Consider the following 57671-nt stretch of genomic DNA (forward strand, 5'->3'; position numbering starts at 1 on the left):
GAGTGCCCCCATACACTTAAGGGCATTGGATTGGCTTTCTTTCGCCCGAAACCCAAACAGCACATCGTCAAATGTGGCGGGTCTCCGGCTGACACCTCGCGGGGTGACCACGAGGCGTCCTTCGCATTCTATCGAAATGGCCGGTTGAATTTAAGTACGTCGAATCGAAGCGGCAGTGGCACGATTCGACATATCCCACGGGACAAGCTCACATTACCGAGCGGTATTCCTCGATACCGAATTGTATGTTGTTGTTTCGTGCGCGCGTGGGGAGATGGTGTGACAACTGTCTGTTAATACATTGTATGAAAACTCGACAAATCAGTCCAGTTCGGGTTCTGCTGTTCGTGTCTTCGAACTGGCAGTCGGTGTGATCGCGTAGTCGATAGTGAGGAACTGGCGACCGAACAGCCACATCTCGTGTTGTGCGATGAGCGTGGTCTCCGAAGTCGCCATGGCTCCAGTTGTAGCGGGGGTATCGCTTGCGGACCAAACTCGGAACACCTCGTGCATGGGAAGCCGAATCGGAACGAACGGTGTTACGAGATAGAGTCCGGAATGACCGCCGGGCTTCGGGCGTTTCGAAGTGAGTCGAATAGCGCCTTCGTGTTCGGTCGAATCGAGCGAGTCGATACGGAGAATTCCACTCAAGTTCAAACCGGGGAGTGGAAGGGAGACGTTCATGTACGTTTCACCAGCGTACTCGTGGGTCGAATACGCCGCGACGAAAACGGCAGATCCGGTTTCCGAATCGGTTCGAACCCATGCACGGACGTTTTCACGCCCGTCCGCTCTGTCGTCGATATCGATGATGCGGCTGTTCGCCGTCTTCGATGCGGTTTCGGGCGTTGGGAGGTTCAACTGTTCGAAGGAACCCGTGAACAGCGCAGCGATACGGGCACCGAGGCGGAAGCCACGATGCCAATGGGTGCGATATGAGAGCGTGTACTCGCTCGTTCGTTCGTAGAAGTTTCGAACGGCAGTGTGGACGGATTCGGTGTCGAAGTCGTGACGAGCGTACGTCGAGAAGTCGTCTACCTGACCGACCGGCTTCGAACCGCCATCGGCCTCGATTCCGGTTCGTTCGACGTAATCATTTCCGACTCGCCACGTCGAAGTCAGCGAACTGAAAGGGATCGACGGGGTCGGGTCCTCGAATCGGGGAGGCGGTGTCGAAAGCCGCCAACCGACGATGCCGAGAAGAGCGAATCCGAGGGCATTGAGGTGACCGTGAATTTGCACCATTCGCCCGATGGAGAGATTTGTGATCGGAGTCCCGAGATATTGGAAGAGACCGTATCCGAGGGCGAACAGCATCGAGATACCGACGGCAACCGCAGCACCGATCAAGGATACCTGTTGGCGGCGGTTCGAGCGAGTTGGAACGACGCCGAGGATGAGAAGCAGCGCGAACGACATCACCGAAAGTGTGAGAACGGTAACGGACGCGACTTCGACGATGGGGGACAACGAGATTCCGATGGCGATCAGTCCGGGACCGAAAACGACCACAGTCGCGATCGGTCGGTAGAATCGACGAATGCGATCGTCATCGATGGCGCGACCGGTGACCCCCACCACGACTGGAAGGGCGAATCCCGCATAATGGAAGTGAACGGCGGTGAAAAAGACGATAGCGTCACCGAACCCGAGTGGGTTCGCTCCGAGGCGGCTTATCAGTAGCCAGCACCCACCGACGGCGATGTAGAGAAGTCCCGCATTGAGACAGAGTTCTTCGAGCGGACGGAATCCACGTGGAAGGAGACGAGCGAAGCCCAAAAGAGCGATCGTTACCGTGGTCGCTAACCATGGAAGTACGAGAACGCCTGCGAAGAGACCGGGGGAAAAGACGAACGAGAGAGCGACCAACACCGCACCGAACGGTTGCCCGAGGATGGCGATTCGGTGGAGGGGAGTACGTGAATCGGGTGTGAGCATTGGCAGGACGAGCGGAACGAGGACGAGTGGGGCGAGCAAGAATAAGTGTGCGATACGCCCGAGTGAGATCAGTACGGGGACGACGAGCCAGATGACGGCACCGAGAAGCGCACTTCTATCGGGTGCGGTGTCCACAGGTAGAGAGATCATTGTTCAATGTGGTCTACGTGTTAATCGTATCACAAGTGATGGTATGGGGTTTGTGGCCATCAGGAGGGAATATGAAGCGCGGCCGTCAACTATTCCACCGTCAGACAGCGGACTGACACAGTTTGAATAGCGAAGCAAACGAACGGGATGATAATGGTGCGGGGTGCTCGTCGGAGCAAGGAATCGTTAGCGCAGTGTTATCAGTCGTCAACAGTGACATCTGTAGTGGTCCCGAACGTCAGTTTCGGAAGCATAAAGGAAACGTTCGTCTCCCGCTCGCCGGCCCACTTCAAGCGTGGTGACATGCGGCAGGCGTACGGGTGGACGAGCGCTATACTCACAGCAATAGCCACCGTTGGTGTACTGGCGCTCGCCCTCAGGGTGTTGTTGACGGGCTTGTTGGTCACGTTCGTCACGTCCGATATTCTCGTCGTCGTCGCGTTCAACGTCTGTGTGACCCTACTGGTTGGACGGTGGCTCACTGGACAAGTCCGGATTCATCCGTTAGAACGGCGTCAACTGGGAGTCCAAGCAGTGAGTTTTCGGCCGGAAGTGTCTGAACAACGGTACCGTCGGCCGAGGGAATCGTCTACGACTACCGACCGCCTGTAAAATCGATCGTCTCTACCCTTTTAGCAGTTCGCGCCGGTTATCGAATCGAACGCCGCCGGATCCTCCCAGAGTTCCCCGAGCGTCGCGGCCGCCAGGTATCGGGTTGGAGCGGCGACCCACTCGGTCGTAACGCTGTCGTCGGGAGCGGGAGCGGCCGCCTCGAACCACCACGCGACGTAGCGGCCGTCCATGAGCTTTGCGGTCGGGTACATCTGTCCGTTCACGGCGACGTCCACACGGGAGTGTGCTTCGACTTCCGGGGCATCCTCCGGCGAATCCGCGACCAAGATCTCGATTTGGACGGTTCGTTCGGTCATATCGACGTCCCCCTGTCGCGGGATGTGTCTCGCTCGTGGACACGTGCGACAGTCGTGAGTCCCATACGAAGAGCAACGACGGTCACGTACAAGAAGGTCAGTCAGGCGTGTGTCTGACGGAGACGATATCGAGAACCCCCAGTCGTCGACGAGTTCTCAATCCAACTGGATTGCCGTCGATTTCGACCGTTCGGCGATTTCCGCCGCCGTCAGTTCCCGTCCTGCCTCCTGTGCGAGATAGGTACCTTCCATGACGAGCATCGAGTTGAGCGCGATATCGCCCGTCGGAATCGGTACGTCGGCCGCACCGGTCAGCGTTCGAATCCAGTGGGAGAACTGGCCGATATCCCGTTCGAACTCGTACCCGCCCTCGCTTTCCAACAGTGCCTGTCGTGTCTCGTAATCGTTGATGTCCAGCGAAACCGTCGCCTCGTAGTCCGCAGTCGTCGTGTAGAACTCGAACGGGTCCAACTGGACACCGCCCTTCGTTCCCGCGACCTGACTCGGTTCGTCGGGGAGGAACATGTGCCACGCGGCGCGGACGGAGAGTACCGACCCGTCTTCGAGATGGGCGAAACCGAGACCGGCGTCCTCCACGTTGTACCCGGACGTCTCCAGTCGGTCGGTGTACGTCGGACGATTGTCGCCAATGAGGTCCGCCGAATACGCATCGCCGGTGTGCTCGAAGGTTGCGCCGCTCACCCGTTCCACGGGTGCGTTCCCGAGCAGATACAGCAGTTGGCCGATTTGATAGGTACCGATATCGATCATCGGACCGCCACCGGCGGACTCCTTCGAGACGAATCCGGGCGTACCGTACCCGTCCACGTACGGTCGTCCACGTCGACGTGAGCGAACGGCCTTTCCGTAGTACACGTCGCCAAGCTTTCCATCGTCGATGAGTCGCTTTGCCGCGCGGGTTCGGTCGAGAAACAGGTTCTCGTTCTGCACGCCGAGGTGTTTTCCCGCCGCTTCGGCCGCATCAGCGATCGCCTTGGCGTCGGTGTAAGTTGCCGCGAGCGGTTTCTCACAGAAGACGTGACACCCGGCCTCGAAGGCGGCGATCGCAACCGGTGGGTGGAGGTTGTTGTGCACGCAAACGCTCACGGCGTCGAGGTCCGCGTCGTCGAGCATGTCGCGAAAATCCGAATAGACGGAGGGGATATCGTACTCGGCGGCGAGCGAATGCGCCGATTCCTCGTCGATATCTGCAACAGCCACCAGAGATGCGTTCTCTATAGTAGTATACTCTCGCGCGTGTAGCTGTCCGCGGTTACCTGCGCCGACGATACCGATGTTAATTGAATTCACGAACGATGATGCACGATACACCATCATCAATCCTTTCGTCACGGTAATCGGAGGAACGAGATATCGAAAATCGGTGGAAACAGCGCTGTCTTTCCAGACGGAACCGCCTCGTTGTCGATGAGAGGTTTCGTGCTTCCCCGAGGGGAGCGACCCGACCATATTCACTTCCGATTATCAAACTAAGCGGCAGTGACATCGGAAATGGCGTGGTCGGAGAATTTGGAGGATAGAGACCATGAAACGAGAAGATCCGAATTTATAAAGTTCATACCGCTATATGAAATCGTGAGAATCGAAGGGAGGGAGTAGATGGAGCAAACACGCGGCATCAACGGTGCTACCGGCTATAACTGCTAAAATCACATCGGCGTATGCTAGTTATTCGTGGGGTTCAGTTGCGCCGATCCGTGTACCGATCGGGTAGCTCCGCGGGTGCACAGTCAATGATATCCTCACGCTCGGTTCCGACGTCCTCGATAAACGTGATCTCAGCGAACTCATCGACCACCAGTTTTGGATACGTCGGTCCTTCGTCCCGATACTGGCGCATCTCATCGAGATGTTCGTTTTGGTAGCAGACGGTTAGCTCCGGGTTCTGTTCGATCCACTGTGGGAAGAAAATGACACCATGGATCTGTCGTTCGGTGAGATTGAAGGAGACACTGACGCTGGTTCCAGTCGGCTCGTCCCAAGAGACCTTGAACACGTCATCGGAGAGTCGAACGATGTGAGCATCCTGGTCACGAACCCATCGGCCTCCGACCATCCCACTATGAATCCGATAATCGATCGTGTACCCGTCCTTGATATACATCTCGTACTGCCAGCCATTATCATACGTGTAGATGAAATGCTTACCAAGAACGCGGGAAAGCGTCTCTGGACGGGTTGATTCAAAGGATTCTGTCACGGGAATAAGTCGAGGGCATGGCGTGAAGTAACCACCCATAGCGGTCACTTTCACTGTGATTGTATCGATAGGTTCGGACCGAGTCCGGTATCCACGAGGATCAGTCGTTCCGGCGTCCGGACGAGTGTACAGCTTATCTGTGTGACCCACGTGTCGATTCCATCGAACGCGCTCGGATAGGCGTCGTAGAACTCCTCCCATTCATCCTCGGAAACCGTCGGGAACAGCTGACTCGGCGGTCCCGGGAACGGCGGGGCAGCGTCGGTCAGCGGAATATCGAATCGGATTTCGGATTGAAATCGAGTACAGTCGGACGGTCAGTCGGTCACCGGACGAACGATGATTCCGGAGGGATCGACGAATGCTCAGTACGACCAGCGCCCGCCGAGTTTGAGTTCCTGCTCGTATCCGGCGTCGATCAGATCACGCGTGTCCTCGCGGGAACGGCTCGGAACCTCACGGTCGGGTTCGGTGAGGGCACAAACGGCGTCCGCGATGGTGACGGCGTGCTCGCGGAGGTCGCGGAGGTCGACCTTATCCAGGGTATCGGCGTGCGTGTGACCCCATCCGCGACCGCTCTTGTCGGGACTCGTCGAGGAGACCATCACGCCCGGAACTCCCTCCTGGACGAACGCCCACTGGTCTCCGTGTGGCGAAACGGTGTTGCTGGAGACGAGTGGAATCGACCGTTCGTCGGTCACCACTTCGAAGGCGTCGAGGAGGTCGTCGAACTCGTTCGCGTTCACGGAAAGGGTTCTGTCCCGTCCCGCGCCGTCGATATTGACGATACACTTCACGGTGTCGAGGTCGTACGTGTTCATCGCGTGGTAGGCACCCTTGAGTCCGATCTCCTCCGAACCGAACACGACGACGCGAACGCGCGTTTCGAGTTCGTCCTCCATTCGGGCGAGCAGGCGGGCGGCCTCGGTCGCCAACACGCTTCCCGCACCGTTGTCGTTCGCGCCCTCGGCGATATCGTGTGTATCGACGTGGGCTGTCAGAAGGACCATTTCGTCCGTGTCAGGTCCGATATCGCCGACGACGTTGACCGACGTCGACGGTTCGTTTCGACAGTCCACATCGACCGTCACCGAGAGGTCGCCGTCCTCGGCGTGACGGGTGAGACGCGCCCCGAGTTCCTTCGAGACGCCGACCGCCGGGATCGAACCGGGACGGTTATCGTAGCCTACCTCACCGGTCGGCGGGAGACATCCCTCGATGTGGTTGGTGAAGACGAAGCCGACAGCCCCGGCGTTGGCCGCGCTGACGTACTTCTCCATCCGGTGAATCCAGCGGCCGTAGTCATCCGGCGTTTCGCTGGAAGCCAGTACGATTTTGCCCTCGCAGTCGGCCGTCTCGAAGTCCTCCGGTCGCCCGTACCCGACGTCCACCAGTTCTCCCTCGACAGTTCCGGCGGGCGTTCCCGGGAGCGCGATGACTTGATAATCCTTCCCGTAGCGCTGGCTGTGGCTCCCGCCGGTTTCGATGGAGGAGGTACCCCGCCACCAGCCGTCGATGTCGAATTCGTCGAGGTGGACGTCTCGCAGTCCGACCGCTTCGAAGTAGCCTTCGAGGATTTCCGCGCCGTCCTTCTCCCCTTGCTGACCGGCCATTCTGGTTTCGAGGTCGACGAGGTCTTCGAGGACCTGCCACTGGAAATCGTTCCGGTACGCGTCGCCGACGATGGCGTCGGTGAGTCGTGTCATGAATGCAACCGTGCGGCGATAGCGCAAAAACGTATGCCTCTCGGAAAAGAGCGACAGCTGCAAAACAGCTGACCAGAAATCGGCAGAAAATCGTCCGAATCGTCATCCGTTGGTGGTACGACAACCGAGTGGTGTCAGGCGTCCAACGTTCGTCCGATAACGTACCCGGCCAAGCCGAGCGGAATACCGGCGACGAAACCGGCGAGCAGAACGACGCCGCCAAATAGGACGATTCTGACGAGCGCGAGCGGTGGAATCGCTCGCGTCCCCGCTTCGACGGCGGCGAATCCGTGCGTGAACAGCCACAACCCGGAACTGACACCGATACCGCCAGCGATGACCGACGCGAGCGCATCAGGGCTTTGATAGCCGAGGACGGCGGCCACGACGAGTCCAGCGACGGCGAAGACCGGAGCGATGGCGACTAGCGAGAGCATCACAGCCAGTGGGAAGACAGTCAACGCGGCAGCAACCACTACTGCAAAACAGCCCCAGACGAACAATACGGCCCGCTGTTCGTCGGCAATGTCGAAATTACAGCGGGAACGGAGCGGAGGAAGCGATTCGTCGTCCGACCGCAGGGCCGCGCCGACGGCGTAGCCGAGCGGCCCGGCGACGAGTACCGACACGCCGATGGAAAACCACGCGGCCCGGCGGGCGGCGCGAACGGCGAGTTCGAGCGTCGCCGGTTCGAAGAGCGCCGTCGATGCGGCGTCGAACGCGAACACCGGAAGGGTGGCGACGAGTATTCCGACGAGGACGCTTCCACGATACCAACCGACCCCCGCCGCGAGGAGGAAACCGGCGACCGCTGCGAGCGACAGGAGGGTAGGACCGAGGAGAAGCGTCGGTGCGACGAATCGCAGGGATACCGCGAATACGGCCATCACGAGTCCAGCGACCAGTGCTCGGACACTGGTCCGAGGATGGTCACCGACGAGGAGGTTTCGAGGAACCGTAGAGGGCATCGTAGCGATTCATACACGATGACGGAGCATAATCTTTCTCCACAACTGACTCGTCGAGGAGTTTCGAGCGAGGGCAAACGTATTGTGGAAACGATGATTTGTCGTTCGTAGTAATTGAGATGACTGCACCGACTGTCTCGGTCGTCACGGCGGCGTACAACTCCGCTGAGTACATCGAGCGTGCGCTCGAAAGCGTTCGACGGCAGACGATGGACGAAGCGTGGATCGAACACATCGTCGTCGACGACGGTTCGACCGACGAAACCGTCGAACTCGTCGAATCGTTCGAATCGCCGTCCGTACGACTCATCGAGAACGAGGAAAACAGCGGAAACGGCACTGTTGCGTGCAATCAGGGAATCGAGCGAGCGCGCGGCGAGTACGTGACGGTCCTCGATTCGGACGACGAGTTCCTCCCGTCACTCCTCCAGCAGTCGTGTGAAGTTCTCGAAAATAACGAGGAGATCGATTTCGTCTATCCGGACTACTACGAGCGGTTTCCGGACGGGACGTGGGAAACCGTCGAGACGGGCGAGAACGCCATGAACACCGTCAAGGTCGGCATGGTGCACCGAACCGACCGTCTCCGCGGGTTCGGGTCCTACGACCCGGAGATGATATTCGCGGAGTACGACCTCCTCCTGCGGTATCTCGACGCCGGTCTCGACGGCTATCACGTTCCTGAGCCGCTGTTCGTGTATTATCGGCGACCGGACAGTCAGACGGGCGACGAGGAGCGGGTCGAAGCCGGAAGGGAAGAGTTACGGGAGAAATACGGTGAGGACGTGCGAATACGCGAGTATCGGTTCTGATGCGAAAGTTCCGGGGACGAACGGAGGCGATTATCCGAGGAGGTCGTTGAGGCTCATCCCGACGAAGAGCAAAATGACGGCCTCGCTGACGATCCACGAGTTGTCGTTCATCCACTCGCGTGCCTTCGGAAGCCACGCCTGCGCACGCTTGCCGAAAGCGAGCAACACGAGGGCAGGAAACGCCAGAAATAACAGGGTGATGGCGATGAACCCGAGCGAGTCAGTCCACGCCAATCCGTTCGCCGAGAGGTATGACCCGACGGCGACCGAGGTGAGGATGTCGGTCGGGAAGAATCCGAGCAGGAGGAAACCGAGTCGGAACGAGAACCGCGGGTTGGCCGTCGTCAGTTTCCCCATCCACTTCGGCGGTTCCGATTCCTCTCGCGTCAGGTAGGTGTGCACCATGGCGGCGAGGAGGAGAACGAGAACGATGACGGAGAGCGTGGTGTTCGACCCGCGCTGGCGGTTCGCGCCGATACCGAGGAAGTACGCGAGCGAGACCAGAAACGTGATCGAGAGCGCCGAACCGAAGACGAACGCGGCGGAGTTGCGCCGCCAGTTCTCGCTCGTCGCGAGGAAGATGGCACTCAGAATCTGCGGCCCGGCGATCATCACGAACGCCAACGGAAGAACCCTCAAGAAACTCACGGCTCGGCGACCCCTTCGTAATCACGGAATTGGCCCGTCGCTCGTCGTCCGATACCCCAGTTCGGTCCCGATTTCGGGTCACTCATGTCACTTCCCCCACAGCACGACCGGCCGTGGGAGCCGAGTCGTGCCTTCACACACAAGTAGGCCAGCTAACAGGATAGGTGTTGTGGTCGAAGGGTAAACACCAGTACCAGCTCTTCAATCACCTGTTTCCGGCGCTTTCAGCGGCAGAGCTAACGGTCTGGATGACGTACGATAGGTATGGCTGGGAGTGGGATTGATTCGGGAGCGACGCGGATTCGTATCGAGCGGCCGAACCTGCGGTGGTGGGTCGTCGGCCTGATAGTGTTCGGCATCGTCGCCGTCGTCGCGTACACGTTCCTTCCGTGGGTCGTGTTCGGACTGTTCATCTACTACGTCGCGCGGCCGATAAACCGCTTCGTCGGCAAGCGAATCGGGAACGGAAACCTCTCGGCGGCGCTGTCGTTGCTGCTCATCGTCGTGCCGGTCGTCCTCTTTCTGGGTGTGTTCCTCTCGATCGCAATCGGCCAACTGGCCAACTTCGCGACCACGCCGATGGTGACGAAACTGTTCGGTGGGGTCCCGAACATCACGATCCCGAACGACCCGAACAAACTGTTGGACACGGCGAGCACGACGCTCAAGAACCCGTCGGTGCAGTCGGCGCTGACGAGCGCACAGTCGTTCATCGGTGCCGTCGCGTCGAGCGTGTTCATGCTCTTTCTCTCCCTGTTGCTGGGCTTTTTCCTCCTCGTGGAGGACGAACGCCTCGCTCGGTGGGGGAAAGAACAACTGCTCGGGGACGACCGACTGTCCGTCGACTACCTCGAAGCGGTCGATTCGGGGCTGAACTCCATCTACTTCGGCTACACGCTGACAATCTTCGTCATCATGATTCTGACCGCCCTCATCTACAACCTGTTCAACCTCTTCGCGCCCAACAACCTCCTGATTCCGGCGACGATACTGCTCGCGGTCATCACGGGTATCTTCACGCTCGTGCCGCTCGTCGGTCGCTCCGTCGTCTACATCGCCATCGCGGCGTTTCTCGCGTTAGGGGCGATTCAGCGCAACCCGACCGACCTCTGGTACCCGGTGGTGTTCTTCCTGTTTATGACGCTCGCGTTCGACAACGTCGTCAGAACCTACATCCGTCCGTACCTATCGGGGAAGCTGTTCCACCTCTCGTTGGTGATGTTCGCCTACCTGCTCGGTCCGATACTGTTCGGGTGGTACGGGGTCTTCCTCGGGCCGCTGTTGATGGTCATCGTCGTCCAGTTCTTCGGCGTGGTCGTCCCGCAACTCCGTGGGGAGAAACCGGACTCCCCGATCGATATCGAGCCGACGACGCGGGAAACGGACGAGCGGTTCGACGACACGACGAAAGGCGGCGAGGCGACCGACGGGGGACGGGAGAACGGAGAGTGAGAATGGGCGGGCGAGAATCGGCGAACGAGAATCGGCGAGCGGATGGGGATCAGCGGACGAGACTCGGCGGCGCGATCGGTTCGAGGTCCAACGACGAGAAGTGATCGTCCAGAAACTCGTGTCGGTTCGGAAGTTCGTCCGGCCTGTGTGAATCGGAGCCAACGGTGAACGGAACGTCGTACTCGCGGAGGACGGCAAAGAACCCTTCCGACGGGTGGACGATTCCCGCGTCGGTCAGCGCCCGACCGGCGTTGATCTCAGGGACGGTCCGGGAGTTCGAAAACGCCTCCGCGAGCGTTCGATAGTGGGATTCGGTGGCGCGTCCACGGAGTTCCGGCGTGCGCTCTATCAGATCGGGGTGGGCGGCGATATCGAACAGTTCGGAGCGAACGAGCGATTCGAGGTTTTCGAAGTAGTGGTCCACGAACGCGTCGATCCCTTCGTCCGACATCCCGTCGAAGTTCGATGACACCTGCACGTTCATCCCCTCGATGTCGTGGACGCTGCCGATGGTGTACTCGAAGTTCGCCCGCTCGAAGAAATCACGAATCTCGTCCTCGTCGCGCGGATCGTAATCCATCTCGACGGCGTCGTAGATAGCCACGTCGCTGGTCTCGCGCAACCCCTCGATGGCCCGTCTCCGACGTTCGTAGGTGGCGTCCAAGTTGAAGCCGCGTATCGCACGGATGTCGCGCGGGTACTCGCGGGACGAGACGGTACAGTGGTCGGCGAAGCCAATACCGTCGAGACCGGCAGCCTCGGCGGCCCGTACCATGCGAGTGAGGAACTTCCCGTCGGAGTAGTTCGAGTGGGTGTGAAAATCGCGCATGTGATAGGAACGGTGAACGAGGACGACCATAAAATTAGCTGCGAAGCCCACGAAAAATCGCACGGCGTGTCCGAAATCGGAAGGATTACTCGGAGGACGGGAGGAAATACCGTATGACGACCATCCACTTCGTCCGCCACGCCCACTCGCCGTGGGTTCCGAACCGAGAGGCGGAACGGCCGCTCTCGGAACGCGGTCACGAGCAAGCGGAGCGCGTCGCCGACATCCTTTCGAACGAGTCCGTAGATGCGGTCGTTTCGAGTCCGTTCGCCCACGCCCGACAGACGGTCCGTCCGATCGCCGATCGGAACGGCGTCGAACTGGAAACGGACGACGGGTTCCGCGAGCGGCAGTTGACCGACGGCCCTGTGGAATCCATCGGGGAGACGTTCGAGAGCGCGATCGAGCGGGTCTGGTCGGACTGGTCGTTCGCGTGGCCGAACGGCGAGTCGAATCGCGATGCGAAACGGCGGGGGGTCGCGGCAGTCGAGCGTCTCCGCGAACGTCATTCCGGCGAGTCCATCGTCGTCGGCACGCACGGTAATCTCCTCACGCTGATCCTGCACGAGTACGACGAGCGCTTCGACGCCGAGTTCTGGCGGGCAGAACTGACGATGCCCGACATCTACGAGGTGACGTTTCCGGCGGAAGACGAGGAAGTCGAGATAACGCGCCGATACGAGGACTCGACAGTGGTGGGGTAACGGGTGAGATAAAATCGGCACTGCAACTGAACCGATGAACGGCGCGGTCGCGTTTTCGGTTCAGAAACGGCTCGAAAGTCGGCGGTTCTCGGTTGGTTGGCGGTTCTCGGTTGGTCAGCGGAGATTCGCGTTCGTCGTCAGTTCTTCCCCATCCACACGGCAGTGACGCCGAGGAACAGGAATTCGATTACTTTGGTGACGATACCGGCCGGTTCGAGGAGCCCTTCGGACTCGGTCATCGGCAGGCCGACGGTACCGTTCGCGATGTAGGCGACGATAGCGACGGCGGCGACGATGGCACCGAGCCACCAGCCCCAGTCCCGGTCCTGGTAGATGCCGTACGCGGCGACTGCCGCCGCGGCGAAGTTGGCGACGAAGAGCACGCCGAGATAGGTGGTTTCCTCCAGGTGTTCGGGTGCCAAGGCGAGGTGAATCACCCCGGTGAGGAGGATGAGGGCTGTACCTGCAATCGCGAGTTGTCGTCTCGAACTGTTCGACCCGGCGGTCGCCGTGTCGGCGTTTTGTGTGGAAGTATCCATAGTTTTCTCTGTTAACGGGAGAACGTCGGACGGGCACGTCCGACCCGCTGATTTTCGATAGGGGCGGGTCGAAGAAAGCGGCTATGGTACAGCCATCGAATCGATGAAAAAAGTAACAGCGAAAAACGATTACTCGCCGAGACGGTCGCTCGGCGCGATTCGAGCGAGACGCATGGCGTTACCGGTGATGGCCGTCGTCATTCCCGCATCACCGACGAGAACGGCGGCCCAGATCGGGACGAGACCGAACGGAACCGCGATCGCGAGCGCGGCTTTCGCGGCGAAACTCGTCCAAACGTTCTGGCGGATGACGCCATTCGCCTGGTGTGCAAGGTCGTACAGATACGGCAGTTTCGAGAGGTCGTCGCCCATCAGCGCGATATCGGCGGTTTCCAGCGCGGTGTCGGTTCCGGCGGCACCCATTGCCACGCCGACCGTCGCGGTGGCGAGTGCGGGGGCGTCGTTGATGCCGTCGCCGACCATCGCAACACCGCCGGACGAGGTCCGGCGAGCCCACGACCGTTGCTCGTGGACCGAACCGGATTCTTCATCGAGTTCCTCGACGGCTTCGACCTTGTCCTCGGGCAGGAGTCCGGCGCGGAACTCGTCCACGCCGACCTGTTCGGCGATGGCCTTCGCGGTGCGTTCGTTGTCACCCGTGAGCATGACGAGGTTGTCGATACCGAGGTCTCGCAGACGCTGAATCGCCGCCGTCGCTTCGGGACGAACTTCGTCGGCGACGGCGACGATGCCTTCGAGTTCGTCTTCGCGGCCGATCAAGACGACCGTCTTTCCCTCGCGCTGGAGCGAGGGAACCGTCTCTTCGAGCAGGTCGAGACAGTCGTTGCGTTCACAGAGATCGCGAGTTTCGGCCACGGCGACGCCGCCGTCGGTCGCGTGGACGTGGTTCAGGTCGAAGTCGAGGTTCTCGAACAGCGCGGGCTTTCCGGCGTAGTGGGTCGTCCCACTGAGGTCCGCCCGGACGCCCTTGCCGGTGAGGCTCTCGAAATCCTCTATCTCGTGTTCGGCCACGTTCGCGCCGTTCGCCTCGGCGACGATGGCGTCGCCGATGGGGTGTTCGCTGCGCGCTTCGAGGCCGCGGGCACAGCGGAGCACGTCGTCCTCGGTGTTGCCGTTGAGCGGAATCACGTCGGTGACGGTCAACTCACCCTTCGTCAGGGTGCCCGTCTTGTCGAAGGCGACGGCCTCGACCTCACCCATCGCTTCGAGGTGATTGCCACCCTTGACGAGGACGCCGTTTTTCGCCGCACTGGTGATACCCGAGACGACGGTGACGGGCGTGCTGATGACGAACGCGCACGGACACGAGAGGACGACGAGCGTCAACCCGTAGACGAACCACTTCACCCACGGTTCGGAGAAGAACAACGGCGGGACGACCGTGACGAGGATGGCGAATCCGAGTACGACGGGCGTGTAATAGTCCGCGAAGCGCTCCACGAACTGCTCGCGCTCGGTCTTGTTGGCCTGTGCGTCCTCGACCATCGCCACGATGCGCGAGAGCGTGTTGTCGTCCGCTTCCGAGGTGACCTCGATTTCGAGGTAGCCGCCCTCGTTGATCGTTCCGGCGAACACCTCGTCGTCCTCGGATTTGTCCACGGGCACGCTCTCGCCCGTAATCGGGGCCTGATTGACCGCGCTCTCGCCGGTCGTCACCGTTCCGTCCATCGGTATTTTCTCCCCGGGGCGCACGACGACGATGTCGCCGATGCGAACTTCGTCCACGGGGACGGTTTCTTCAACCCCATCTCGTTTGACCGTCGCCTCGTCGGGCGAGAGGTCCATTAGTTCTTGGAGCGAGTTTCTCGCCTTGTCCATCGAGTAGCGTTCGAGCAGTTCCGCGACGCTGAACAGGAACGCGAGCGTGGCGGCTTCCAAGTAGAGCGATTTCCCGAATCCGACGCTGACCACGAGCGCGCCGAGGATGGCGACGCTCATCAGCAGGTCGATGTCGAGGTTTCGGTTGCGAAGCGAGTAGTAACCGTTGGTGACGATGGCCTGTCCACCGACGAGGACGGCCAGCAGGAATGAAACATCGGCAACCGTGATGTCGGCATTTCCGACCGCAGTGGCACCAGCGACGACCGTCGCGTTCTGTCCCGTGAGTGCGAACTCGAAGAGGAGTCCGAGCGCGACGAAGACGCCGCTGATCCACGTTTTGATGGCGCGTGAACTCCGCCAGACGCTTTCGGACGAGCGTGGCGACTCGCCGCGCTCGTCTTCGCTGGTTCCCGTGACTTCGTATCCCGCGTTCTCGATGGCCGCCGTCACGTCGCCGACGGAGGCCGACGAATCGGTCGTGACGACGGCTTTTCCGGTGGTCGGCCGCGTGTCGTAGGAGCGGACGCCGGGTACCGAATCGAGGGCGTTCTCGACCTTGCCCGCACAGGACGCACAGTCCATGTCCGGGACTGAAACCGTCACCTGGGAGCTATCGTCTTCGACGGCGTACCCCGCCTTCTCGACGCGACCCGAAATCTCGTCCGCGCTCGTCGTCTCACCGTCGTACTCAACGGTGAGCGTTCCGGTCGTGACGCCCGCGTCGATGGCGTCGATACCGTCGATTTTCCGGACGCTGTTTTCGACCTTGCCCGCGCAGGATGCACAGTCCATATCCGGGACGGACAACCGGACGACGTCGCTCCCGCTGCCGTTCCCACTCATCGAATCACCATCTGAACTGCCGTCCCCGCGGCCGTCGTCGGAGGTTTCTCCCTCACAACAGCCACACGAACCGGAGTCGGGCGGCGTGTCCGAATCCGCGTCTTGCATGAGAGAACGTAGCCACCACGAGTTTATTAATCCAGCTGCTATGGAACGGGGGTTCGTTAGATAGAGATTATTAAAAAATCCGGTATGAGTTATTATCCCGTGGCGGACGGTTACGGGTGGATTTGGCCCGTTGCCATGAGATACTGGAGTCCGAACAGTGTCGCGTCGTACGCGCCGTGGATGAGTATCGGGACGGCGAGGTTGTTCGTGTACTCGTACACGCTCCCGAGGATGAGCGCCAGGAAGAACACGACGACAAGGTAAACGAATTTGCCCGACCCCTGCAACGAGAAGAAGTGAATGGACGCAAAGAGCACGCTGGAGAGGATGACCGCGGGCACGGGGGAGAACGATTCGCGGAGAACCCCTTGGATGAGGCCACGGTAAAGGAGTTCCTCGCCGGGACCGATGAGGAGGAACGAGAGCGGAATCAACAGCAAGAACACCGCCGGATTCCCGCTCGCGATATCGACGACGGAGTTCTCCGCCGAGTGGAGACCGAGCGACTGGATCACGCTGGAGATGACGTTCAACGCGCCGAAGAGGAGGACGAACCCACCGATGGCGACACCGATATCCCGAAGCGACGGGACGTGGATGTGGATGAAGTCGAGACCGAGGTCGCGATAGTTCAGGTAAACGAGCGCGATACCACCGAAGGTGAGACCTTGGAGCATGACGGAACTGACCAAAAGCAGGATTCCGGGGCGGTTCAAAACGTCGATTCCGACGGCCATGAGGCCGAAAATCGCTATCGCGGCGACGATTTGACCGACCCCGTACGCTCCGATCGAGAGGAGAAGTCCGACGCCGAACGTTCGGAGTCGAGTTTCAGCAGTGCTCATTATCGCCCACTACGGTCGTGTCCCTTCTTCGTCTTTCGGTTGCGGAACGACGGATAAAACGGAACGGGGGACCCCCCGGTTGCCCACGGAGGAACGGTCGGATTTCCTGACGATCCACAGCGATAGATCATGACAGGGAAATTAATTATCCCGGAGTAATCGCGCGTTAAAATGATTCTTGATTGACGAGATCGGTCAAAACGAGTATATTTTCGGACCCAATAGAGGGAGGTAATGGTATCAAAGCGGATGTATCGGCTCTTCTTTGCCGGACTCGTGATACTTTCCGGGATCGCCGTCGTAAACGCGTACGCCTCCACCCCGGGAAGTTCGGCGGATTTCAGCGGAAAAACACAGTCCCAGATCAGAGCCGAAACGGGCGCAATGGTCTCCCCCCGTGACAACATCACTGTCATCGCAACGGACTCCAATTCGTGGCTCGGGAAGGAAGGAAGTGGTCCTCGTGCGCGGGCTGAACTCGTCGCGTTCAACCCGAACGGGTCGATCCTGTACTACAACGACACCCACACGAGATACTGGGACGTCGACCCGGTGAAGGGAACGAAAACGACGGTCGAGTACTCCTACGCGGACCACCTGAACAAATCGGAGTGTCCGACCAGTTGGAACCTCACGAAGCGCAACGTCTCCCAGAAGACATGGAACACGTATATGAAGGTCCACGGGGAGGTCCCCGCGTGTACGCGAAACGGGATCGACCGCGTGAACCTGACGACCGGGAAGGTAACCCCCATCTGGTCGCAGATCACGCCCGGGAAGGAAGCGACCCGGTATCACGACGTCGACCGTCTCGACAAGAACCACTTCGTCGTGGCCGACATCTTCCTCGACCGCGTCTTCATCGTGAACACGACGAACGGACAGGTCGGATGGACGTGGAACGTGAGCGACGTCTACCAACCGAACAAGACCGGCGGTGAGTACCCGAAGGACTGGTCGCACATCAATAACGTGCAAGCGCTCAAGGACGGACGAATCGCCGTGAGCATCCGGAATCACGACCAAGTCGTGTTCCTCAAGCCGGGGAAGGGCATGCTCAAGAACGAGACGCTCGGCAAGGACGACGACCACAGCATTCTCTACGAGCAACACAACCCCGACTACATCAACGAGTCGAACGGCGGCCCGGCGGAAGTCGTCGCCGACTCCGACAACAACCGCGTGATAGAGTACCAGCGCGAGAACGGGAGTTGGAACCAGACGTGGGTGTGGCAGGATTCGAAGATGCAGTGGCCCCGCGACGCCGACCGTCTGCCGAACGGCCACACGCTCATCACCGACTCGAACGGGAACCGCGTCTTCGAGGTGAACGAAAAGGGCAAGATCGTCTGGGACGTGCAAATCGCGTTCCCCTACGAAGCCGAGCGGCTCGGCACGGGTGACGAAAGCGCCGGCGGCCCGAGCGCCCAAAAAGCGGGACTCAAATCCAAGTCGAACGGGTTCGTCACCGAGTTCTGGATCGGCGTCAAGGACAAGATGCCCGGCAAGTACCTCAACGCGCTGATGTACATCACGCCGGTCTGGATGGGCGTCCCCGAAGTCGTCGCCATCCTCATCAGCGTCCTGACGCTCCTGGTATGGGGCGTGGTCGAATTGAAGTGGGCGGGCGTCTTCTCGACGGTCCGCCGACGAATCGAGTCGTTCAACGAAACGCGATAACAGCGGATCGGAATTTTTTCGACCGTCTCTCAGGCTTCGAGTTCCGACGCCACGTCACGGAGTTCGGCGAGACGGTCCTCGATCGCGGGATGGGTCTGCACCGAAATCGGGAGCGAGTCGAGCGCGCCCGCTTCGTCCTCCTCGCCCTTCCCGAACCCGCCGGACAGGAAACAGAGCTGTTTCACGCCATCGACGGCGCGTGCGTCCCGGTCGGGTGCCACGGGTGTGTCGGCCAATGTCGTGAGCGCGGACGCCATCGAGGCCGGACTGCCCGAGAGCGTCGCGCCCGCACGGTCGGCGACGAACTCCCGGTCGTGTGAAAGCCGTCCCGCGAGCGAGATGACTGGCATCGCCAGCAGTCCCAGCGCGACCCCGCCGAACAGCAGGACGAACGCGACGAGCAGGACGTACGTGACGGTGTATCGAACGCCGAAAATCGGCGCGTCGATGACGGCCGCGCTCGGAACGTAGAGGAGGGCGATGGCGACCATCCAAGCGGTTCGTCTGGCCGATTTCCCCAGACCGAGGTCGGCGAGCAGGGAGTAGTTGCCCGCCAGGGCCGGGAGGAAGGTCGCCAAGGTCATCACCATCGCATCGTGGTTTTTGACGTGCGCGAGTTCGTGGGCGAGCACCGCGTCCAGTTCGTCCTCGTCGAGGGCGGAGAGCAGGCCGGTCGAAACGACGACCGTGGCGCGTCGTGGCGTTCCGACGGTGAAGGCGTTTGCGACCTCAGCTTCGGAAACGGCAACGGTCGGGACGGCGACGTCAGCGCCGGTCGCAAGCCGTCGAACGCGCGCGACGAGGTTCGGATGCGTCTCGTCGGTAACGACGGTCGCATCGACCTCCGAGAGGGCTTCGCGGCGGGTGTAGCGCAGTTGCGCCCACACCAACACCGCGGTCGCGGGGACGACGAACGCCAGCCATCCCGAACCGGCGGGAAGGCTCGACGCGACGGGGGCGAGCCACGGGCGGAGGAGGAACGCGACACAGCCGACGAGCAGGAGGTCTGCGATCAGCACGCACGCGAGGGTGGCGAATATTCGCCGAGTCAGGGCGGGGTCTCGTGACATGTCGTACGTAACGTGTCGCGGTCATCACACATGAATGTTGGTTCAAAGATGTGTTCGGTTAGGAGAAGATATTTGCCGGATGAGAAAGAACCCGAACAGCAGTGGACCGTAATCATCTCCGCGCCGCCCTCATCGCCCTCTGCGTCCTCGCAGTTATCTTCGGCGCGTCCCTGTTTCCGGCGACCGGGTTCGGGTCGTATCCCGCCGGTCCGGGAGGCGGAAGTCGTGCAGGTAACTCGGGTGGGACCGGCCACGGCGGTCACTCGACCGTCGAGGCCGGAACCACGACCGGTCAGCAATCGAATGCGATGACGACAGCGGCCCAGACGACGAGCAGCGACTCGAACGGCGACTCAAACGGCCAATCGACAACGACGACTACGACGACGAACGCCGGAGCGGGAGCCAGTCACCACCCCTCGGCCGGCGGAGGAGACCTGCTCAAAACGATCCTCGAAGGAATCGGCGTCGCCCTCCTTTGCCTCGTCGGGTTCCTCCTCGCCGGATTCCGTACCGGGACGGTTCGCGTCGGTGGCGGTGGCGCGATACCGCTCGTGATTCGCGGCGTCCCCATCGGCGAACTATTCGGGAAAATTCCCGCCAGAACGATGGGTCTCGTCGTCGGGTTTTCCGCGTCGATTCCGCGACTTACCGACGACGCGTTCGGTCTGTTAGCCGAACTCGGCCGTGGTCTCTCGGCCGGGACCGTCGGTCTCGGGTCGGCAATCGCGGAAACGTTCTCGATCCTCGGACGGGGCTTCGGCGGGGCGTTGCTCTCCGTCGGAAGCGTCGGAAGCGGCCTCTTTTCGATACCGAAGGTCCTCTCACGGCCGAGTTTCGGCGGGTCCAACCGGAAATCGAAACGACGAACGACGAGCCACGAAACCGCCCCGCCGGAGCCCGAGGAACGGGGACCGCCGAGTATCGAGGAGGCGTGGGAATCGATGATCGAACGTCTCCCGGTCAGGCGTCGGCGAACCACGACCCCCGCGGAGTACGCACGCGTGGCGATGAACCGCGGGTACCCGGCAGATGCGGTTCGCCAGTTGACCGATGCGTTCCGTGAAGTCAGGTACGGGAGGTTCCCGGCGTCCGGGAAGCGGACGAAATTGGCCCGCACCGCGATCGACAGGATCGAACGGTTCAGGGAGGACGACGAATGATGCGTTTCGTGGGACGTGCCATCGGACGCGCTGCCGGGCACGTCGGACGGCTGTTCCGAACCGATCAAAGCCGCGAGCGAATCCTGCTCGCGGGCGGTATCGTTTCGCTGGCCTGTGCGTTCCTCGTCGTCTTCGTCCCGCAAGTCGTACCGGAGGCCACGGTCAGGCCGTTGGTCGGCTGGATCGCGAGACCGATAACGATTTTCCTCCTCGCGGGCGCGGGCGGCGTGCTCGCCATCTGGTCGCTGAAAGACGGCGTTGTGGACGAGCGGGAGGTCATCTGGCAACCGAGAACCGAACCCGAGAAAGCGCACTTCCACGAACAGCGGACGACCGGGTCCGACGTGGACGACGGACTCCGACTGTCCGAAGATCTCGGGATAGAAGCCAGGGAGCGGCGCAGTCGCCGGGCGACTGCGCGGCGTCACGTTCGAAGAGCCGCGATCGAAACGTTCCGTGCAGAGGGAGACACCAAACAGGAAGCGGCCGAGCGACTCGAAGCGGGGTCGTGGACGGACGACCCGCGTGCGGCGGCCTTCCTCGGCGCGTCGAACGCGTCCATTCCGCTTCGCACGAGAATCAGCGACTGGGCGCGTGGTGAGACGTTCGACCGCCGCGCCGAGCGGGCGGTTTCGGAACTCCGAACTCGTAACGGAGGGGAGTCACGATGAGCGATGGGAACGGCCCGCGGTTGAACGCCGGAATGACGGTCGCGCTGCTCGCCGGTGCGGCGGGCGTCGTCACCGGAAACACCGTGATGTTCCTCTCGGCCGTCATCGGATTCGTCTACGCGGCCTACCAGTTCATGTCCAGAACGCCGGATATCACGGTCGAAGTCGACCGAGCGGTGAGCGAGCGATCCCCCCGCCCGAGCGAGGACGTGCAGGTGACGATAACCGTCGAGAACTACGGCGACCGTGCGGTCCCGGACCTCCGTATCGTGGACGGCGTTCCGAAACAACTCGGCGTCGTGGACGGGTCGCCGCGCCACGGGACGAGTGTGGGGCCGGGCGAAACCGTTTCGTTCTCGTACACGATTCGCGCCCAGCGTGGCGCACACGAGTTCGAACCGACGACGCTCGTGGCCAAATCCATGAGCGGGACGGCCGACGCCCGCGAGGAGCGAAACCTGCCGATGACCATAACGTGTGATACGTACGTCGAGGACATGCCGCTGTCGCAATTGACCACTTCCATGCCGGGACACATCGAGACCGATGCGAGCGGCGAAGGTATCGAGTTCCACTCGACACGGGAGTATCGTCCCGCCGACCCGATGAGCCGAATCGATTGGAAGCGGTTCGCGCGGACCCAAGAGCTGACGACGGTGAACTTCCGCGAAAGTCGGTCCGCGTCGGTCCTGCTCCTCATCGACGCCCGATCGAAGGCCTGTATCGCTCGCCGGTCGGGGGAGCCGAACGCCATCGACCTTGCCGGGTACGCGGCCGAGCGGATGACGGCCGCGCTCGTCCGACAGAACGATCTCGTCGGATTGGCTCTGTACGGCCCACAACCCCTGTTTCTCGCGCCCGATGGCGGCCGTGAGCAGGTCGCTCGTGTCCGTCAAGAACTCGAAGAGATCGATACGCCCCGGAAGACGACGAGCGGAAGCGGACTCTTCGGAACCGGGCGTGAGGAACGGATACGGGAGTCGCGGTTCAAGCGCCTCCGGAAACGTCTGTCCTCCGAGACGCAGGTGATATTCCTCTCACCGCTGGCCGACGACATGGCCGTCACTGTCGCAAAACGGTTCGACGCACACGGCCACGCGGTGACCGTCGTCAGCCCGAACATGACCGGAACGGAAACGCCGGGCGGGACGGTGTCCAGTCTCGCGCGGGCGGAACGGTTGAACGAGGTGCGACGGAGCGGACTCCGTGCGATCGATTGGTCGCCCGACGAACCGCTTGCGGCGGCCGTCTCGAAGAGCACGAGGAGGTCCGCATGAGCGTGAATCACGGTTCGACGCGCTTCGGTGGCGCGTTGGCGAGCGTCGTTGCGGTCTGTGCGGTGATTCTGCTCGGCGTCGGAACGGGTAACCTCGTCAGCGTCGCGGCGGGCGTCGTCGGTGCGGTCTGCATCGCACTGGGCGCGAACGGGATGCAGTCGAAGCAGAACGAACGCCGAGCGGCCGGAAGCCTCGCGATCGTCGGCGGTGCGATCGCACTGACGGCCTCCACCGGACTCGGGACGCCGCCGTTGTTCTCGCTCCTGCTCGGACTCGGAATGACGGCGGTACTACTCAACGCGAGGGTCGACCTCTCGTCGAGCGTCGGCTTTCCGGTGTACCTCATGCTTCGGCGGTCCACCGCGGTGCTCGTCGTCGGGACGGCCCTCGGGGTGTGCATCCACGGTGGTCTCTTCAGGACGCTCGGCGGACTCAGCGGTCTGGTCATCGTCAACGCTGCCACGTCGAGCACGCTGGCGATGATCATCGCCCTGCAGATCGGCTGTTTGGCGGCCGTCGAACTGCTCCATTGGGTGGTCCCAATACTGGACGATTGGCTTCCGGCGAAGGCACGACTCCGGCAGCGAATCCTCGAACCGTTCGGCTTCCGACTCGAAACGGTCCCGGTGGCGTACTGGGCGTTCCTCGCGATACAGATCATCGTCGTGTATTCCGGATGGGGACCGCGCTGGTTCGCGAGGCTACTGGCGTCGCTGTCCGTGCTCGGGGACGTAATCCGGTCGGTGTTCGGTTCGGGCGTGCTTCAAGCGGTCGTCGGTGCTATCATCCTGTTCGAACTGGTAATCCTCGCCGCGCGGGGGACACAACACGTCATCATCGCGTGGATGGGTGACGAACCGCCCCAGACGCTCGCGTTTGCGGCCGGTGGTATCGGCGGCGTCGCGTTGGCGGGACTCGTCGGAGCGGTATCGACGTTCGTCCCGTCGGTCGGATCGACGCTCGCGACCATCGAGCCCTGGGGAATGGTCGAGCAACTCGGTCCGGCGACGGTCATCGCGGGGAGCGTTGCGGGCGTGTTGATTCTGCTCGTGTTGGTGCAGGTGTTCGCGGTGTTGGCGGTCAGACCGTGGGTCGCGCTCGATTCGGCGAGCGGGTTCGCGTTCGGCGGCGCGGCGCTGTTCATCGGCGCACTCGCCGCCGCCGAACTCGGAGCGGCCCCGGTCATCGTCTTCTGTGCCGTCGGTGCCGCCCTCGTGGTCCGGGACGTGGGCGACCACGCGGCGGAGGTCGGACTCCAGATCGGGCGGACCGCAGAGACGCGCCGTGGTGAGGTAGCCCACGCGACAGGGGGACTGCTCGTCGCTGTGCTCGGGATCGGTCTCGCTGTCGGAACGTTATCGTTCGTCGGACCGGTGTCACTGCCGACCAGTTCGTGGCGTGGGTATCTCGCGCTCGTCCTGCTGTTGGTCGCGGTCGTCTCGTTCACCCTCCTGCTTGCGACGGACGTGGAGGCGACGGACACGCGGTGACGAGAATTCCAGTTATACGATTATATAAGAAGAGTTCCAACTGGCCTCGGTTCCCCCGACTCGCTCGCGGACAACCGCTCGATGAGTCGCGGATTCGATTCGATACGTGACGTGACTAGATTCTCATTTATCTACTCAAGTCATCGGTGCATCTTGGTTTGATGACGATTGACTATTTTGTCATAAATTTCGCCGCGAGTTGGTGGTACTCGAACGGAAGGCGGGACGAAAATCTAGCGGTTTTAACGAGTTTCACGCAAAGAAATCGGCTATGCAATCCATCGATGAGGTACATATCGCTCCGCTCGGGTTCGAATACGACCGAATCTTGGGACCCGTTCAGGAGCACGGGGTGGACATCCTCTATCTCCTCGAACACGACAGTCCCGAATCCGACCGGCCGGACTACCACGACGCGTTGAAGGACGAACTCGAAGCGGAAGGGATCGATGTCCGGTCGCGGACGGTGGATTTGATGGATATCTACGACGTGTTGGGAATCGTCACGACGCTGGTTTCGGAACACCAGGACGACATCGTTCGCGTGAACGTCGCGAGCGGGTCGAAACTCTCCGCCGTCGGCGCGGCAATCGCCTGTATGGCGACGGACGCGACGGCTTACTACGTCCATCCCGAGGGGTACGCCCACGCGGACAGGGAAGAACGGCAAAGCTACGGGTACACGGGTGAGGAAGTGCTCCCGACCTACCCCATCGAATCGCCGACACGTGATCAAGTGTCGGTGATGAACTACCTCCAAGAGTCGGATACGGAGGTGTACACGCCGAAGAAGAAGGACATTATCGGGTACTCCGAAGAGGCGGGACTCTCCTTCATCGCGGACAGTAATCCGGCGAACGACAAGGCGAAGTTCGCCCTGTTGAACGCGAACATCATCGACCCACTGCAACGGGACGACTACATCGAGGTTCGGAAAGTCGGACGTCAAAAGCAAGTGACGTTGACCGACACCGGACACGACGTGCTCCGCGCGTTTCGGCATAAACTGTAGCGACGAGATGGAACGTGGTCGTGGGACGTTCGGCGTGCAGGAAGGACGACGAACGGAGTGTTACGAACGAGGCGAGTACGGAAAGTACGGATATATAGAATAGTATGAAGTGTGTTGATACTATCGACAGTAACGTTGCTATTGATAGTAAGATGGAAGTACTGAATTAGGTATCGGATATAGAAATAATCGATGACGACGTAGCGACCCACCACCCCCGGTCGTTCCCCCTAACGACCGCGCTTCGGCCCTCATCGCCCGTGGTCCCGTGCCGCCCGCGGTTCCACGACAGCCTCCATCCCAACCCCCCCATCCCGCTCCCGCCCACTCACCCTCCCGCCCCCAATGGTTCCCGGTGGGTCGCAAAACGGCTCGTCATCCTTTCTCCTTCGACGGTTCGAACGTCGTGACTATTCGAAACGGAAGTGTGGAAATCGACGGCGAATGGTGTAGAATTCGAGCGGTAAGCCAAAAAGCGCATCGAGCGAAGTGACCGGTCAGCGATTCATCCGGATGTATTCCATCAATCCGCGTATCGTCGCCTGTAAATCCGCCTTGTCGACCGGCTTTTCGAGAATGGTCTGTGCGCCGCGGCTGACCGCTTTCTGTCGCATTGCGGGTGGAATCTGTGCGGCGAGGACGAGCATAGGGATGTCGCGGGCGTTGAGTTGTTCACACCGTTTCCAGATGTCCTCGGTGAAACCGTCCACGTCGAGGACGGCAAGGGCCACGTCGTCGCGTTGTTCGAGCAGTTCGTCGAACTCACCCATGCTGGTCGCTATTTCGACATCGTAGCCGCCGTTCTTGAGCAGGTCGGCAAGCAGTTCGAGGTTTCGCTCTCGTTTTCCCAGCGCGAGGATGAGGGCCGCTTCACCCATTATTCGTCTCCGATCGTCCTCGCGCCCAATCTGGAGAACCGGAGAGAACACCGCTGAGTTCGTCCAACGGTTCGCCGACTTTGAGTCCGTGTTCGGTTATCTGGAACTCGCGGAGCATCCGTTCGAAATCGCTGGTGCGTTTCTTCAGGACCCCGATTGCCTTGCGCATCTCACCCGCCACTTCGAGGTGCCGAAGGAAAACGATATTGTCGGCGAGATAGCTGATTCCCGCCTCGGTCGCCTGGAACTCGCCGGTGACGGAGTCGATTTCGTCCACGAGAATGACGGTGATTCCCATGTTCTTCAGGTACCGACAGAGCGTGTGGAGTTTGCGAACCAACACGCGGTCGTCGTCGTCCCGAAGCGAGAGTTTGTAGCCGTCGATGCCGTCGATCATGACGATGCTGGTGTCGTTATCCTCGACGTCCTTCCGCACTCGATAGGCGAATTCGGTCGCCGAGCAGTCGAGCGGTTTCATCTCCTCGACAGTGAGTGCCCCCTGTTCTTCCATCTGCTTGACGGGGATGTTGATATTTTGGCTGCGTTCGCGGAACGTCTCCAGCGTCTCCTCGAACATGTACATGACCGACCGCTCGCCGCGTCCGGCGGCCTCCTTCATGAACTGCGTCCCGACGGTCGTCTTCCCGACGCCGGTCGGTCCGCTAAGGATGGTGATGGTCCCGCGTTCGAACCCGCCGTTGAGCAGTTGGTCCACCTCGGGAACGCCCGAGGAGATGGCGTCGAGTTCGAACTCATTGGAGTACTCGCCCGGGGTGAGTTCGGGATAGACGGCGATACCGCCGTCCTGAATCCGCATCGCGTGGTCGCCCTCGTTGACCGACGACCCCCGGAATTTGGGGACGTTGATCGTCCGTCCGTGTGCGGTGTGTTCGAGTTCGATGGTACCGTCGGTCATGTACTGAAGGTCGTCGTCGGACGACTCATCGCTGTGCTGTGACGTGAACAGGACGGTCGCACCCTGTTCCTTCAGGTAGTGCATGAACGCGATGACCTGCTTCCGGAACTGGTAGTCATTGGACGTGAGGTGACGAAGTCGAGTGAGGGGGTCGATAAACACCCGATCCGGGTCGATGGATTCGACGCGGTCCGTAATCGCCTGTGTGAGCGGTTCCTGTTCGACTTCGCTGGGCGTGAAGATGTCGTACGATTGCTCGTCCACGAACACGTCCGAGTTAGGACTCAAATCAAGGAAATGAACGTCGGAGAGACCGATATCGAGCGTCGAAGCGTTGTCACGGATGTCGTCCTCGGACTCCTCCAAATTGACGAACAGTACCGTCTCGTCCGAATCGACACCTTCCGTGAGATACTTCATTCCGAGAATCGTTTTGCCCGTCCCGGGATCGCCCCGGAGAAGATAACTTCGTTTCGCAATAAACCCACCCCGAAGAATCTCGTCGAGACCCGGTGTTCCAGTCGAAATTTTTGTCAGTTTGGAATCACTCATACGCGCGTTGCTGTAGATGTCCAGTGAGGGGGTATATTTCTATCGAAATATACAACCTGTAATCGAACGACGGGTGGTAATAATACAGTGGTTTAAGTGGAGTAGTCGGGCGACGAGATTTTTATCACACGGGTTCGAGAATCGAACGAACATGTTCCGCGATTGTACTCATCCGTTGACCCCCGCGACGACGGTGTACCCCGGCGACCCGCACGTCGAGTGCACCCCGCACGCGACCCACGAGGAGGATGGCTACCGCGTCACCAGCCTCGAACTCGGAACCCACAGCGGGACACACATCGACGCACCCAGCCACACCGAACCCGACGGCCGGACCCTCGATTCGTTTTCCATCGAGACGTTCGCGTTCGAGGCCCGTCTCGTGGACTGCCGGGGCAAGGGTCCACGCGAACCCATCGACCGAGGCGCGTTACCGAATCCGGCCGACGCGGACCTGCTCGTCCTCCACACCGGGTGGGACGCCCACTGGGGAACCGACGCTTACTTCGACCACCCGTATCTCACGGCCGACGCCGCGGCGTGGTGTGTCGATAACGACTGCCACGTCGGTATCGACGCCCTCAACGTGGACTCCACACCGACCCAAAACGCCCGCGACGACGAACCCGACGGCATCCCCGCCCACCACGCACTCCTCGGCAGCGACCACCTCATCCTGGAGAACCTGACGAATCTGGACGGGCTTCCCGAGCGGTTTCGGCTCTCGGCGTTTCCGCTAGCCGTGGCGGATGCAGATGGTGGGCCGGTTCGTGCCGTCGCGGAATGGTGAGAGGATCAGTACTGGAACCTACTGAAAAGTACTGGCGCAACGTCACAACGAGTTTGAAAGCCTCCAACCCACTCGCTTCGAAGGGAGGTGGTTAGGTTTGCTTTGATTTCAGTAACCGAGCCGCATCATACCGCTACCGCAACCGCCACACCCACCCCAACCGATTCCCTCCGCCGCTCCTTGCGGTCACGGCGTCGCTCATCCCTCGCGCGCGTTTCTCACGCGCGCCGTGTGGCACGGACGAGCCTTACGGACGAGCCTTTGAGATACGAAATCCCCCTCCAGTAACTGCAATCGCAGAACGATCAAAACCGGAATTCACGCGCAGTCGAAATCGAACACGAAGTCCACCGAACAACCCGTTATTCCACGTGTTGGGCGAAGACGTCGTGGTGGAGTTCGTCGCAGGCGTGTTCCAGAATCGATTCCAAGTTCTGCGTGTCGTACTGATTGTATTCGATCAAGGTTTCCAGTGCCTCCTCGTCGCCCGCTTCGTACTGGTGCCAGAGGCGAACGGCGTCCTCGCCGCCGATGTCCATGCCGCCGCGGGAGATTCCGAGGGAGGACTCCACGGCACTCAGGCCGCCCGTGAGACCGAGGCGCTTGCAGGTGTACATCAGATCGACGTGCGGCGTGTCGAGCGAGAGGTCGAACTCGTGTTCGAGGAACGGTTGGTCGAAGCGTTTGCCGTTGAACGAGACGACGAGGTCCGACTCGCCGAGTTCACGCTGAAGGGCTTCGGCGGTCAGGTCGTCGCCGCGGACGAGAGTCTTCGTCTCGCCGTCGCGGTGGAGGCTGACGGTGGTTGTGACGCTGGAGAAGTGGCTCAAGCCGGTGGTCTCGATGTCGAAGAAGCAGGTGTTCGAGCGGAAGTTGTCGTACAGCCGCCAGCTCTCGCTGGAGGGAAAGGCCGAGGCGAAGAAGGCGGAGTTGCCGTCGTCCAGGTGCTCGCTCGCGGTGGCGATGAACGACTCGATTCGGTCGCCCGTGGCGCTCCCGACGTGGGACGGGTCGAACTCGTCCCAGTGGGTGACGCCGTTTCGCCACAGTTTCTGCTCCGTCTTCTCGCCCACCCCGCGGACGGGAATGAAACTGTTCTCGATTCGCATCGACCGAAGGATATGCCGAGACGGTTAAAGGCGTTGTCTCTTGCGGACGGGAACGACCGACCCGGCGAGCGAAACGGGTGCGGCGAGAGACAAGTGCGACGAGAGATGAGAGACGAACGAAACGAGTGCGGCGAGAGAGACGAGCGAGGCGATGACGCCGAACTCCTTACGTCGTCGTGAGCATGCCGCGAATCGTCGCCCGCAGATCGGCCGTGTCGACCGGCTTTTCGAGAATAGAGCGAACGCCGCGACTGATGGCTTCGCGGCGGACGTGTGGAGGGGTTTCGGGTGTGAGAACCACGGTCGGGATGTCGCGTTCGTTCAGGTAGTCACACCGCTTCCAGAGGTCGGCGGTGTACCCTTCGGTGTCGAGAACGGCGATGGTGATGGAATCCTCGCCCCGAAGGACGTTGTCGAACTCCTCGACCGTCGAGACGGGCCTGGTTTCACATCCCTCCTCGTTGACGAGGTCGGTGAGGAGGGATTGATTGCGCTCGTTTTTGCTCAAAACGAGCACGAGTGATGCGTCGGTCATTCATCATCGAGTCTCGGTGCGTCCTCGATCCACTCCGGTGCACCCGAGAGGACGCCTCGGAGACCGGTGAGCGGTTCGCCGACTTCGAGACCGTGTTCGGTGATGCGGAACTCACGGAGGGTCCGCTCGAAGTCGCTGGTGCGTTTTTTCAGGACGCCGATGGCCTTGCGCATCTCGCCGGAGATTTCGAGGTGCCGGAGGAAGACGAGGTTGTCGGCGAGATAGCTGATACCCGCCTCGGTCGCGCGGAACTCACCGGTGACGGTGTCGATTTCGTCCACGAGAATAACGGATACGCCCATGTTCTTGAGATAGCGCGAGAGCGTGTGGAGCTTGCGAACCAGCATCTGGTCGTCCTCACTACTGACGGACAGTTTGTACCCCTGCAGGCCGTCTATCATCACGATGCTGATGTCGTTTTCCTCGACCTCGCGACGGACCTTCCTGGCGAACTCCATCGCGGAGTGATCGAGCGGTTCGACTTCCTCGACCGAGAGCGTCCCCTCCTCCATCATCTCCCCGACGGGGATGTCGATGGCTTGGTTCCGCCGCATGAACGTCTCGGTGGATTCCTCGAACATGTAGATGATGGAGCGCTCGCCACGACTGGCGGCTTCCTTCATGAATTGCGTTCCGGCAGTGGTCTTCCCGACGCCAGTCGGTCCGCTAAGGACGGAGACCGTCCCGCGTTCGAGCCCACCGTGAAGCAGTTTGTCGATCTCGGTGACGCCGGACGGAATCGGTTCCGCGACGTATTCGCTGTCGTGCTCGTTGGTCGTCAGTTCGGGATAGACGGCGAGCCCACCTTCCTCGATTCGCATCGAATGTCTTCCTTCCCGAATCGAGGAACCGCGGAACTTCGGCACGCTGATGGTTCGACCTCGCTCCGAGCGCCTGAGTTCGATGGTACCGTCGGTCATGTACTGGAGGTCGTCGTCCGGCGAGTTCTCCGTGTTTTCCGACGTGAGTAGAATCGTCGCACCCTGTTCTTTCAGATACCGCATGAACGCGATGACCTGCTTTCGGAACTGATACTCACCGGACGTGAGATGACGAAGTTTCGTGAGCGGGTCGATGAACACCCGGTCGGGTTCGATGGCTTCGACGCGGTCCGTGATCGCCTGCGTGAGCGGTTCCTGTTCGACTTCGCTGGGGGAGAAGATATCGTACGACTGGTCGTCGACGAACACGTCCGAGTCGGGACTCAAATCGAGGAAGTTCACGGCACCGAGGTCGATGCCGAGCGTCGCCGCGTTCTCCCGAATGTCATGTTCCGACTCCTCCAAGTTGACGAACATGACGGTATCGTCCGGGTTCGTAGTGAGATAGTTAATGCCGAGAATCGTCTTTCCTGTACCTGGATCGCCCCGAACGAGATAGCTCCGTCCCGGTATAATTCCGCCGTGCAGTATCTCGTCCAGTCCATCCACACCGGTCGATATTCGCTTCGGTGGACTGAGAGTCATACTCTATTACATACTCGCTGTAATAGACATATATCTCTATTGGGCGTGAGAGCAACAAATCGCAAGCAAGCACACGCTTCATCCGAATCTCGATGTAAAAACGTGGGAGAGTGAATAGATCACAGGAGGAATATCGGAACTCGCAGGACACGGTTGCCGATGAAAACGCACGAAAACGAGACAGTATCCGCCGGAAGGTCGATGGCTCGGGTCGTCCCGGTGGTAGTCGATGACCGAAAACGAACCGTGATGGGTAGTTAGTGGCTGAAGATACCCAGTTAGCGGTTCTCGACCGGTCGCCACTCGCGGTTTTCCCCGCCGACGTACGACGAACGGGGGCGAATGATGCGGTTGTCGTCGAGTTGTTCCAGACAGTGGGCGGTCCAACCGCCGACGCGAGCGACGGCGAACGTCGCCGTGAACAGTTCGGACGGAATCCCGATACCGTGGAGGAGGACGGCCGTGTAGAACTCGACGTTCGTCGCCAGACTGAGGTCCGGCCTGCGCTCGGCCAGCAGGTCGGTCGTCGTCGTTTCGACCGTTTTCGCCGTCTCGAAGAACTCGCGTTCCCCTCCCGACTCGTAGAACGATTCGGCGGCCGACGAGAGGACGGCCGCACGCGGGTCTCGGACGTTGTAGACGCGGTGGCCGAACCCCATAATTCGCTCCCTGGCGTCGAGTTTGTCTTCGACGTACTCCTCCGTATCCCCGGACTCGTGAATGTCGAGGAGCATATCGAGCACCGGGCCAGGTGCGCCGCCGTGAAGCGGTCCCTTGAGCGCACCGACCGCGCCGGTGATGGCCGAAACGAGGTCCGTCTCGGTCGAGACGATTGCCCGCGCGCTGAAGGTAGAGGCGTTGAGACCGTGGTCGACGACCGAATTGAGGTAGGTCTCCAACCCGCGAATCTCGGCGTCGGTCGGTTCCTCGCCCGTGAGCATGTACAGGTAGTTCGCGGCGTGGGAGAGGTCGTCGTCGGGGGAAACCGGCTCCTCGCCGTTTTCGAGCCGCCAGTACGCCGCCACGATGGTCGGCAGTTGCGCGACGAGGAGTCGTGCTTCGTCCTCGGAGCCGTCGGTTTCGTGGCCGAGCGTCGCGGCGGCGACACCCATCCGAAGCGCGTCCATCGGCGGGGCGTCGTCCGCCGCGGCCGCTCGAAGCAGGTCCAGCGTCGCTGGGGAGAGGTCGCGGTACTCGGCGAGGTCGGCGCGGAAGGACGCCAACTCGTCGGCGGTCGGTAGCCGGTCGTTCCAGAGCAGGAAGACCGTCTCCTCGAACGTCGCGTTCTCGGCGAGTTCCGCGAGCGGATACCCCGCGATGACCAGTTCACCGGCGTCCCCGTCGATGTAGCTCCGCCGGGTTTCGGCGACGATGACGTCCTCCAGTCCCTCGTTCGTGGTTTGGTCGGTCATGCTTCGAACGAAGTTACAAGGAGCAAGGTGATATATACCCTATATTTCCCAGGAGGGGTTTTAATTCGTGAAGAACCGACGATTCCGCACGGAAGTCGGTCAGTCGACGGCGACCGACCCGCGAGACACGAACGGATCGGAAACCGAGCGGAAGACGACGACCGAACCGACGGCGACGAACCCGAACGTGGCGAGGGCGACGAGCGGGGAGGTTGCGTTCGCCAGCGTCCCGCCAACCGTGCGGGCGAGGAAGAAGAGGAGCGCGTGGATCATCGAGACGCCACTGAGCGTCGTCGCGCGGCCGTGTGATGTGATTCGGTCGTTGAGGAACGTGCTCTGAAGGGTGCCGTAGACGGTGTTCGTTCCGCGGGAGAGGAGGAACGCCGGGAGCGCGACGACCGGAACGACGCTCGCGCCGAGCAACCCGCAGGCGAGGAGGAGCGGCCCGAGCGTGAACCAGCCGCCGATACCGAACCGTTCGCCGATTCTGGCCGCGACGGAGGACCCGGTGGCGGCGGCGAGCATCAGTCCCGCGTACAGGCCGCCGAGCGTGGCGGGGGTGAACCCGACCGAGAGCGCGACCGGTTGGACGAACACGTCCACGGTTTCCGGAACGGCGATGGCGACGCCCGAGAGGAGGACGAACGACCGAACGCGGCGGTTCGAGACGACGCGGACGAGTGCGGTGCGCGCGTCGGCGAGCGAAAATCCCTCGTTCGTGCTGCTGGCCGACGGTTCGGGGAGCGTCAGGACGATGAGGGTTCCGAGGCCCGTCAACGTCGCCGCGGCGAGGAACGGCAACGGGGCCCACTGCTCGTAGAGCACCCCGCCGACGAGCGCGGTCGTCGCGGCGGCGGCGTAAAACGTCGCGCTACTGCGGCCGTGAATTCGGGCGAACGAGGCGGTCTCACCGTGATCCGAGAGCGTATCGTACAGCCACGCGTCCGTGGTGCCGGAGCGGAACGTCGCCGCGACACCCCAGAACCCCCAGAGCGCGACGAACCCGGCGAGCGAGTGGGCGAACGCGAAGCCGAGGTGGGTCAACGAGACGAGCACCGACCCGAGGGCGAGGCCGTTCCGACGGCCGATTCGGTCGCCGAGGTAACCGGTCGGAATCTCGCCGAGGAGCGTGCCGACGAAGAACGACCCCGCGGCGAAGCCGACACCGGCGAGGTCGAGTCCCTGTGCGAGCGCGTGAACCGTGAGGATGGGGTAGACGAATCCCTCGGAAGTGAGGCCACGGTAGGCGTAGAACCGGCGGATGAGTTCGTTCAGCGATGGCATCGTGGGTGTTCGGTGGACGGTTCGAAACCGGTGCGAATCGAATGGAAGTATCTCTGTCGTGGATTCATGTTTCGTGCGCCGTCACTGGCGCGTTCGTACCGAGAGGGACACAACCGGGTGAGAAAAGGGTTCGCTGAACGACGTTTCAATTGGATCGTTGTCATGATTGGTGGGGGAAACCGACCCGATGAAATTCCTCCCCATCGAACGGGAAATCGTGACGTCGGAACCCGAGGACGAGGAACTCCGGAACGCCTTCCAACTGCTCGCCAACGAAACCCGACTGAAAATCCTGTACGTACTCTGGAATGCGCCGAACTGGACGGCAACGTGAACGAATCGCAGAGCGATTCGTTCGCCAACCAGAAGACAAGGGCTTCTGGTGACGTTCACCGAGCTGAAAGACGCCGTCGGGATGCGTGACAGCGGCGGGTTTCAGTACCATTTGAACGCGCTCGACGGAACGTTCCTCCGGAAAACGGACGACGGATATACGCATCTCGCCGGTGGCATCGCGCTCTATCGAGCGATGCTCGGGAGCGTCATGGGACCGGACGCAATCGACCCGATTCCGCTCGACGAGCGGTGCCCGAACTGTGAATCCCCGCTCGAACTGCGATACGACCATCAGGTGTTTTACGCGTACTGCCCCACCTGCGACGAGTCGGTATCGAACGCCCCGTATCCCCCCGCCGGACTCGAAAACAGGTCGGACGACGACCGTATCGGAGCGTTCGATCGCTGGACGAGACGACTGGTAGTCCTCCTTCGGGACGGCATCTGTCCGTGGTGTGCGAGTACCGTCAGCCACGAAATCGGAATCGATGGGGGCGAAATCGAGATTACACACACCTGCGACCGGTGCCGGGGATTTCTTCGAACCTCGATCATCGAGAACGTCATCGACCATCCCGCCGTGGTTTCGTTCTGCTACGACCACGGAGTCGATATCACTACGGTACCTCATTGGAGATTCGACGAGATATCGAAAAACGTGGACACGCGAGTCGTCTCCGAGGACCCGAACACGGTTTGGCTGACGCTGAAGTTCGCGGACGACGAACAGACCGTTTCGGTGGATGAGGGGATGAGCGTTCGGGAAGTCAGAAAATAACGTACCCACCGACCCACCAACCCAGATAAATGAGACCGAAGACGACGGCTTCGGGGCGTCCGATGCGGCCGCGGTAGAGAAATAGGCCAGTCACGACGGTGGCGATGAAGAATGCGGGCCAGTAGAATAGCAGCACCGAGGGCGAGAGCGCGAACGGTCGTGTCACCGCGAGCAGCCCGACGTTTCCCGTCGAAAAGAAGAGCAGACTTCCGACGACGTTTCCGATGGCGATACTCGGCTTCCCTTCGCGAACTGGAACGACGACCAGCGACACTTCCTCCAGCGACATCGCCGTTCCGACGAACGTCATTCCGAACACGGTCCCGTCGAGACTAAACGCGGTGACGATACCCCGTGCGCCTCGAACGGCCAACTCCGATCCGAGCACGATGCCGACGACGAACAGGGCCGACAAGCCGAGGTAGTACCAGCCACCGTGTCCACTGGATTCGACCGCTTCGACCGCTTCTTGGGTTTCCTCGTCCCGGAACGTCTCCCGGCCAGCTCGTTCCTCGCGATAGATGTACCCGAGGATGAGCACGAAGATGACGAGCAGGGCGACGCCGTCGAGCCGCGACAGTCTTCCGTCGAAAATGAAGGCTAACAAGACGAGCGGGGAGGCGAGCAGGAGAAGGAGGTAATCGCGGTCTACCGTGGTTTCGAACGGTGTGAGGAATCCGCCGATGGCGACGGCGACACCGACGAGGAAGAGACCCGATCCCAGCGCGGACCCGATAGCAATACCCGGAAGATCACCGAGCATCGCGGCGACGCCGAACACCCAATTCTCGACGTCCATCCCGGCGAAGAGGATAGCGAGGACGAACGGGGACAAGCCGGTCAACACTGCGGATTTCGTGATGTTTTCGACCAGTTCCTCGACGCTGTACACGATGAGTACGACGCCGACGACGAACGCCCCGACAGCGAGAATCGGAGGCGAAAGTGCCATGAGGGGAAGTACACGACGGAGAACATTAAGCGACGTAGACGTTTCACGAGGGAAGCCATCCATTCAGGGAGGGGGTCCAACGGGACGGAGGTGTTTCGACGGGGTCGTATCCGCGGAGAAGCGGTGCCTGATGCTGGATTTCTATATAGCTATCCAGGAAGAAATCTGTACAGATATCCAGATAGAGATCTGGAAAGGATGAAGGGACAGATAGAATCGACCGGCCAAGGGACGGGTAGCGGCCGGGTCCCCCGAACGGATGCGGAAGGAACGTGGGGGAACCCCACCGCTAAGGCCAGGAAAGACCTATCGGTAGACATGAACATGCTCGTCGACGGCGAGTGGCGGACGGACGCGTACGAGACGACGAACGACGAGGGGGAGTTCGAACGGCAAACGACCTCGTTTCGTGAGTGGGTCGAGGCGGACCCGGACAGTGAATTTCCGGCGGAGTCGGGACGCTACCACCTGTACGTCTCGTACGCCTGTCCGTGGGCACACCGGACGCTCATCACGCGGGCGCTGAAGGGACTGGACGACCACATCTCGGTGTCGGTCGTGGACCCGCATCGGAAGAACGACGGGTGGGAGTTCTCGCCCGAAACGTCTGGTTGTACACCCGACCACATCAGCGGGGCCGACTACCTCCGCGAGGTGTACACGAACGCCGACTCGGAGTTCACGGGGCGCGTGACGGTGCCCGTCCTCTGGGATAAGGAGCAGGAGACCATCGTGAACAACGAGTCGAAGGAGATCATGCGGATGTTCGATATCGCGTTCGATGACGTCGCGGACCGTGACGTGACGCTGTATCCCGAGGAGTACCGCGACGAGGTGGACGAAACCATCGAAGCGATCTACGAACCCATCAACAACGGGGTGTATCGCGCGGGATTCGCGGAGACGCAACCGGCCTACGAAGGGGCCGTCGAAGAACTGTTCGACGCGCTCGATCACTGGGAGAACGTGCTCGCCGAGCAGCGGTATCTCTGCGGCCCGGTTCTGACCGAAGCGGACGTGGGTATGTTCACGACGCTCGTGCGCTTCGACGCGGTGTACGCGACGCATTTCAAATGCAACGTCCGGCGAATCGTGGACTATCCGAACCTCTGGAACTACCTGAAGGAGTTGATGCAACTACCGGACGTCGCCGAAACGGTCCGCATGGACCATATCAAGGAGCACTACTACCGAAGCCACACGGACATCAACCCGACCGGAATCGTACCCGTCGGCCCGGAACTCGATTTTGAGGCGGAGCACGATAGGGAGCGATTGGCGGGCGGGCCACCGGAAGAAATCCGTCGCTGAGATCACTGCCGGAGCGACATCGGCTGAAACAACGAAAGCATGAATCAGAAATTATAGATAATTATCTTTGGAAAAGTATGAAGTAATCAATCATCGTAGATTGTGTCGTGCGCGAGAAAACATTCGATATGACGAGGCGGACCGCGCTGACACTGCTGGGGGCGGGCGTTACCGGGGCGATGGCGACACCGATAACGGCGGAGGGAATGCCGACCGGCGGCACCGACGCCCACTGGACGACGGGCGAGAAGTACGGCGTCGGCACCGTCGCCGACCACGACGCGGACGACCCGTCGCGGGTCTGGTTCACCCTCACCGAGGGCGCGCTGACCGAAACGCGGTTCCCGCGGATCGACTATATCAACCTCCGAACGCTCGATTTCGTCGTTGCCGCGCCGAAAGAGGGCTACGTCGCTCGCTCGTTCGACGTCTCTCGATTGGACGACGACGAGGAAGGCGTCGAGCGAACGACCGAGATGGTCGACGACGATTCGCTCTCGTTCCGGCAGACGATAACCGCGACCGGCGACCGAAATTGGGAACTCGTCGTGGAGTACGCGGCGCATCCGGACCACGACGCGCTTCTCGCGGACGTGAAGTTCAGCGGGAGCACGAAGTACGACGTGTACGCCCTCGCCGACACGGCGTTCTCCAACAGCGGAATGAGCGACATGGGTCACGCGAAATCCGATGGGAGTTCGAAGTACTTGGCGGGACACGACACGGCCGAAAACGACGGCGATGCCGTCATTCTGGACGAGAACGGCGACCCGTACAACGTCGCCGGGGCGCTCGTCGCGGATGCCGGATTCGAGTGGACGACGGTCGACGTGATCGGCGGCGACAGCATCTCGCCGCTACTGACGGACGGATCGGCGGACACGAGATACGACGAGGCGACCGGGAACATCGCCCTCGTCGGGCGTCTCGGAACGAAAACGGAACACCTGAAGGCCACCGTCGCGCTCGGCTTCGCCGAAAACGCGGACGAAAGGAGTGCGTACGCGGAGGCGAAATCGGCGCTCTCCTCGCCGTTTTCGAAGGTACGAGCGCGCTACGCGAAATCGTGGCGGAGCTATCTGCAGGGCGTCGACGTACCGAAGAGCGTGCGAAGTGATTCGGACCTACGACGGCAGTTCAACGCCAGCGCGATGGCACTGAAAGCGGCCGAGTCGAAGCGGTTCCGCGGTGCGGGGGTCGCCAGTCCGAGCGTCCCGTGGGGCGACGCCGTGGTGGCGAACGAACCGTCGGATTACGGCTACAACTTCGTCTGGTCGCGCGACCTGTATCAGGCGTTCACGGCGATGTCGGCGATGGGAGACGAGGAGAGCGCGATTGCTGCCGTCGAATACCTGTACGAGTATCAGCAGGACGAGGAGGGATTCCTGCCCCAAAACACGTTCCTCGACGGGCGAACGCGCTGGGGCGGCGAACAGATGGACAACATCTCGTTCCCGCAGATCATGGCGTACCAACTGCACGAGCGCCACGGCATCGGGTTCGACGACGTGAGCTACGATTACGGGAACGTTCGCCGCTCGACGGAGTACGTCGTCGGGCACGGTCCGGCGACCGGCCAGGAACGATGGGAGGAGGAGTCGGGCTACTCGCCGAGCACGACGGCGGCCGAAATCGCCGGGCTCGCCTGCTCCGCCGCGCTTGCCGACACGGAAGGGGAGGACGCCGACGCGCTCGTCTACCTCGCGCTGGCCGACGATTGGCAAGCGAAGACCGAGGAGTGGATGGCGACGACGGAGGGGACCGAGAAACACACGAACACGCCCTACTACTTCCGCATCAACGACGATACTGATCCCGACGACGGGGCACCACGGGCCATCAACAACGGCGGGCCGACGCTGGACGAGCGGAACGTCATCGACGCGGGATTCCTCGAACTCGTCCGTCTCGGCGTCAAGCCGTGGGACGACCCGGTCGTTCGGAACTCGTTGGCCGTCGTGGACGACACCATCAAAGTCGAGACGCCGTACGGTCCGGCGTTCTACCGCTACAACGACGACGGCTACGGCGAACAGGGGGAGGACCCGAACGACGACTACCGCGAGGGCGGTCCGTGGACGCTCGACAACGAAGGACAGGGCCGACTCTGGCCCATCTTCACCGGCGAGCGTGGCGAGTACGAACTTCTCACGGGGTGCGAGCGCCGGTACGACCCGAAATCCCTGCTCGGTACGATGGCGAAGTTCGCCAACTCGGGCGGGATGATTCCCGAGCAAGTGTGGGACCGACCCGACCCGACCGACTACGGGTGGGAGTTCGGTGAAGGAACCGGGTCGGCGACCCCGCTCTCGTGGAGCATGGCGCAGTTCGTCCGCCTCGCCTACGGCGTCGAGGCCGGACGGCCGGTCGAGACGCCGAAGTTCGTGGCAGGGCGATACGCCGACGGCGAGGTCCCGGACGGACCGAACCTCTCGGTCGAGTTCCCGTCCTCGCCGGTCACGGATCGAACCGTGACGATTTCCGGGGAAACCGACGGCGCGACGGTCGTCGTGAAGACGCCGACCGATACCGTCGTCCGCGAGGGCGGCGAGTTCAGCGTCGAAGTCGAAGTCGGCGACGGGGAGAGCGGCATCACCGTGGCGGCCGCAACGGACACCGACTCGTTGGACGAGTTGGGCACGGTGGTGCGACGGAAGACGGTCGCATACGTCGATGTGGGTGACGAGGTTGCGACGTGGGACGACCCCGAAGGCGACGACGACGGACCGGGTTCGTACACCTATCCGACCTCCGGCGAGTTCGTGGACGGCGCGTTCGACATCAAGGGGTTCGGCGTCTACGAGACCGACGACAGCTATCAGTTCCTGCTCTCCCTCGCGGGCGAGTTGACGAACCCGTGGGGCGGCAACAAACTGTCGCTCCAGACGATTCAGGTGTACCTCCGTGACCCCGACGAGTCGGACGCGGACGGGACGACGGCCGCACGCGAGGGCGTCAACGCGACGTTCGAAGCGCCGTACCACTACCGCGTCGTCGCGGAAGGATTCGTTCCGGCCCGCGTCGAAGGTGCCGACGGAGGCGAACTCACGCAGGACGTGACGATAACGGGGTACGGGTCGGTCGATGCGGTGAAACTCGAACTGCCGAAATCGGTGTTCGGCGACCTGACGGGCATGCGACTCGTGCCGCTGCTGCTCGGACAGGACGGCTACAGTCCGGGCCGGATTCGACCCGTCAACGCGACTGCTGGCGGCTACACCTTCGGCGGCGGGCGCGACGACTCGATGAACCCGAACGTCATCGACCTCGTGACGCCCGACGGCGTGAGTCAGTCCGACGCCCTCGCCTACTCGGCGGACGAGTTGGCGACGATTCCGTACCTGTCGCTCTGAGAGCGGAAGGGAGACGGGGCGATTCCACGAGACCACCGTTTCCGCTGTTTTCACCGACGAAAACCACCTGATGTGGGCGAACCTGTTTTGAGGGTTCGGTGAAAACGAGTAGATATGGTACTGAAGGAATCCGAGGAGAAAATCGGACGCGACGATCCGGTGCCGAACTTCGAACTGCGCGGCACTGACGGAGTCTTTCACACGCTGTCGGACTTCTCCGACAACAACGCCGTGTTGCTCGTGTTCACCTGCAACCACTGTCCCTACGCGAAGGCGAAGTTCGACCTGCTGAACGACCTCGCGGAGGAGTACGACGACGTGGCCGTCGTCGGCGTCAACGCGAACGACGCCGAGGAGTACCCGGAGGACTCCTTCGACAACATGCAGGAGATGGTTCAGAACGGAACCATCGCCTACGACGCCTACCTCCACGACGAGACACAGGAAGTCGCGGAGTCCTACGGCGCGGTCTGCACGCCCGACCCGTTCCTGCTCCGTAACGAGGGCGACACGTTCACGCTGGCCTACCACGGCCGACTCGACGACGCGTTGAATCCCGACGCCGAAGCCACCGAGTTCTACATCCGCGACGCCATCGACAGCGTGCTCGCGGGCGAGGACGTTGACTTGGAGTTCCTGCCGTCGCGTGGGTGCTCGATCAAGTGGAAATGAAAGGGAACAAATAAAAGCAATAATCGGTAGCATCCGGGGCGGTAACACCGATGTCAGGACCCGACGTGAGCGATACCGAACATTTTGGGAATCAGCTATAAGTGGCGATTGGACGTGTAGTCAGCCATGGCAGAAAGCAGCGACACGGTAGCAAAATCAACCGGATTCAGGCTCGCCAGAGTGATCTTCGGCGGCCTGCTGACGTACATGGGGATTTCCGGATTTCGAAACATCGAAGCACAGGCGGGCTACGCGGAAGCGAAAGGCATCCCGATGCCCGAGTTGTCCGTGGTGGCGTCCCACTGGCTCCTCGTCGTCGGCGGCGTCGGAATCAGTCTGTGGAAGCTTCCTGGACTCGCCGCCAGCGCCGCCATCAGCTTCTTGGTCGGCGTCACGCCGTTCACCCACGACTTCTGGAATCAGGAGGGACAGGAACGGGGGAACGAACAGAACCACTTCTTGAAGAACGCCGCCATGCTGGGCGCGGCATTCGCCTTCCTCGGCGTTGCCGAGAACGAAAAGGCGAAGAAGAAGCAACAGAGCGAACGATAAGGCGGTCGCGTGCGGTCTTTTCCATTTCGAATTTTCGAACGGGAGTAGCTTCAGGTGTGGTGATTTCGACTTTCGGACGTTATCTGTTAGGAGCACAGCCACCCAGCAGCGACAGTCCTCCGAATCGAAAAATCGACCACTCCCCACGAGGCCGTTGTTTTCGCGCAAACCTTTACGAGCGAATCGGACGAATTCACCGTCAACGTGCCGCAACTCGAAGACCCGCTGGAAATCGGGGGTATCGAACTGCCGAATCGGCTCTATCGCGCCCCGTTGCTCGAATGTGCTGGCAACGGCGAGGACGCGGTGGACGTCCTGATTCGGGAACTCGAACCCGCCGCTGAGTCCGGCGTGGGACTGATCTGTCAAGGGGCGACCATCGTCCGCGGGACGGGGGGCTGTGCCGCGCCGGGGATGACGCGGGTGCACGACTCGGGGTTCGTTTCCCGTCTCTCCCGACTCACGGACGCGATTCACGGCCACGGGACCGGAAGCCGAATTTTCATCCAACTGGAACACGGCGGCTTGCGGAGCATGGAGACGTGGCACGCGGGCTATCGCCGGAAACATCCCGATTTACGGCAACTGGCGGTTTCCCGACCGCCAGCCGTTCTTCGACTGCTCGATACACTGAGCTTTCTGGACTACGACCCACACGTCCTTTCGACGGGAGAGGTGTACGACCTCGCGGCTGATTTCGGCCGGTCGGCGGCGTGCGCGGTTGACGCGGGCTACGACGGGATTCACATCGCCGGGGCGAACATGGGCATCGTCCAGCAGTTCCTCTCGCCGTTCTACAACCGGCGCGACGACGAGTTCGGCGGGTCGCTGGCCGCCCGAACGAGATTCCTCGAAGTCGTGTACGACGAGATTCGGGAACGCGTCGGTCCCGACGTGCCGATCATGACGAAAGTACCGGCCGAAACGACCGCTCCCGTCTTCGTCCGGCGACATCTCTCGCTCGCCGACGGGATTCGAATCTGCGACCGATTGGAGGCGGCCGGTTTCGACGCTGTCGTGCCGGTACAGGCCTCAGTGTTCTGGGACGCGAGCATCATCCGCGGGGCGTTTCCGGCCCGCGCGTGGCGCGACGAGCGGTTCCGAGAGGGGTACGAGGAGGCGTTCGGGAGCAAGCCACGCGCCGCCGTCGTCGCCCTGCTCAACTGGCTCCAATCGCTGAAATACGACTTCGACCCGGCGTGGAATCGGCCGTTCACTCGCCGCGTGGCGGAGCGGGTTTCGATCCCCGTGCTGGCCGAGGGCGGGATTCGAAATCGACCGCAGATCGACCGACTGCTCGCGGACGGGTCCTGTGATGCGGTAGGAATGGGGAGGCCGTTCTACGCCGAGCCACGGCTTCCGGCGCGGATTTTGGAAGGGAAGAAGGCGGCCGTCGCCTGCGAGAACTGCAACAACTGCACCGTTCCGCAGGCGGCCGGTGCTCGCGGCGTCTGTCGCACCCCGAGCGTGCTCGAACGGAGCGGGAAACTCCGGAAAGAGGGTGCCTACGAGCGAAACTGGAGCGAAACCGACGCCGACCGCACCGAGTCGTAACGGGTATTCGAGGGGGCATCCAAACGAAGGGCAGTGACCGACGACGAGCACGAGTACGAGATTTCGGACTTTTACGACGCCATCGAGGAAATCGGGCGGCCGGTGCTCACCGCCGACGAAGTCGCCCGCGTCCTCGACCGTTCGCACGAGGACGCCAACCGCGCACTCGAACGACTGCGGGACGAGCGCGACGTGACGCGCCTCGACGTGGAGAACGACCCGGTGGTCTGGTTCCCGACGGAGTGGGAGCGACTGGCCGACCGCGAGCGAATCGTGGTGTTCCCGAAGCGCCGCGAGATCGTCGCCGACCAGCCCGAACAGTTCACGCGAGCACAGCTTTCGCAGTTCGCCCACCTCACCGACACGACGCGGGCCGGGAGCTACAGCTATCAGGTTCGACAGGAGGACATCTGGTCCGCACCCTACGACTCGCTCGATAACCTGATGCGAACCGTCCGGCAGGTGCTCCCCGAACCGTCGCCGGATTTGGAGTCGTTCATCGAGGGGCAGTGGAAACGAGCGAAGCAGTTCCGCCTCTACACCCACGAGGACGGCTACGTCGTCCTGCAGGCCGCAAGCGACGACCTGATGGGGAACGTCGCCCGGCAGAAGTTGAACGATAACCACCTCCGGGCTCCCATCGCCGACGACGAGAGCTGGGTGGCCGAGGACAAGGTCGCGGAAGTCAAGCGAATCCTGTACGAGGCGGGGTATCCCGTTCAGGACGAACGCGAGTTGGAGACGGGCGACGAACTGCCCGTCGAGTGCGCGCTCTCCCTGCGCGACTACCAGCGCGAGTGGGTCGAGGAGTTCATCGACCTGAAATCCGGCGTCCTCGTCGGCCCGCCCGGCAGCGGGAAAACGGTGGCCGCGATGGGCGTCCTCGAAGCCGTCTCCGGCGAGACGCTGATTCTGGTTCCCGGCCGCGAACTCGCCGGGCAGTGGCGCGACGAACTACTGGCCCACACCACCCTCACGCGAGAGCAGGTCGGCGAGTACCACGGCGGCGAGAAGAACGTCCGGCCGGTGACGATTGCGACCTACCAAACCGCCGGGATGGACCGCCATCGACAGTTGTTCGACCAGCGACGTTGGGGACTCATCGTGTACGACGAATGTCAGCATATTCCATCCAGAGTCTTCCGCCGGAGCGCGAACCTCCAATCGAAGCACCGCTTGGGACTGTCCGCTACTCCTGTCAGGGAAGATGACAAAGAAAAGGACATCTTCACGCTCATCGGCCCCCCAATCGGAACCGATTGGGACGCGCTGTTCGAGGCCGGGTTCGTCGCGGAGCCGGAAGTCGAGATACGGTACGTCGGCTGGGACGAGGAGACCTATCAGGGCGAGTACGCAAACGCCGACGGGCGCGGTAAGCGCCAGATCGCGGCGACGAATCCCGCAAAATTGGACGAGATCCGGTTCCTCCTCGCCGAACATCCCACCTCGAAGGCGCTGGTGTTCGTGGAGTACCTCGAACAGGGCGACCGGATCGCGGAGGCCCTCGACGTGCCGTTCCTGAGCGGACAGATGCGCCACCCGGAACGCGAACGTCACTTGCAGGCGTTCCGCGACGGGCGTGAAGACACCCTCGTTATCTCCCGCGTCGGCGACGAGGGTATCGACCTCCCGGACGCCGAAATCGCCATCGTCGCGTCCGGTCTCGGCGGGTCACGGCGGCAAGGTGCACAGCGCGCCGGACGGACCATGCGCCCCGCCGGACGCGCCCGGATGTACGTGCTGGCGACGCGCGGCACCCGCGAGGAGGAGTTCGCCCGTCAGCAGTTGCGCCATCTGGCGTCGAAAGGAATCCGGATTCAGGAAACCGTGCTGGACGAACGGGACGAGGAGTAGCCCGGAAGTCGGCGACGGGACTGAAGTACGGTCGGGCACAAGTCGAACCATGGCCCGCGAAGTGCGACACGATGCGACCGGTCCGCTGAAAGTTGATGAAGACGATTTCGACGACGAGAAGGGGAACATCGCCATCTGCATGTGCGGTCTCTCGTCGGACTACCCATTCTGCGACGGCACGCACCGAACCACGAGGGACGAGGAGGCGGGGACAGTGTATCGGTACGAGGACGGCGAGCGGCGCGAAATCGAGGAGATCGTCTACAAGGACGGCGGCGAATAGGGAAGAACGCGACAAATAGCGGAGAACGCGACGAGTAGCGGAAAACACGACCAGCGGGGTCGGCAACAACGCCTAACCGAATCGATGGCGTGCCGACGGTATGCATCTCGGGAGAATGGGACGGAAACTGGTGACGACCGCGATCGTCGTCGTCGTGGTCACCGGGATCGGTTTGGGTGGGGAAACGGTCGCGACCGGTAAACCGGCGACAGGGGACGAAACACCGACAGCGGACGCTACGGCGCTCCAGACGGTCGACGTGACCGCCGACATCGACTACACCTGCCGGAACGTGACCGTCAGGGTCGAACCGAAGGACGTGCAGTACGACCTCGTCATCTACTACGAGGACACCGTCACGGGCCACCGAGGGAAGGCGCTCGTCGGACCGATGACGGGGAAAACGGTCGAACCGTACGGAAACGGCATCGTGTTCACGAGCGTGGACGTGATGGTGAACGGCGCGACCATCGAGAGCGAGACGATACTGGCGAAGTGCTATCCGGACACCAAGGACTCCACGCGCGACGGCAAGTCGTCGATCCGGACCGATTCGGGGCGGTCGGTCATGGACGAGCGTTCACGAAACCCGGTGCCGGTCGCGATGGCGACGATCGACTCGTCGTGAGCGATTTCGCCCGCCGAGGAAAGCCGACGGATTCCCGCGAGCGTCGTCGCGGAGGCGGGTTCGACGCACAACCCCGCACGACTGGCAAGGTGACGTTTCGCATCGAGAATCGCATCGTCCTCGACTGAGAGCACGGCACCGCCCGTATCACGAACCGCCGCGAGGACTCGGTTGCCGCTCGGAGGAGACGCGTTGGCGATGGAGTACGCCACGGTTTCGCCACCCTCGACGGGTTCGACCTCGTTCGCTCCCTCCCGATACGCCCTCGCAATCGGGTCGCAAGCGGCGGCCTGCACGAAGTAGAGTCGCGGAAGCGACGCGGAATCCAGCAACCCCGCGCTCCGGAGTTCACGGAGGGCGTTCCAGATGGCGCTGGCGTGCCCGCCGCTGCTGACCGGCGCGACGATGGCATCCGGTACGGTCGAACCGGTTCCTCGTGCGGCGAACGACTCACAGATTTCGAGCGCCGTCGTCTTCTGGCCCGCGACCCGAAGCGGCGCGTCGGAGTTCACGAACCGAATATCCGAAAATTCGAGACTCACGTCGTACAGTCGCCCGTAGTCACCTTCGACCTGCACGAGCGTCGGACCGAACTGGGCGATGTGGGCGAGTCGTTCCGTCGGGATGTCGTCGGGGACCAAGACGAGGCAGTTCAGGCCAGCGCCCGCGGCGGTCGCGGCCATGCTCATCGCCATGTTGCCGTGCGAGACGGTTCCGACCCACTCGTCGCCAGTTTCGAGCGCGCGGGCGACGCCGACCGCACTCCCCCGGTCCTTGAAACTGCCCGTCGGATTGGCGCTCTCGTCCTTGATCCACAGTGAACACCCGGCGTACTCGTCCAACCGCGGCGTTTGAAGGAGGGGCGTTCCGCCGACCGCCGAACAGATACCGGGAGTCGCCGACGGATGCCCGACCGGGAGCAACGCCGAATACCGCCAGATGGAGGGGTCCGAGACCGTCGGCCACGAAAAATCCGATGCATCGGTCTTCGGCCAGAGCGGTTCGCCGCACGAACAACGTGCGCGCGTTTCCGCGTTCACCTCGTTGCCACACTGATGACAGACGAGCGTCATCTCGGCCGTCATCGGATCGCGTCCTCGTAGCGTTCCTTGGCGTTCGTCGCACCCGAGAGCAAGTAGTCGGCGTCGATGCCGACGACCTGAAAGTCGAATCCGGCGTCGGCCCAACGCTCCACGTCTTCGGACTCGAGCGCGATGGTGCCGACGGGGACGTCCGCCTCGTGACCTGCGGCCAAGACAGCGGAAATCTCGGTGTCGAGCGAGTCGGTGTCGCCGAACCGACCGAGCGACGCGGAGAGGTCCGCCGGGCCGACGAACAGCGCATCGATACCTGCGACCGCGGCGATGTCGGCCGCGTTTTCGACGCCGGTCGAGGATTCGATTTGGACGACGACGAGACGCTCGTCGTTCGCCCGTTCGAAGTATTTTCTCAAGCTGAGTCCGTACCGCGACGCCCGCGCTCCGGCGACTCCGCGGATCCCGTCCGGCGGGTAACGCGTCGCATCCGCGATGGTTCGGGCCTGGTCGGCCGTCTCGACCATCGGGACGATAACACCGGAAACGCCGGTGTCGAGGACGCGCTTGAGTCGGGCGGGGTCGTCGTCGGCCACGCGGACGAGCGGTTCGGTGTCGCCGCTCGCCGCATCCACTGCACGGGCGAGCGATTCGACCGTCTCCAGCGACATCGCCGTGTGTTCCGCGTCGATGACGACGAAATCGAAGCCGAGTTCGGCGCTCATCTCGGCGACTGCCGGGTGGCCGATGGAAATCCACGATCCGACGGTGCGATCACCTGCACGAACTGCGTCCGCGAGTTGGCTCATGGGAATTCGAACGCGAAGGAGGGAAAAATAGGGTCCGGTCGGGGAAATTCGAGTCACTTCAGTCCGCGCCGGTCACGCTGTAGATGACGAACAGATAGCCGACCGTCGAGACGCCGTAGTTCACCGTCAAAAGCAGTCTGGTGTTGTGAAAATCCGTGAGAAACGCGCTGAACGTGGTGGCGATTGCGGCCGCGACGAGAATCGAGAACCCGATAGAGAGGGCGAGCATCGACCGTCGGGAGGTCTGAAGGTAGGCACGCATCGCCAAACCGACCATCGTGAGGCCGGTCGCCGCGAGAACGATGCTGAGTAGTATGTAGGTGATTTCGATAGCTTGCATGGAAAGGCGCCTATGGCTGTCGTCATCTACAAATCAGGCAACTGATTTAAAATTATTCAATACGGTAGTTCAGTAACTGGACCGGTCGTGATGATGCCGGGCGTAGACGGGAAAGCCTGACCCGAAGAGCTCCAAATTCACAATATTATTCATGTTGGTAGAATGAAAATGGGCGAAAAGCGGCGGAAGGCGGCCGTTCAGAACAACACGACGGCGAGGAAGCCGACGAGCAGCGAACCGGTCACGAGCAGTTGAACGACCGCCGACGCGAGCATGCCGAGGACGGCGAAGCCAGCGGTTCGTGCACCGTGTCGGAGGTCGTTCGTCCGCGTGAGTTCGACGACGAAGGTGGCGAGCGCGACGGCGACCAGCATTCCCACGGGTCCCGTGACGAACAGGGCGACGATTCCGACGACGGCCGCGACGGCGGCTGACACCATCGATCCACCGCCAGCGCGTGCGGAAATCGCGCTTCCTGCGTAGTCGGCGACGAACGCCGCGATACCGACGACCGTTGCGATGGTGACGAAGGCGAGGCCGGGACTGTGGAAGTTCGTCCCCCACCAGTAGACGTAGATTCCCGCGAGCGAGAGGGGAACACCCGGCACGAGGGGGGCGACGCTTCCGAGAACGCCACCGAGCAGGAGGGCGAGGGCGAGGAGGAAGGGCCAATCCATGTGACAGAGGAGGCGGTTGCGAGCCATAACCCTTCAGGTTGCCCCGACAGCTTTTGAACCGTAGCGCCCGAGTTTCGAGTAATGAGGGTACTCGTCGCCGGAGCAACCGGGTTCGTCGGCCGCAACCTCGTCCCCGAACTGATCGAACGGGGTCACGAAGTCGTGGCGATGACTCGGAACGCTTCGACGTACGACCCGCCGGAAGGCGTGTCAGTGGTGGAAGCGGACTTGAACGACCGCGAGAGCCTTCGCGGCGTCTTCGACGGAGTGGACGCCGCGTACTACCTCGTCCACTCGATGGGCGAGAGCGAGGACTTCATGGCACACGACCGAGTCGCGGCGCGGAACTTCGTTTCGGCCGCTCGGGGGGCGGAACTCTCCCGTGTGGTGTATCTCTCCGGACTCGGCGGAGAACGGGTCACGCTCTCGGATCACCTCAAATCGCGCCGGGAAGTGGAGTACATCCTCGGCACCGGGGCGTACGACCTCACTGTCCTGCGGGCGGCCATCGTCATCGGCGGCGACAGCGCCAGTTTCCGGATGGTCCAACAGTTGGCCGAGCGCCTGCCGCTCATGATAACGCCACGATGGGTCCGGACGAACTGCCAACCCATCGCCATCGAGGACGTCGTCGGTTATCTCGTCGGGGTCCTCGACACGCCGGAGACGGCCGGTGAAACGTACGAAATCGGCGGTCCGGACGTACTGACCTACGGCGAGATGGTAATTCGGACGGGCGAACTGCTCGACAAACGCGCGACGATGGTCCCGGTTCCCGTCCTCACGCCGCAACTCTCGGCTTACTGGGTCGATCTGGTCACCGACGTCCCCAAAGACGTCGCGCATCCGCTCATCCTCGGACTGAAGACGCGCACCGTCGTGGAAGACGACCGAATCCGCTCGCTCGTTCCCATCGAACTGACACCCTTCGACGACGCCGTGCGGCGCGCAATCGCATGAGCAGGGCAAACCGGATGAATACGCCGGAGTATCGATGGGCCTACGAGAGCATCGTGGACGGGATTCCGGGCGTCACGTTCCCCGATTGGCTCGCACTGACGATTCAGTTCGTCCTCTTCGAGGGACTCATGCTGTTGCTCGCGTGGCGATACGACCTCTGGCACGCCGTTCCGGCGGGTACCGCGGCGATCGTCGTCGCCACCGCCGGAAGCGCGCTGATGCTCCTCATCGGACGACGAGTGCGGGATCTGACGATTCCGATGGCGTACCGAAAACTGTTGTTCGGATCGAGTATCGAGGTGGTTCTCGGCGTCCTCGCCTACGTGGCATTGGTCACCTACCTGCTGGTGTACACGCCTCGGACTGGAGCGCCGCTGCTCGAATCCCTGCTCGGGACGTCGCCCCCGATTCCGGCCGTGTTCCTCACCCTGCTCGTCCTCTGGGACGTGTGCTACCGTATCGGCACCGCGTGGTGGGCGAGCGTCATCGGCTTCTGGGTCTCCGTGAAGTATCCGAGCGAGTCGGAAACGCGCCAGGACCTCCGGCGTGTCGATGCGGTCGTCATCGCCTTCGCCGTGTTGCAACTCGTCCTGGTCCCCTTCGTCTGGGGCTACGACCTGCTGGTGCTCGCACTGGTCGGACACGTCGTCGCCGTCCTCTGCGTCTCCGGGAGTGCGATTTTTATCCGTACCCGCCGCTCAACTATTTAACCGATGACGGTGTAATTCGCTGATAGTCCATGTCCGACAGCGACCCACCGTTCTCGATTCCCTACCGTCCGCGCCGAACGTATCCGCGACGGGGTGGCGTTTGCTACGAAGGGGAGACGCTGTTTCGACTCTCGCCCGACTCCGACCCATCCGAGAACGACCTCGTGGCGCTCGTCGAGCGGGTACTGGACGGGGATTCCTACACCTACGGCGACTGGTTCGACCTTCCCGTCCCGATGTATCTCGTCCGCGACCGCGAACACGACACGACTTTTCGCGTCGTCGTGCGCTACGGTTCCGTCGAACTACACATCCTTCCGGACACCCGTTCTGAGGGGTTGAAGTCTATCTATCGACGATTGTCCGCGGAATCTCCCGTCTCGTGGAGCGTTTCGTGTGAGTCGAATCCGGAAAACTAGTCACTTTCGGAGTACAACCATTATATACCATCGGCGGGACAATGCAATCTAATGGCGCTCCATGTAGACTCCCGAGATTGGACCCTCCGCACGACCCACAATCGAGACGACATGTTGGGGCTTGCGGACGAAGAAGGAATTCAGGCGGCACGGGCGGCTTACCCGTCCGGCTGGCTCTTTCTGACCCGCGACCCCGCGACCAGAGAGCTGGTTCGTCTCGCCGCCGCGACCGGCGGCGAGTGGGAGCTAGAGGAACTCGCGCACGAACTCGACCAAGGAGCCGACAGCGTCGACCGAAGCCTGGACGACCTCGTGGAACTCCATGTATTCCGCGAAGACGACGGAACGTACCGCCCGAACTCGGAAAGCGTCATCGCCAACACAGTCGCGCAGTTGCGCGGTGCGGCGGACGAACGCGGCGCGTCGGACGGCTTTCGTGACCTGACACGGCCGAAGGAGGTACGACTGCTGTTGGACGCACTACTCGCGATGGATCAGGACGAGGTGTTCACGCAGGACGACCTTCACCAACTCGTCGGTCTGTCCCGAAAATCAGTGTGGATGCACGTCGAACCACTCGCGGACCTCGGCGTTCTCACTCCGTCAGGTGAAGGCTACAAAGTAAATGAGTCAAGCTCGGTGTTCGCTCAGATCAGAGCGTTGAACGCGGCGGTCCTCGGTACCGCACTCTCTCCTTAAGCGGTCTGCGTTTGACTGAGGTCGGCGCCGACGTAGCGCTCTTCCCATTCGCGTCGCGCTTCGATTTCCCGCGCTCCTCGGCGGGTGAGCGTGTAGTAGTTCGTCCGACGGTCTCGCTGTCCCTTCTCCACCAACCCTTTATCGACGAGCGAATCGAGATTCGGATACAGTCGGCCGTGATGAATCTCCTTCTCGTAGTACGCTTCGAGTTCTTCTTTGATGGCGAGGCCGTGGGGTTCGTCCAAACCAGCGATGACGTACAGAAGGTCTCGCTGGAAACCAGTCAGGTCGTGCATGGTTCTCCCTAGCCCTACAGAATCATGCAATAGACAAAAGAGTAATGGCCAATCGCAACCTACCCCGACGCCTTCTTCCGATTTCGTGATCCCCCTCTCGACTATTCTCCTATCGAGGACCAGTTGTTCGAATGACATAATATGGCTCTCGCCAAACTTTATAGATAGTTCCCCACCCGTCACGTCTCGGGGTAGGACACGTCGAAATACGGACGCCTTCCGAACGAAAGGATAGCTTAAAACGTCCGTTTTGAGACCTGTCGGGCACGATTCCAGATTCATCGAGTACGAGACACGTTTGTTTATATCTAGCAGGATCAAGTTTATTCAACCCCGTATTTATGCCCATGTGTCTGGTTATCTCTCGCATGGCAACACGGGACGACAATCCCGACCTCGAAACGTACCGCGCCTCGCTCGGTCACGAAGTCTCGGACACGCATCCCTCCCTCGCGAACGAACTGCGTGCCGTAGTCGATGGTGACGTCCGCTTCGACCAGTACACGCGCATCCTGTACGCGACGGACGGCAGCATATACCAATCCCAGCCCGCGGGGGTCGTCTACCCGACCGATGTCGAGGACGTACAAGCAGCGGCGCGCATCGCGGCTGACCACGACATGCCCGTCCTCCCGCGCGGTGCCGGTTCGTCGCTCGCGGGGCAGACCGTCGGAAAAGGGTGTGTCGTCCTCGACTTCTCGCGCCACATGGATTCCATTCTGGACGTCGCACCCGACGAGCGCCGAGCGGTGGTCGAACCCGGCGTCGTGCAGGACGACTTGGACGATTACCTCGCGGAGTGGGGGCTCAAATTCGCGCCCGATCCGGCGTCCTCCAACCGGGCCACGGTCGGCGGCGGCATCGGCAACAACTCCACCGGTGCGCACTCGGTTCGCTACGGCATCACCGACGCGTACACCGCCGAGTTGGACGTCGTCCTCGCCGACGGGTCGCTGATTCACACCCGCGACGTCGAACTCGACGGCGAGGAGTGGGACGAAATCGTGGAACGTGACGACAGGGAGGCCGAACTGTACCGAACCGTCCGGGGACTCGTCGAGGACAACGAGGACGCTATCGAGGAGCGCTATCCGACGCTCAAGCGCTCGGTCAGCGGCTACAACCTCCACAAGGTGATTTCCGAGCGGGACGGAAACCGATACATCAACCTCTCGAAACTGTTCGTCGGCGCGGAGGGGACGCTCGGTATCGTGGTGCGCGCGACGCTGGAATTGGTGTCGCGCCCCGACGAAACCGCACTCGCGCTCTACTGTTTCGACGACCTCGTGTCGGCGATGGAGGCGGTTCCGGAAGCCCTCGAATTCGATGTGAGCGCCGTCGAATTGATGGACGACGAGGTGTTCCGACTCGCCCGGGACTCGACGGAGTTCGCGGAGTACGCCGCTCCGATTCCGGAACGGGCGGAAGCCGCCCTGATGTTGGAGTTCGACGACGAACTCCGGGACGACTTCGAGGACGCCATCGCGGAGACGAACGCCAACTTCGTCCACGCGGGCGAGGCGTTCGACGTGCTCGAAGCCTACACGGCCGACGAGCAGGCGGACCTCTGGAAGCTCCGAAAGGCCGCGATTCCGCTGCTGATGAGCATGGAGGGCGATCCGAAACCGTATCCGTTCATCGAGGACGCGTCGGTGCCGCCGGAGGAACTCGCGGAGTACGTCCGCGAGTTCATGGACGTGCTCGAAGATCACGATACCACGGCGGCCTACTTCGCCCACGCGGGAAGCGGCACGCTTCACATTCGACCGATTCTGAACCTCAAAGACGCCGAGGGCATCGAGACGATGCACTCCATCGCGGACGACGTGACCTCGCTCGTCCTCGACCACCACGGGGCGTTTTCGGGCGAACACGGCGACGGACTCGCCAGAACGGAGTTCAACCCGAAGATGTACGGCGAGCAACTGTGGACGGCGTTTCAGGACCTCAAGACGGCGTTCGACCCCGACTGGCGGATGAACCCCGGAACGGTCGTGTTTCGGGACGAGGACGAAGCCGACATGCGAGAAAACCTCCGTTACGGGCCGGAATACTCCTCACTGGAGCCGACGACGGTGCAGGATTTTTCGGAGGAAGGCGGCTTTTCGCACCTCGTCGAACTCTGCAACGGCTGTGGCACCTGCCGCCAGACCGGAAGCGAGACGATGTGTCCGTCCTACCGCGGCATGAAGGACGAGATGACGACGACGCGGGGGCGGGCGAACCTCCTTCGGGCCGCCATCAGCGGCGAGATTCCGACCGAGGAACTGTTCACCGACCGGTTTCAGGAGGAGGTGCTGGACCTCTGTCTGGGTTGTAAGGGCTGTGCTCACGACTGCCCCACCGGCGTCGATTTGGCGAAACTGAAGGCCGAGGTGAAACACGCCGACCACGAGAAACGCGGTGCGGACCGACGCGAAACGTTCTTCGCGAACGTGCACAGGATTTCGGCGCTCGGGAGCGCGCTCGCCCCGCTGTCGAACTGGGCGACGCGGCTTCCGGGAGCGGACGCGATCGCCGAGAGGACCCTCGGTATCGCCCCCGAGCGCGACCTGCCGACGTTCAGTCGTGAGACGTTCGTGGACTGGTTCGAATCGCGCGGGAGTCGCGTGCCGCCCGACATCGCCACCGAGCGGGTGCTGTTCGTCCCGGACACGTTCACGAACTACAGCTATCCGGCACCCGGCAAGGCCGCCGTCCGAGTCCTCGAAGCCGCCGGCGTTCACGTCCAAGTGCCGACCGACCTCGCGCCGAGCGGACGGGCGGCCTACTCGGAAGGCTTCCTCGACACGGCGCGCGAGAACGCGGAAGCGAACGTCGCGGCGCTCGAATCCCGGGTCGACGACGGCTGGTCGGTCGTCTTCGTGGAACCTTCCGACGCGGTGATGTTCCAGGACGAGTATCGGGACCTCGTCTCGAACCGCGCCGTCGAGGACGTCGCGGCGAACACCTACGGCGTCTGTGAGTTCATCGACCGCAAGCGACTGGACGAGGACATGGAGTTCCGCGGCGTGGCCGAATCGCTCTCCTATCACGGCCACTGCAACCAGAAGGCGCTCAATCGGGACCACCACGCGGTCGGCGTCCTTCGGCGGGCAGGGTACGAGGTGGACCCCCTCGACAGCGGGTGCTGTGGCATGGCGGGCAGTTTCGGCTACCGAGCCGAGCAATACGACCTCTCGCAGGCCATCGGACGGATCCTGTTCGACCAAGTCGAGGACAGCGGCGCGGAAACCGTCGTCGCGCCCGGCGCATCCTGCCGGACGCAACTCGGTGACCGCGCTGGCGAGACGCGGCCGCCGCATCCCATCGAGAAAGTCGCGGACGCGCTCCGGAGTGGCGGAAACTCATACTGAGGGTGGAGATGGCGGCGCTTCGCCGCCAACCATCCTTATAAACGATTAAGGTATCGGCGTTCGATTTTCGAGTATGAAACTCGGGACTGGGCTGTTCACCTGCCAGCGACGCCCGGACGACGACCGTTCGATGACCGAGATTTACGACGAGATGCTGGAGTTGGGCGAGGTGATCGACGCTTCCGGCCTCGACAGCATGTGGGTGTCGGAACACCACTTCGCCGAGGACGGCTATCTCCCCTCCACCATGCCCTCGCTCGCGGCGCTGGCCGCCCGAACGGAGAACGTCGAACTCGGTTCCTGTATCGCACTCGCCCCGCTCTACGACGGCGTTCGCCTCGCGGAGGACGCCGCGACGGTCGACCTGCTGTCCGATGGACGACTGACGATGGGGCTCGCCATCGGGTCGAACCCCCGCGAGTTCGAATCGTTCGGCGTCCCACGCGAGGAGCGTGTCGAACGCATGACCGACCTGACGGAACTCCTCCGTGCCTCCTGGTCGGACGGGGAACTCGACTACGACGCCGAGTTCCACGACGTCTCGCCGGACGTGAGCGTGACGCCGAAACCCGAGTCGGAAATTCCCATCATGTACGGCGGCGGCGTCAAACCCGCCGTTCGGCGTGCGGCACGCGTCGCGGACGCGTGGTGTGCGCCCTCCTCGCTGTCCATCGAGGGCGTCCGAAAGCGCAAAGAGGACATCGAGCACGTTCGGGAGGAGGAAGGAATCGAGGGCGATTTCGAGGTGTACGTCCTCCAACACGGGTTCGTCGGCGATTCGAAGGAAGAAGCGTGGGAGGCGATGAAGCCCGGTTACTTCTACATCCAGCGACGGTACGCCGAGATATTCTCCGGCGAGTCGGTGGACGAACTCCCGGTAGAACGACAACAAGAACTGAAAGAACAGGCCATCTTCGGCACGCCTGAGCAAGTCACGGCGGAGTTGAACGAGTACCGCGACGCGCTGGGCGACGACGTGCACTTCATCTTCCGAACGTACCACCCCGGAATCGGTACCGAGGCGATGGCCGACTGCGTGGAGCGACTGGGCGACGACGTCGCACCGAATATCCGGTAGTTTTATACCGCAAGGACGCACAACACACCCCACCATTTCCGCTGTTTTACGGCCGCGCCGGATGCGAAAAGTGGTCGAGCGGGACCAGCAGTTCCGTACTTCCCTCGACGATGACGTCCGCCATCACCACCGCGTGGTCGTCGTCGATATCGAACTCCGATTCCTCGACGGCTTTCTTCGAGGCCGCGATGTCCTCGGCTTCCATGAACGTGAACAGGAAATCGCCGTCGTCAGTGGACCGAAGGAATCGGGATTCGGTGTGGACACCCTCGTTTTCGAGCGTCTCGAACACTTCGTCCTCGCGCGCCTCCAGTTCGTCACACCACGCACGGAGTTTCTCGGTTTTTCCTGGGTGGTGTTTCTGTCTGACGAGAACTACTTCGGTCACGTCATGAGAACGGTTCTATCGTCCGAAGAATCTATCGCCCTCACACTTTCACCCCGGATAGCACACGGATAAACGGATGCGATGCGTTCGTTCGAACCGAATGTCATCGCTTCCGCTCGAAGACGACCCGGTTCTCGGTCCCTACGTGGACGAACACGGCCAACTCACGCTCGACCCGGCGAACGACCCGTTCGAACGACTCGTCGTCTCCATCGTGAATCAACAGCTCTCGACGCACGCCGCCGCGACGATTCGTGAGCGGTTGTTCGAATCGGTCGAGCCGACGCCGCAGAGCCTCCTCACCGCGGACGAGGGGACGCTTCGGGAAGCGGGGCTTTCCGCACAGAAGGTCGAATATCTTCGAAGTGCAGCGCGGGAGTTCGAGGAGCGAAACCTCACCCGCGAGCGATTCGCGGAGATGGAGGACGATGCCGTAATCGAGACGATGACCGAAATCCACGGCGTCGGCGCGTGGACCGCAAAAACGTTCCTCATGTTCGGCTTGGGACGCGAGGACGTGTTTCCCGTCGAGGACCTCGGCATTCGTCGCGGGATGGAACGCCTCTTCGGGGAGTTAACCCGCACGGAAATGCGGGAGGAAGCGACGGTATGGAAACCGTATCGAAGCATCGCGAGCCTCTACGTCTGGCGCGTCGCCGACGAGAAAAATCCGTGATGGAGTTGTCAAGGGGAGAACCGCCATTCCACTCACGTCCAATGGTTCCAACCTGTTTGGGAAGAATAATTCAGTACTTCCGCAATGAAAAGAAACTCCAGCGAGGGGAACGAACGG

53 protein-coding genes are annotated in these 57671 nt (G+C 61.8%); 26 read left to right on the forward strand and 27 right to left on the reverse strand.

Annotation, left to right across the window (positions count from 1 at the left end; all coding sequences use genetic code 11):
- Window positions 1–321 precede the first annotated feature (321 nt).
- The 7 genes from NKF25_RS19490 to NKF25_RS19520 form a co-directional block, all read right to left on the reverse strand.
- Window positions 322–2088, reverse strand: coding sequence for a YndJ family protein (locus tag NKF25_RS19490; protein ID WP_253228304.1), 1767 nt, complete (start codon window positions 2086–2088; stop codon window positions 322–324).
- 200 nt (window positions 2089–2288) lie between these two features.
- Window positions 2289–2504: a hypothetical protein gene (locus NKF25_RS19495; RefSeq protein WP_253228305.1), complete on the reverse strand. Its 216-nt coding sequence runs from the start codon at window positions 2502–2504 to the stop codon at window positions 2289–2291.
- Window positions 2505–2720: 216 nt separating this feature from the next.
- Window positions 2721–3017, reverse strand: a complete 297-nt coding sequence (locus NKF25_RS19500; RefSeq protein ID WP_253228306.1) for a hypothetical protein — start codon at window positions 3015–3017, stop codon at window positions 2721–2723.
- Between the two features lie 156 nt (window positions 3018–3173).
- Window positions 3174–4355: a Gfo/Idh/MocA family oxidoreductase gene (locus NKF25_RS19505; RefSeq protein ID WP_342766342.1), complete on the reverse strand. Its 1182-nt coding sequence runs from the start codon at window positions 4353–4355 to the stop codon at window positions 3174–3176.
- A 364-nt stretch (window positions 4356–4719) separates the two neighbouring features.
- Window positions 4720–5238 carry a phenolic acid decarboxylase gene (locus tag NKF25_RS19510; RefSeq protein ID WP_342766340.1) on the reverse strand — a complete coding sequence of 173 codons (519 nt, stop codon included), beginning with the start codon at window positions 5236–5238 and terminating at the stop codon, window positions 4720–4722.
- A gap of 365 nt (window positions 5239–5603) precedes the next feature.
- Window positions 5604–6944 (reverse strand): M28 family peptidase, encoded by a 1341-nt coding sequence (locus tag NKF25_RS19515; protein WP_253228307.1) that lies wholly within the window; start codon window positions 6942–6944, stop codon window positions 5604–5606.
- Between the two features lie 134 nt (window positions 6945–7078).
- Window positions 7079–7912 (reverse strand): hypothetical protein, encoded by an 834-nt coding sequence (locus tag NKF25_RS19520; protein ID WP_253228308.1) that lies wholly within the window; start codon window positions 7910–7912, stop codon window positions 7079–7081.
- Window positions 7913–8031: 119 nt separating this feature from the next.
- Here NKF25_RS19520 and NKF25_RS19525 point away from each other — a divergent pair, with 119 nt between their 5' ends.
- Window positions 8032–8724 carry a glycosyltransferase gene (locus NKF25_RS19525; RefSeq protein WP_253228309.1) on the forward strand — a complete coding sequence of 231 codons (693 nt, stop codon included), beginning with the start codon at window positions 8032–8034 and terminating at the stop codon, window positions 8722–8724.
- Window positions 8725–8754: 30 nt separating this feature from the next.
- Here NKF25_RS19525 and NKF25_RS19530 read toward each other — a convergent pair whose 3' ends face one another.
- Entirely contained in the window at window positions 8755–9372 is a 618-nt protein-coding gene (locus NKF25_RS19530; RefSeq protein WP_253228310.1) for a GAP family protein, read from the reverse strand.
- A 264-nt stretch (window positions 9373–9636) separates the two neighbouring features.
- Between NKF25_RS19530 and NKF25_RS19535 the strand changes: the two genes are divergently transcribed.
- Complete coding sequence (locus tag NKF25_RS19535) at window positions 9637–10824, forward strand: AI-2E family transporter (protein ID WP_253228311.1); 1188 nt, start codon at window positions 9637–9639, stop codon at window positions 10822–10824.
- Between the two features lie 49 nt (window positions 10825–10873).
- Here the strand turns inward: NKF25_RS19535 and NKF25_RS19540 are convergent, their stop codons facing one another.
- On the reverse strand, window positions 10874–11653 hold the full coding sequence (locus NKF25_RS19540; RefSeq protein ID WP_253228312.1) for a PHP domain-containing protein: 780 nt from the start codon (window positions 11651–11653) through the stop codon (window positions 10874–10876).
- Between the two features lie 113 nt (window positions 11654–11766).
- On the opposite strand from NKF25_RS19540, the gene NKF25_RS19545 reads away from it, so the two are divergent.
- Window positions 11767–12357, forward strand: coding sequence for a histidine phosphatase family protein (locus NKF25_RS19545; protein ID WP_253228313.1), 591 nt, complete (start codon window positions 11767–11769; stop codon window positions 12355–12357).
- Between the two features lie 137 nt (window positions 12358–12494).
- On the opposite strand, the gene NKF25_RS19550 is transcribed toward NKF25_RS19545, so the two are convergent.
- The 3 genes from NKF25_RS19550 to NKF25_RS19560 all read right to left on the reverse strand — a co-directional run bounded on the left by NKF25_RS19550 (window position 12495) and on the right by NKF25_RS19560 (window position 16534).
- On the reverse strand, window positions 12495–12896 hold the full coding sequence (locus NKF25_RS19550) for a hypothetical protein (RefSeq protein ID WP_253228314.1): 402 nt from the start codon (window positions 12894–12896) through the stop codon (window positions 12495–12497).
- 129 nt (window positions 12897–13025) lie between these two features.
- Complete coding sequence (locus NKF25_RS19555) at window positions 13026–15581, reverse strand: heavy metal translocating P-type ATPase (RefSeq protein ID WP_253228454.1); 2556 nt, start codon at window positions 15579–15581, stop codon at window positions 13026–13028.
- A 218-nt stretch (window positions 15582–15799) separates the two neighbouring features.
- Window positions 15800–16534: a type II CAAX endopeptidase family protein gene (locus NKF25_RS19560; RefSeq protein ID WP_253228315.1), complete on the reverse strand. Its 735-nt coding sequence runs from the start codon at window positions 16532–16534 to the stop codon at window positions 15800–15802.
- A gap of 234 nt (window positions 16535–16768) precedes the next feature.
- On the opposite strand from NKF25_RS19560, the gene NKF25_RS19565 reads away from it, so the two are divergent.
- A complete protein-coding gene (locus tag NKF25_RS19565; protein ID WP_253228316.1) occupies window positions 16769–18214 on the forward strand; it encodes an arylsulfotransferase family protein in 1446 nt (481 codons plus the stop codon).
- 29 nt (window positions 18215–18243) lie between these two features.
- Here the strand turns inward: NKF25_RS19565 and NKF25_RS19570 are convergent, their stop codons facing one another.
- The gene (locus tag NKF25_RS19570; RefSeq protein ID WP_253228317.1) at window positions 18244–19284 is read right to left on the reverse strand and encodes a M48 family metalloprotease; all 1041 of its coding nucleotides are present in this window, start codon (window positions 19282–19284) and stop codon (window positions 18244–18246) included.
- A gap of 101 nt (window positions 19285–19385) precedes the next feature.
- Between NKF25_RS19570 and NKF25_RS24490 the strand changes: the two genes are divergently transcribed.
- The 5 genes from NKF25_RS24490 to NKF25_RS19595 all read left to right on the forward strand — a co-directional run bounded on the left by NKF25_RS24490 (window position 19386) and on the right by NKF25_RS19595 (window position 24897).
- Window positions 19386–20447, forward strand: coding sequence for a DUF4129 domain-containing protein (locus NKF25_RS24490; RefSeq protein ID WP_253228318.1), 1062 nt, complete (start codon window positions 19386–19388; stop codon window positions 20445–20447).
- A complete protein-coding gene (locus NKF25_RS19580) occupies window positions 20444–21118 on the forward strand; it encodes a hypothetical protein (protein WP_253228319.1) in 675 nt (224 codons plus the stop codon). The genes NKF25_RS24490 and NKF25_RS19580 overlap by 4 nt, the downstream gene beginning before the upstream one ends.
- Window positions 21115–22395, forward strand: coding sequence for a DUF58 domain-containing protein (locus NKF25_RS19585; protein WP_253228320.1), 1281 nt, complete (start codon window positions 21115–21117; stop codon window positions 22393–22395). Before NKF25_RS19580 ends, NKF25_RS19585 begins: the two co-directional genes overlap by 4 nt.
- Window positions 22392–23885 (forward strand): hypothetical protein, encoded by a 1494-nt coding sequence (locus NKF25_RS19590; RefSeq protein WP_253228321.1) that lies wholly within the window; start codon window positions 22392–22394, stop codon window positions 23883–23885. Before NKF25_RS19585 ends, NKF25_RS19590 begins: the two co-directional genes overlap by 4 nt.
- A gap of 271 nt (window positions 23886–24156) precedes the next feature.
- Window positions 24157–24897, forward strand: a complete 741-nt coding sequence (locus NKF25_RS19595) for a DUF6293 family protein (RefSeq protein ID WP_253228322.1) — start codon at window positions 24157–24159, stop codon at window positions 24895–24897.
- 497 nt (window positions 24898–25394) lie between these two features.
- Here the strand turns inward: NKF25_RS19595 and NKF25_RS19600 are convergent, their stop codons facing one another.
- The gene (locus NKF25_RS19600; RefSeq protein WP_253228323.1) at window positions 25395–25775 is read right to left on the reverse strand and encodes a response regulator; all 381 of its coding nucleotides are present in this window, start codon (window positions 25773–25775) and stop codon (window positions 25395–25397) included.
- Window positions 25768–27243: an ATPase domain-containing protein gene (locus NKF25_RS19605; protein WP_253228324.1), complete on the reverse strand. Its 1476-nt coding sequence runs from the start codon at window positions 27241–27243 to the stop codon at window positions 25768–25770. The genes NKF25_RS19600 and NKF25_RS19605 overlap by 8 nt, the downstream gene beginning before the upstream one ends.
- Window positions 27244–27394: 151 nt before the next feature.
- Here NKF25_RS19605 and NKF25_RS19610 point away from each other — a divergent pair, with 151 nt between their 5' ends.
- Window positions 27395–28033 carry a cyclase family protein gene (locus NKF25_RS19610; protein WP_253228325.1) on the forward strand — a complete coding sequence of 213 codons (639 nt, stop codon included), beginning with the start codon at window positions 27395–27397 and terminating at the stop codon, window positions 28031–28033.
- A gap of 362 nt (window positions 28034–28395) precedes the next feature.
- Here NKF25_RS19610 and NKF25_RS19615 read toward each other — a convergent pair whose 3' ends face one another.
- The 5 genes from NKF25_RS19615 to NKF25_RS19635 all read right to left on the reverse strand — a co-directional run bounded on the left by NKF25_RS19615 (window position 28396) and on the right by NKF25_RS19635 (window position 33839).
- The gene (locus tag NKF25_RS19615; RefSeq protein ID WP_253228326.1) at window positions 28396–29142 is read right to left on the reverse strand and encodes a ribonuclease H-like domain-containing protein; all 747 of its coding nucleotides are present in this window, start codon (window positions 29140–29142) and stop codon (window positions 28396–28398) included.
- A 166-nt stretch (window positions 29143–29308) separates the two neighbouring features.
- Complete coding sequence (locus NKF25_RS19620) at window positions 29309–29677, reverse strand: response regulator (RefSeq protein WP_253228327.1); 369 nt, start codon at window positions 29675–29677, stop codon at window positions 29309–29311.
- Window positions 29674–31143: an ATPase domain-containing protein gene (locus tag NKF25_RS19625; RefSeq protein ID WP_253228328.1), complete on the reverse strand. Its 1470-nt coding sequence runs from the start codon at window positions 31141–31143 to the stop codon at window positions 29674–29676. The genes NKF25_RS19620 and NKF25_RS19625 overlap by 4 nt, the downstream gene beginning before the upstream one ends.
- Window positions 31144–31421: 278 nt before the next feature.
- Entirely contained in the window at window positions 31422–32555 is a 1134-nt protein-coding gene (locus NKF25_RS19630; protein ID WP_253228329.1) for a citrate synthase/methylcitrate synthase, read from the reverse strand.
- Between the two features lie 99 nt (window positions 32556–32654).
- A complete protein-coding gene (locus NKF25_RS19635; protein ID WP_253228330.1) occupies window positions 32655–33839 on the reverse strand; it encodes an MFS transporter in 1185 nt (394 codons plus the stop codon).
- Window positions 33840–34008: 169 nt separating this feature from the next.
- Between NKF25_RS19635 and NKF25_RS19640 the strand changes: the two genes are divergently transcribed.
- Both NKF25_RS19640 and NKF25_RS19645 read left to right on the forward strand, forming a co-directional pair.
- Window positions 34009–34173: a hypothetical protein gene (locus NKF25_RS19640; RefSeq protein WP_253228331.1), complete on the forward strand. Its 165-nt coding sequence runs from the start codon at window positions 34009–34011 to the stop codon at window positions 34171–34173.
- A 48-nt stretch (window positions 34174–34221) separates the two neighbouring features.
- Complete coding sequence (locus tag NKF25_RS19645) at window positions 34222–34953, forward strand: ArsR family transcriptional regulator (protein ID WP_253228332.1); 732 nt, start codon at window positions 34222–34224, stop codon at window positions 34951–34953.
- Here NKF25_RS19645 and NKF25_RS19650 read toward each other — a convergent pair.
- Window positions 34943–35905, reverse strand: coding sequence for a sodium:calcium antiporter (locus tag NKF25_RS19650; RefSeq protein WP_253228333.1), 963 nt, complete (start codon window positions 35903–35905; stop codon window positions 34943–34945). The two genes, NKF25_RS19645 and NKF25_RS19650, sit on opposite strands and share 11 nt — an antisense overlap.
- A 318-nt stretch (window positions 35906–36223) precedes the next feature.
- Between NKF25_RS19650 and NKF25_RS19655 the strand changes: the two genes are divergently transcribed.
- The 7 genes from NKF25_RS19655 (at window position 36224) to NKF25_RS19685 (ending at window position 45484) form a co-directional block, all read left to right on the forward strand.
- The gene (locus tag NKF25_RS19655) at window positions 36224–37216 is read left to right on the forward strand and encodes a glutathione S-transferase family protein (protein WP_253228334.1); all 993 of its coding nucleotides are present in this window, start codon (window positions 36224–36226) and stop codon (window positions 37214–37216) included.
- Window positions 37217–37344: 128 nt separating this feature from the next.
- Window positions 37345–40569: a glucodextranase DOMON-like domain-containing protein gene (locus NKF25_RS19660; protein ID WP_253228335.1), complete on the forward strand. Its 3225-nt coding sequence runs from the start codon at window positions 37345–37347 to the stop codon at window positions 40567–40569.
- Window positions 40570–40683: 114 nt separating this feature from the next.
- Window positions 40684–41241: a thioredoxin family protein gene (locus NKF25_RS19665; RefSeq protein ID WP_253228336.1), complete on the forward strand. Its 558-nt coding sequence runs from the start codon at window positions 40684–40686 to the stop codon at window positions 41239–41241.
- 126 nt (window positions 41242–41367) lie between these two features.
- Window positions 41368–41793, forward strand: a complete 426-nt coding sequence (locus NKF25_RS19670; RefSeq protein WP_253228337.1) for a DoxX family protein — start codon at window positions 41368–41370, stop codon at window positions 41791–41793.
- 204 nt (window positions 41794–41997) lie between these two features.
- Window positions 41998–43347 (forward strand): tRNA-dihydrouridine synthase, encoded by a 1350-nt coding sequence (locus NKF25_RS19675; RefSeq protein ID WP_253228338.1) that lies wholly within the window; start codon window positions 41998–42000, stop codon window positions 43345–43347.
- A 33-nt stretch (window positions 43348–43380) separates the two neighbouring features.
- Complete coding sequence (locus NKF25_RS19680; RefSeq protein WP_253228339.1) at window positions 43381–45201, forward strand: DEAD/DEAH box helicase family protein; 1821 nt, start codon at window positions 43381–43383, stop codon at window positions 45199–45201.
- Window positions 45202–45250: 49 nt separating this feature from the next.
- Window positions 45251–45484 (forward strand): CDGSH iron-sulfur domain-containing protein, encoded by a 234-nt coding sequence (locus NKF25_RS19685; RefSeq protein WP_253228340.1) that lies wholly within the window; start codon window positions 45251–45253, stop codon window positions 45482–45484.
- Between the two features lie 498 nt (window positions 45485–45982).
- Here the strand turns inward: NKF25_RS19685 and thrC are convergent, their stop codons facing one another.
- From thrC to NKF25_RS19705, 4 genes are all read right to left on the reverse strand, one after another.
- The gene (thrC, locus tag NKF25_RS19690) at window positions 45983–47197 is read right to left on the reverse strand and encodes a threonine synthase (protein WP_253228341.1); all 1215 of its coding nucleotides are present in this window, start codon (window positions 47195–47197) and stop codon (window positions 45983–45985) included.
- Window positions 47194–47955 (reverse strand): aldolase/citrate lyase family protein, encoded by a 762-nt coding sequence (locus NKF25_RS19695; protein WP_253228342.1) that lies wholly within the window; start codon window positions 47953–47955, stop codon window positions 47194–47196. The genes thrC and NKF25_RS19695 overlap by 4 nt, the downstream gene beginning before the upstream one ends.
- A 58-nt stretch (window positions 47956–48013) precedes the next feature.
- Window positions 48014–48295, reverse strand: a complete 282-nt coding sequence (locus NKF25_RS19700; protein WP_253228343.1) for a hypothetical protein — start codon at window positions 48293–48295, stop codon at window positions 48014–48016.
- A gap of 197 nt (window positions 48296–48492) precedes the next feature.
- Window positions 48493–48972, reverse strand: a complete 480-nt coding sequence (locus NKF25_RS19705) for a DUF456 domain-containing protein (protein ID WP_253228344.1) — start codon at window positions 48970–48972, stop codon at window positions 48493–48495.
- An 81-nt stretch (window positions 48973–49053) separates the two neighbouring features.
- On the opposite strand from NKF25_RS19705, the gene NKF25_RS19710 reads away from it, so the two are divergent.
- The 4 genes from NKF25_RS19710 to NKF25_RS19725 are packed head-to-tail and all read left to right on the forward strand — an operon-like array spanning window position 49054 to window position 51760.
- Window positions 49054–49932, forward strand: coding sequence for an NAD(P)H-binding protein (locus NKF25_RS19710; protein ID WP_253228345.1), 879 nt, complete (start codon window positions 49054–49056; stop codon window positions 49930–49932).
- Window positions 49929–50642 carry a hypothetical protein gene (locus NKF25_RS19715; RefSeq protein ID WP_253228346.1) on the forward strand — a complete coding sequence of 238 codons (714 nt, stop codon included), beginning with the start codon at window positions 49929–49931 and terminating at the stop codon, window positions 50640–50642. Before NKF25_RS19710 ends, NKF25_RS19715 begins: the two co-directional genes overlap by 4 nt.
- Before the next feature lie 29 nt (window positions 50643–50671).
- Window positions 50672–51061: a hypothetical protein gene (locus NKF25_RS19720; RefSeq protein ID WP_253228347.1), complete on the forward strand. Its 390-nt coding sequence runs from the start codon at window positions 50672–50674 to the stop codon at window positions 51059–51061.
- Between the two features lie 51 nt (window positions 51062–51112).
- Window positions 51113–51760, forward strand: a complete 648-nt coding sequence (locus NKF25_RS19725) for a hypothetical protein (protein ID WP_253228348.1) — start codon at window positions 51113–51115, stop codon at window positions 51758–51760.
- On the opposite strand, the gene NKF25_RS19730 is transcribed toward NKF25_RS19725, so the two are convergent.
- On the reverse strand, window positions 51757–52056 hold the full coding sequence (locus NKF25_RS19730; protein ID WP_253228349.1) for a PadR family transcriptional regulator: 300 nt from the start codon (window positions 52054–52056) through the stop codon (window positions 51757–51759). The genes NKF25_RS19725 and NKF25_RS19730 overlap by 4 nt on opposite strands.
- A gap of 368 nt (window positions 52057–52424) precedes the next feature.
- Between NKF25_RS19730 and NKF25_RS19735 the strand changes: the two genes are divergently transcribed.
- Entirely contained in the window at window positions 52425–55412 is a 2988-nt protein-coding gene (locus tag NKF25_RS19735) for an FAD-binding and (Fe-S)-binding domain-containing protein (RefSeq protein WP_253228350.1), read from the forward strand.
- Window positions 55413–55485: 73 nt separating this feature from the next.
- Entirely contained in the window at window positions 55486–56490 is a 1005-nt protein-coding gene (locus tag NKF25_RS19740) for an LLM class flavin-dependent oxidoreductase (protein WP_253228351.1), read from the forward strand.
- A 46-nt stretch (window positions 56491–56536) separates the two neighbouring features.
- On the opposite strand, the gene NKF25_RS19745 is transcribed toward NKF25_RS19740, so the two are convergent.
- Window positions 56537–56878, reverse strand: a complete 342-nt coding sequence (locus NKF25_RS19745) for a DUF6176 family protein (protein WP_253228352.1) — start codon at window positions 56876–56878, stop codon at window positions 56537–56539.
- Window positions 56879–56978: 100 nt separating this feature from the next.
- On the opposite strand from NKF25_RS19745, the gene NKF25_RS19750 reads away from it, so the two are divergent.
- Complete coding sequence (locus NKF25_RS19750; RefSeq protein WP_253228353.1) at window positions 56979–57554, forward strand: DNA-3-methyladenine glycosylase 2 family protein; 576 nt, start codon at window positions 56979–56981, stop codon at window positions 57552–57554.
- The last annotated feature ends 117 nt before the right edge of the window (window positions 57555–57671 follow it).

Origin of the sequence: Haladaptatus sp. AB643, from assembly GCF_024136975.1 — an archaeon.
GTDB lineage: Archaea > Halobacteriota > Halobacteria > Halobacteriales > Haladaptataceae > Haladaptatus.

Coding starts and splice junctions, on each gene's coding strand:
- NKF25_RS19595 (WP_253228322.1), top strand. CDS start 24,157: ATGCAATCCATCGATGAGGTACATATCGCTCCGCTCGGGTTCGAATAC.
- NKF25_RS19490 (WP_253228304.1), bottom strand. CDS start 2,088: ATGATCTCTCTACCTGTGGACACCGCACCCGATAGAAGTGCGCTTCTC.
- NKF25_RS19555 (WP_253228454.1), bottom strand. CDS start 15,581: ATGAGTGGGAACGGCAGCGGGAGCGACGTCGTCCGGTTGTCCGTCCCG.
- NKF25_RS19730 (WP_253228349.1), bottom strand. CDS start 52,056: ATGCACGACCTGACTGGTTTCCAGCGAGACCTTCTGTACGTCATCGCT.
- NKF25_RS19505 (WP_342766342.1), bottom strand. CDS start 4,355: ATGATGGTGTATCGTGCATCATCGTTCGTGAATTCAATTAACATCGGT.
- thrC (WP_253228341.1), bottom strand. CDS start 47,197: ATGACGGCCGAGATGACGCTCGTCTGTCATCAGTGTGGCAACGAGGTG.
- NKF25_RS19740 (WP_253228351.1), top strand. CDS start 55,486: ATGAAACTCGGGACTGGGCTGTTCACCTGCCAGCGACGCCCGGACGAC.
- NKF25_RS19585 (WP_253228320.1), top strand. CDS start 21,115: ATGAGCGATGGGAACGGCCCGCGGTTGAACGCCGGAATGACGGTCGCG.
- NKF25_RS19655 (WP_253228334.1), top strand. CDS start 36,224: ATGAACATGCTCGTCGACGGCGAGTGGCGGACGGACGCGTACGAGACG.
- NKF25_RS19570 (WP_253228317.1), bottom strand. CDS start 19,284: ATGTCACGAGACCCCGCCCTGACTCGGCGAATATTCGCCACCCTCGCG.
- NKF25_RS19720 (WP_253228347.1), top strand. CDS start 50,672: ATGTCCGACAGCGACCCACCGTTCTCGATTCCCTACCGTCCGCGCCGA.
- NKF25_RS19715 (WP_253228346.1), top strand. CDS start 49,929: ATGAGCAGGGCAAACCGGATGAATACGCCGGAGTATCGATGGGCCTAC.
- NKF25_RS19590 (WP_253228321.1), top strand. CDS start 22,392: ATGAGCGTGAATCACGGTTCGACGCGCTTCGGTGGCGCGTTGGCGAGC.
- NKF25_RS19695 (WP_253228342.1), bottom strand. CDS start 47,955: ATGAGCCAACTCGCGGACGCAGTTCGTGCAGGTGATCGCACCGTCGGA.
- NKF25_RS19515 (WP_253228307.1), bottom strand. CDS start 6,944: ATGACACGACTCACCGACGCCATCGTCGGCGACGCGTACCGGAACGAT.
- NKF25_RS19580 (WP_253228319.1), top strand. CDS start 20,444: ATGATGCGTTTCGTGGGACGTGCCATCGGACGCGCTGCCGGGCACGTC.
- NKF25_RS19670 (WP_253228337.1), top strand. CDS start 41,368: ATGGCAGAAAGCAGCGACACGGTAGCAAAATCAACCGGATTCAGGCTC.
- NKF25_RS19725 (WP_253228348.1), top strand. CDS start 51,113: ATGGCGCTCCATGTAGACTCCCGAGATTGGACCCTCCGCACGACCCAC.
- NKF25_RS19705 (WP_253228344.1), bottom strand. CDS start 48,972: ATGGATTGGCCCTTCCTCCTCGCCCTCGCCCTCCTGCTCGGTGGCGTT.
- NKF25_RS19525 (WP_253228309.1), top strand. CDS start 8,032: ATGACTGCACCGACTGTCTCGGTCGTCACGGCGGCGTACAACTCCGCT.
- NKF25_RS19600 (WP_253228323.1), bottom strand. CDS start 25,775: ATGGGTGAAGCGGCCCTCATCCTCGCGCTGGGAAAACGAGAGCGAAAC.
- NKF25_RS19625 (WP_253228328.1), bottom strand. CDS start 31,143: ATGACTCTCAGTCCACCGAAGCGAATATCGACCGGTGTGGATGGACTG.
- NKF25_RS19710 (WP_253228345.1), top strand. CDS start 49,054: ATGAGGGTACTCGTCGCCGGAGCAACCGGGTTCGTCGGCCGCAACCTC.
- NKF25_RS19565 (WP_253228316.1), top strand. CDS start 16,769: ATGGTATCAAAGCGGATGTATCGGCTCTTCTTTGCCGGACTCGTGATA.
- NKF25_RS19605 (WP_253228324.1), bottom strand. CDS start 27,243: ATGAGTGATTCCAAACTGACAAAAATTTCGACTGGAACACCGGGTCTC.
- NKF25_RS19620 (WP_253228327.1), bottom strand. CDS start 29,677: ATGACCGACGCATCACTCGTGCTCGTTTTGAGCAAAAACGAGCGCAAT.
- NKF25_RS19750 (WP_253228353.1), top strand. CDS start 56,979: ATGTCATCGCTTCCGCTCGAAGACGACCCGGTTCTCGGTCCCTACGTG.
- NKF25_RS19700 (WP_253228343.1), bottom strand. CDS start 48,295: ATGCAAGCTATCGAAATCACCTACATACTACTCAGCATCGTTCTCGCG.
- NKF25_RS19610 (WP_253228325.1), top strand. CDS start 27,395: ATGTTCCGCGATTGTACTCATCCGTTGACCCCCGCGACGACGGTGTAC.
- NKF25_RS19685 (WP_253228340.1), top strand. CDS start 45,251: ATGGCCCGCGAAGTGCGACACGATGCGACCGGTCCGCTGAAAGTTGAT.
- NKF25_RS19540 (WP_253228312.1), bottom strand. CDS start 11,653: ATGCGCGATTTTCACACCCACTCGAACTACTCCGACGGGAAGTTCCTC.
- NKF25_RS19535 (WP_253228311.1), top strand. CDS start 9,637: ATGGCTGGGAGTGGGATTGATTCGGGAGCGACGCGGATTCGTATCGAG.
- NKF25_RS19500 (WP_253228306.1), bottom strand. CDS start 3,017: ATGACCGAACGAACCGTCCAAATCGAGATCTTGGTCGCGGATTCGCCG.
- NKF25_RS19735 (WP_253228350.1), top strand. CDS start 52,425: ATGGCAACACGGGACGACAATCCCGACCTCGAAACGTACCGCGCCTCG.
- NKF25_RS19550 (WP_253228314.1), bottom strand. CDS start 12,896: ATGGATACTTCCACACAAAACGCCGACACGGCGACCGCCGGGTCGAAC.
- NKF25_RS19615 (WP_253228326.1), bottom strand. CDS start 29,142: ATGCGAATCGAGAACAGTTTCATTCCCGTCCGCGGGGTGGGCGAGAAG.
- NKF25_RS19630 (WP_253228329.1), bottom strand. CDS start 32,555: ATGACCGACCAAACCACGAACGAGGGACTGGAGGACGTCATCGTCGCC.
- NKF25_RS19665 (WP_253228336.1), top strand. CDS start 40,684: ATGGTACTGAAGGAATCCGAGGAGAAAATCGGACGCGACGATCCGGTG.
- NKF25_RS19545 (WP_253228313.1), top strand. CDS start 11,767: ATGACGACCATCCACTTCGTCCGCCACGCCCACTCGCCGTGGGTTCCG.
- NKF25_RS19635 (WP_253228330.1), bottom strand. CDS start 33,839: ATGCCATCGCTGAACGAACTCATCCGCCGGTTCTACGCCTACCGTGGC.
- NKF25_RS19660 (WP_253228335.1), top strand. CDS start 37,345: ATGACGAGGCGGACCGCGCTGACACTGCTGGGGGCGGGCGTTACCGGG.
- NKF25_RS19520 (WP_253228308.1), bottom strand. CDS start 7,912: ATGCCCTCTACGGTTCCTCGAAACCTCCTCGTCGGTGACCATCCTCGG.
- NKF25_RS19650 (WP_253228333.1), bottom strand. CDS start 35,905: ATGGCACTTTCGCCTCCGATTCTCGCTGTCGGGGCGTTCGTCGTCGGC.
- NKF25_RS19560 (WP_253228315.1), bottom strand. CDS start 16,534: ATGAGCACTGCTGAAACTCGACTCCGAACGTTCGGCGTCGGACTTCTC.